Source organism: Streptomyces rishiriensis (assembly GCF_003112535.1).
Classification (GTDB): domain Bacteria; phylum Actinomycetota; class Actinomycetes; order Streptomycetales; family Streptomycetaceae; genus Streptomyces; species Streptomyces rishiriensis.
Genome location: NZ_BEWA01000009.1, coordinates 115,344 through 172,389, shown reverse-complemented (window position 1 = coordinate 172,389; position 57,046 = coordinate 115,344). Strand labels below are relative to the sequence as shown.

Genomic DNA, 57,046 nt, shown 5'->3' with positions numbered 1-57,046 from the left:
TCGCTGGTGGTGTCGGTGGCGGCGCTGCGGCGGCTCGGCTACGAGTGGGACGCCGAACTCCTCGTGTCCTACGCCCGGTTGATGCACCGGGCCGCCTCGCTCGACCTCGACTTCGTGGAGACGCAGGAGTCGGAGGCGGAGCGGATCGAGACGGCGGTGCTCGGCGCGATCCTCCTCGAACCGATGCTGCAGGCGCTGCACCGGCTGGCCCAGGAGGAGGAGTCGGCCCGGCGGTACGGCTTCGAGTGAGCGCGCGGCCCCGGCCGGCCGGTAGGGGAACCGGCGTGGGGAGCCGGAGTGGGAAGGGACAGGAGCGGGGACGCGGGAGCGGACACGACGAAGGCCCCCCACCGAAGTGGAGGGCCTTGCCTGCTGTGTACCCCCGACCGGATTCGAACCGGCGCTACCGCCTTGAGAGGGCGGCGTGCTAGGCCGCTACACAACGGGGGCGAGGATCTTGCGTTTCCGCAGATCCGAGCTGGTCTACCAGGACTCGAACCTAGACTAACTGAACCAGAATCAGTCGTGCTGCCAATTACACCATAGACCAATGTGGTTTAGACCAGTTCGTACCCCCGACCGGATTCGAACCGGCGCTACCGCCTTGAGAGGGCGGCGTGCTAGGCCGCTACACAACGGGGGCCCTAGCGATCCTGCATCGAGGTGAGCGGGAGCTACCCGAACTCCCCCCGCGGGAAGGATCTGTACCCCCGACCGGATTCGAACCGGCGCTACCGCCTTGAGAGGGCGGCGTGCTAGGCCGCTACACAACGGGGGCGTTGTGGAGATGATCTCCACGTGCGCAGATGAGCTCTGCGAGCTGGCCTACCTGGACTCGAACCAAGACTAACTGAACCAGAATCAGTCGTGCTGCCAATTACACCATAGGCCACTGGAACGCAAGCCCCGATGGGGATCTCGTCCTAGTTTCGCTCCTCCGGTTCCGGCCTTTCGGCCCGCTCTCCGGCGGCGCAGGAAGAACATTACCTGAAGGTGGACTGCGCTCCAAAACGGGTATCCGAGCCGAGCAGCGCGGGAAGTTCGGCGAGGCTGACGATGCGGTGCCGGCCGGACGGGAGCTCGACGGTGGCCCCGCCTCCGTAGCGGTCGATCCACACCGAGAGCAGCCCGGCGTCGGCGGCGCCCCGTCCGTCGATCTCCGGATGGTCGCCGACGTAGGCCACCTGATGCGGGGGCAGGGAGAGCGCCTCGCAGGCCGCCAGGAAGGCGCCGGCCTCCGGCTTGGAGACGCCGAGCTCCGCGGCGCACAGGATGACCTCGAAGCGGTCGTGGACGCCGAGGACGCGCAGCTTGTGGTCCTGGACATGGATGCTGGAGTTCGACAGCACGGCGTGGCGGTGACTGGCGGCGAGGGCGTCGAGCACGGGCAGGACGTCGGGGAACAGCGACCAGGCGGCCTCGTAGTGCGCGATGTACCGACGGAACCAGGCGTCCGCCTCCGCGTCGGTGAGCTCCGGCCGCTCCAGGAACGCCCGTACCCGGTCGCGGCGCTGGTCCTCGAAGGTCATCCCGCCCGCGGAGAACCGCGCCCACTGCTCGTCGGTCACCTCCCGCCAGCGTGCGAGGGCCTCGTCGGCGGTGCCGAACCGGCCCAGCAGCCGCTCGGTGGTGAGGTACGACCGCATGCCCTCGCGGTCGGCGGTCGTGTAGTCGAAAAGGGTGTCGTCGACGTCCCAGACCACGGCACGAATGCTCATGCCCCGACGGTATCGCGGGCTGGCACACTGAGGACATGAGCGAGTACCGAGTCCAGTTCACCGTCGAGGCCCGGGCGGCCTACGACGGTCTGCCGAGCGAGCGACGGGCGCAGTTGGACATGGCCGTGCGGGTACTGGCGCGCGATCCCTTCCGAAAGGTCTCCACCGCGCAGCTCGGTCCCGACGAGCACCTGCGCAAGGCGTACGTCGCCCCGGGCGTCATGGTGGAGTACGTGGTGGCGGCGGCCGTACTGGTCGTCGTCGTGCTCGAGATCTTCGACGAGTTCGCCTATCTGATCGACGAGAGCGACGCCGTCTGAGACGAACGCGTGAGGGGCGGCTCCCGCCGGAGGTCCGGGAGCCGCCCCTCACGCGCGTCCCGGCGTTACGCCGCGAGCTTCGCCAGGGCCGCGTCGATGCGGGCCAGCGTCCTGTCCTTGCCCAGGATCTCCAGGGACTCGAAGAGCGGCAGGCCGACGGTGCGGCCGGTGACGGCGACGCGGACGGGGGCCTGGGCCTTGCCGAGCTTGAGGCCGTGGGTCTCGCCCGCGGCCAGGACGGCCTCCTTCAGGGACTCGGCCGAGCTCCAGTCCGCCGACTCCAGCTTCTCCCTCGCCGTGGCCAGCAGGGCGTCGCTGCCCTCCTTCATCGCCTTCGTCCAGGACGCCTCGTCGAAGACCGGCTCCGGCAGGAAGAGGAAGTCGACGTTGTCGGTGATCTCGGAGAGGACCTTCAGCCGGGTCTGGGCGTGCGGGGCGATCGCCTGCCACTTCGCCTCGTCGAAGTCCTCCGGCGCCCAGGGGGCGACCGGGGCCTTCAGCCAGGGGGCGCAGCGCTCGGTGAAGTCCTTCACGTCCAGCAGGCGGATGTGGTCGGCGTTGATCGCCTCGCACTTCTTCAGGTCGAAGCGCGCCGGGTTGGGGTTGACGTCGGCGATGTCGAAGGCCGCGACCATCTCGTCCATCGTGAAGATGTCCTGGTCGGCCGAGAGCGACCAGCCCAGGAGGGAGAGGTAGTTGAGCAGGCCCTCGGGCAGGAAGCCGCGCTCGCGGTAGAGGTTGAGCGAGGCCTGCGGGTCCCGCTTGGACAGCTTCTTGTTGCCCTCGCCCATCACGTACGGCAGGTGGCCGAAGGCGGGCACGGACTTGGCGATGCCCAGCTCGGTCAGCGCCTTGTACAGGGCGATCTGCCGGGGGGTGGAGGACAGCAGGTCCTCGCCGCGCAGGACGTGCGTGATCTCCATCAGCGCGTCGTCCACCGGGTTGACCAGCGTGTACAGCGGGGCGCCGTTCGCGCGGACGATGCCGTAGTCGGGGACGTTCTCCGGGGTGAACGTCAGCTCGCCGCGGACCAGGTCCGTGAACGTGATCGTCTCGTCGGGCATGCGGAAGCGGACGATGGGGGTACGGCCCTGGGCCGTGTACTCCTCGACCTGCTCGGCGCTCAGGTCACGGCAGTGGCCGTCGTAGCCGGACGGCTTGCCGGCGGCGCGGGCGGCCTCGCGGCGGGTGTCCAGCTCCTCCTGGGAACAGTAGCAGCGGTACGCGTGACCGGCGTCCAGAAGCTTGTGGGCGACGTCCTTGTAGAGGTCCATGCGCTGCGACTGGCGGTAGGGCGCGTGCGGGCCGCCGACCTCGGGGCCCTCGTCCCAGTCGAAGCCCAGCCAGCGCATCGAGTCCAGCAGCTGTGCGTACGACTCCTCGGAGTCGCGGGCCGCGTCGGTGTCCTCGATGCGGAAGACCAGCGTGCCCTGGTGGTGCTTGGCGAACGCCCAGTTGAACAGGGCGGTGCGGACCAGGCCCACATGGGGGTTACCGGTGGGCGAGGGGCAGAAACGGACGCGCGGGGGTACCCCCTGTCCGAGCGGAGTCGAGGACTTGGGGGAGGGTGAGCCGGGTGCGCTAGCCACGCTTGACAACCTTGTTGGTGAGAGTGCCGATGCCTTCGATGGTGACGGCGACCTCGTCGCCGACGACCAGGGGGCCTACCCCTGCGGGGGTGCCCGTGAGGATCACGTCGCCGGGGAGCAGCGTCATGGCCTCGGTGATGTTGACGATCAGATCCTCGATGGTGTGGATCATCTCGCTGGTGCGGCCGAGCTGCCGCTGGGCGCCGTTGACCGTGAGCTGGACGGTGAGGTCGCTCGCGGTCTTCAGGTCCAGGCCGGTCTCCACCCAGGGGCCCAGCGGGCAGGAGGTGTCGAAGCCCTTGGCCCGGGCCCACTGCTTCTCGCGCTTCTGCACGTCGCGGGCGGTGACGTCGTTGGCGCAGGTGTAGCCGAAGATCACGTCCTTGACGCGTTCACGGGGGACCTCGCGGCACAGCCGGCCGATGACCACGGCGAGCTCGGCCTCGTGGTGGACCTCCGCGGAGAAGGACGGGTACTGGATGGCGTCGCCGTCGCCGATCACCGACGTGGACGGCTTGAAGAAGGCGAACGGGGCGTCCGGGACCTCGTTGCCCAGCTCGCGCGCGTGTGCGGCGTAGTTGCGGCCGAAGGCCACGACCTTGTTGGGCAGCACGGGCGGGAGCAGCCGGACCTTGCTCAGCGGCACCTTGGTACCGGAGAGCTCGAAGTCCGTGAACGGGATGCCCTTGATGATGTCGAGGACGAGCTCGTCCGGCTTGTCGCCCTCGACCGCGCCGAAGGCGACGTTCCCGTCGATGGAGAACCTGGCGATGCGCACGGGTTGGTTGGCCCCTTGACTGAGCTGGCTGGAGTGTGACGCTCCAGGCTAACGCGGAAGGGCGTCCCCGGCCGGGGACGCCCTTGACATCGGTGAACGGTCGCCTTGAGCATTCGGCGGCCGGTGTCCGTATCCCTCCACGAAGATCGGTGAGGATCGTGTGGAGCCACGGGGTGGGTCTACTGCGCGACGGAGGCCGCGACCGGGATCTCCATGAGGATGGTGCGCTTGGGGTTGGCAGTCTGGGCCGGGAGGTCGACGGAGTGCTCCGGCTGCTCGGGGAGCTGCAGTTCGTCGGCGTCCGCGAGGTGCGCCAGCGTCGTGCGCCTCGGGTTGGCGATCTTGTGGAACATCGTCGTCGTCTTCACTGTTGTCGTCGACCCTGTCGTTTCCGGGCGCCGGAAAGGGCCCTCGAGGGCCCCCGCGCAGGCGCGGCTTGTCGGATGTGCCATCCCTGTAAAACGTCAGGCTAAACACGCGAATCCCGGTGAACGCGTGAAGGTCACATGATCGGCGTGTGAGTTTGCTCACGAATGCATGGGCAAAAGGGTCAATCCAGACCCTCAACCGACCGCAACGAAACGGACATTGACCACCTGAAGCCCATATTCCGCTCCTGATCATGGCGACTGGGACACCACCCGCGCCCTGGGGCTTCGCCCGCTTATGTCCGCCTTATACGGGATCGGCTTCTACATCCCGTAACCTGACCCTCACTTCGTGTCACGGATGTCACAGCCTGGCCAACGGGCCTTGTTGGAGATCCTGCACTGTGCTGGAATTCCTCGGACCGCCGCGGGATCGAGCCGGCGCACAGAGGGCGCGTCAGAGCGCCCGGTGGCGGCGAGGTCAGGGGGAGCCGGCGCCGGTACTCACGACCATCCGGGGGGCGTAATTCAGGACGCCCCTCCCCACGCCGACACCGTCCTTCCGTTCACGCGGAGGGGCGCCTGGTCCAGAGGTTGCGACGCTAGTGCAGGGACGTTTCAAGAGGGATGGCAGCGCTTCGGCCGAGCCGGAGCCGCACGGCGGGACTGGCCCGATGGCAGTCGGCTCCTCGCCCCAGCACGCCCAGAACCCGGGCCCGGCCGCGTCCGGCGACGGCGGTGAGCGCCCCGGGCGCCCCGGCGCGTCCGCGTCGCCGAGTTCTCCTCCTCCGACTCCGACGGTCAAGCCGCCGGCCGGTCCCCCCGGTCCCGGTTCGCGCGTGGCGCTGCGCAACTGGCGCATCTCCACGCGTCTGGTGGCGCTGCTGACCCTGCCGGTGGTCGCGGCCACCACGCTGGGCGCGGTCCGCATCAACCAGTCCATGGACGACATCAAGCAGCTCGACAACATGAAGCTGCTGACGGACATGACCAAGCAGGCCACCGAGCTGGCCGTGCAGCTGCAGAACGAGCGCGACCGCTCGGCCGGCCCGCTGGCGCACGGCGTCAAGGCCACCGAGTTCGGGATCAAGGGCTACCGGGACAAGACCGACAAGGCGCTCGTCGCCTTCCAGGACGCCTCGGAAGAGATCGACACCGCCAGCACGGACGGCAACCTGCAGGGTGTCCGCGACAGCCTCGTGGGTCTCCTCAGCGACCTCGGCAACCTCGCCAAGATCCGCAACACGGCGTACACGGAGAAGAACAACTCCACCCAGACGGTCGAGGCGTACCACCGTCTGATCACCAGCCTGCTCGACCTGTCCCAGGACATGGCGCAGGCCACGAGCAACCCGGAGATGATCCAGCGCACGCGTGCGCTGGCCGCCTTCTCCGCCGCCAAGGAGTACGCCTCGGTCCAGCGCGCCGTCCTCGCGGCCGCGCTGCCGAAGAGCAACTCCGTCTACGGCCAGATCTCCGAGAACGACCGGCAGTACGCCGAAGCCGCGCTCGAGAACCAGGACTCCGAGCTCGCGAGCTTCCGCAGCATCTACGGCGGCGACGGCGCCGAGGAACTGCTGAAGCCCGTCGAGCAGGGCAACCCGGTCATCGAGGAAGCCAACACCTACGCCACCCGCGCGCTCAGCTCCGCGACCGGTCTGCAGTCCCTGGACAAGCGGTCGTACCAGGACTGGATCGACGACAGCACGACCAAGATCGCGCAGATGAACAACATCGAGCACACGCTGCTCGAGGACATGGAGCAGAAGGCGCGTGAGCTGCGCGCCGCGTCCGAGCGCGAGGCGATCATCTCCGGTGCGCTCATCCTGCTCGTGCTGGGCGTGTCGCTGGTCGGCGCGTTCGTCGTCGCCCGGTCCATGATCCGCTCGCTGCGCCGTCTGCAGGAGACCGCCACCAAGGTCGCCCAGGACCGGCTGCCCGAGCTGGTCAAGCAGCTGTCCGAGTCCGACCCGCAGGACGTCGACACGTCCGTGGAGTCGGTCGGTGTGCACTCCCGGGACGAGATCGGCCAGGTGGCCGCGGCCTTCGACGACGTGCACCGCGAGGCCGTCCGCCTCGCCGCCGAGCAGGCCCTGCTGCGGGGCAACGTCAACGCGATGTTCACCAACCTCTCGCGCCGCTCCCAGGGCCTCATCCAGCGTCAGCTCTCGCTCATCTCCGAACTGGAGTCCCGCGAGGCCGACCCGGACCAGCTGTCCTCGCTCTTCAAGCTCGACCACCTCGCGACCCGCATGCGCCGTAACGGTGAGAACCTCCTCGTCCTCGCCGGTGAGGAGCCCGGCCGACGCTGGACCCGTCCGGTCCCGCTGGTCGACGTCCTGCGCGCCGCCGCCTCCGAGGTGGAGCAGTACGAGCGCATCGAGCTGTCCTCCGTGCCGACCACCGAAGTGGCCGGCCGGGTCGTCAACGACCTCGTGCACCTGCTCGCCGAGCTGCTGGAGAACGCCACGTCGTTCTCCTCCCCGCAGACCAAGGTCAAGGTCACCGGTCACGCGCTGCCCGACGGGCGGGTGCTGATCGAGATCCACGACACCGGCATCGGCCTGTCCCCCGAGGACCTCGCCGCGATCAACGAGCGGCTCGCCTCGCCGCCGACCGTGGACGTGTCGGTCTCCCGGCGCATGGGTCTGTTCGTGGTCGGCCGGCTGTCGCAGCGCCACGGCATCCGCATCCAGCTGCGCCCCTCCGACTCCGGTGGCACGACCGCGCTGGTCATGCTGCCCGTGGACGTCGCCCAGGGCGGCAAGAAGCCCCAGCCCAAGCCCGGCCAGGGCGGCGTCGCCGGCGGTCCCGCCGCCGCGCAGGCCGCCGCCGGCGTCGCCGCCGCGCGGCGCCAGAACGGCTCGCAGGGCGGCGCCCTCGGCGCGGGCGCCCCGAACGGCGGCGCTCCCGGCGCCGGTTCCGGCGGGGGCGGCCGGCTCGCCGGCGGCCAGGGTCCCCGGGCCGCGCTGCCCGGCCGTGACGGCGGTGCCCGTCCCGGCGGTCAGCCGCCGCGCGGACCGCAGCAGCCTCCGCTCTCCCCCCAGCAGGGCCGCCCTGCTCCGGCCGGCGCCGGCTTCGGCGGCCAGGCGCCGGGCGCACCGCAGGGCCTGCAGGCCGCGGGCGCGGGTGCGCCGGGCACGGACATGTTCGGCGGCGGACGTCCGCCGCAGCAGCGGGGCGCCAAGAACGAGCAGGGCGGCCGCGGCCGTCAGCCGCAGCTGCCCCCGCGCGGGGGTCCGCGCGCCGAGCTGCCCGGCGGCAACCCGCAGCCGCGCGTGACCAGCTGGGGCGACGAGAACGCCCAGCCGCCGGTGCCGCGCACCCCGCTGGACGCCCCGCGCGGCCACGAGGAGCCGGACGTCGCCCAGACCTCGCGCATGCCGCGCATCGACGACCGCCAGGGTCCCGGCGCGACCGCCGAGATACCGGCGATCCCGCGGATGGACGAGCGCCAGGGTCCGGCGGGCCCCGCCGACTTCGGCCGCCCGGTGGCGAACGGTCTGCACGGCACGGGCCAGTTCCCGGCCGTGGGCAGCCCGCAGGGCGGCTACGACGGACGGCAGGACACGGGCCAGCTCCAGCGCCCGGGGCTGAACGGCGTCAACGGGCGGCAGGACACCGGCCAGTTCGAGCGGCCCGGCACGACCGGCCGTCCGGACGACAACGGCTTCACCCGCTCCGACGTCTTCGGCGCCGCGGGCGGGCAGAACGCTCCGGCGAACCCGAACCAGTTCGCTCCGCAGGCCTACGACAACGGCTCCACCGGCCAGTTCGCCGCTCCCGGCTACGACGGCTCCGCCACCGGGCAGCACGCGCTGCCCGGCCGCCAGGACCCCTCGGCCGCAGGCCGGTTCGCCACTCCTCAGCCCAACGGCTACGGTGCGCCGGCCCAGCCGGAGGCGCTGCCGCCGGCGGGCCCGGGCGACGGCCGCACTCCGCTGTACGACACGTTGGAGACCAACTGGTTCCACGGTCAGCAGGCGGGCGCTGCGGCTCCGGAGCCGCAGCAGCACGACCAGCAGTCCCAGCAGTCCCAGCAGGCTCCGGCCGCTCCTCAGCGTCCCGCTGCCGCCAGTGCCTCCTGGCGCACCTCGCCGAACGACGAACTCGTCCGGCAGGCCGAGCGCGTCAGGCAGCCGGCCGCGGGCGGCGTCACCACCTCCGGTCTGCCGCGCCGGGTACCCCGGGCGAACCTCGTCCCGGGCACGGCTCAGCAGCAACAGCACCAAAGCGGTCCGCAGGTCTCCCGTGCGCCTGACGACGTACGCGGCCGGCTGACCAATCTCCGTCGGGGCATCGCACAGGGTCGGCAGGCCGGCAACGGCCCGCAGACCGGCAGCTTCCCCAGCCCCACTCACCAGCAGGAGCGTTAGTTGAGCCAGATGAGCCAGGCAGCACAGAACCTGAACTGGTTGATCACCAACTTCGTGGACAACACCCCTGGGGTGTCCCACACCGTCGTGGTGTCCGCCGACGGGCTCCTGCTCGCCATGTCCGAGGGTTTCCCGCGCGACCGTGCCGACCAGCTGGCGGCCGTCGCGTCGGGACTCACCTCGCTGACCGCGGGCGCGTCCCGGATCTTCGAGGGCGGCAGCGTCGCGCAGACGGTCGTCGAGATGGAGCGAGGATTCCTCTTCCTCATGTCCGTCTCGGACGGCTCGTCGCTCGCCGTGCTCGCGCACCCCGAGTGCGACATCGGCCTCGTCGGCTACGAGATGGCGCTCCTTGTCGACCGTGCGGGGGCGGTGCTCACGCCCGACCTGCGCGCCGAGCTCCAGGGCAGTCTGCTCCACTGACCCGCCCTCGTACCACCCACCTCACGAAATCACCGTCCGGCCGACACAATCCCCCCACCGGCCCTGACGGACGGCACGACAATCCGAGAATGCTGTCCCGCCCGGAGGATCCATGACCCCGCCCACCGCCCATCATGACCCGTACGCGGAGCCGTACGGGGATGAGGGCGACCAGCCGCTGGTGCGTCCGTACGCGATGACCGGTGGCCGGACCCGGCCGCGTTATCAGCTCGCCATCGAGGCGCTGATCAGCACCACGGCCGACCCGGCAGCGCTCATGGGGCTGCTTCCCGAGCACCAGCGCATCTGCCACCTGTGCCGTGAGGTGAAGTCGGTCGCCGAGGTCTCGGCGTTGCTGGCCATGCCGCTGGGTGTGGCACGGATCCTCGTCGCGGACCTCGCCGAGGCCGGCCTGGTGGCCATCCACCAGCCGGGCGGCGACGAGAACAACGGCGGCGCACCTGACGTGACGCTGCTCGAAAGGGTGCTCAGTGGACTTCGCAAGCTCTGACGGAGGGCGGGCCACCACCTCCGCGAAGATCGTGGTGGCGGGCGGCTTCGGCGTGGGCAAGACCACGTTCGTGGGCGCCGTCTCCGAGATCAACCCGCTGCGCACGGAGGCCGTGATGACGTCCGCGAGCGCGGGCATCGACGACCTCACCCACACCGGGGACAAGACCACCACCACGGTGGCCATGGACTTCGGCCGTATCACGCTCGACCAGGACCTGATCCTCTACCTGTTCGGCACGCCGGGCCAGGACCGGTTCTGGTTCATGTGGGACGACCTGGTGCGCGGCGCCATCGGCGCCGTGGTGCTGGTGGACACGCGGCGGCTGGCCGACTGCTTCCCCGCGGTCGACTACTTCGAGAACAGCGGTCTGCCGTTCGTCGTCGCCCTGAACGGCTTCGACGGTCAGCAGCCCTACCAGCCCGAAGAGGTGCGCGAGGCGCTGCAGATCGGCCCGGACACCCCGATCATCACGACGGACGCCCGGCATCGTTCGGACGCCAAGAGCGCGCTGATCACCCTGGTCGAGCACGCGCTCATGGCACGACTGCGGTAACTTTCAATATCGCCGTGCCCTACGGCAGTTGTCGTAGACGCTTCGGAGCCGGCTGTGGCCTTTGACACGGTCGGCTCCGGTGTTCATAACGTTTCGGCAGTGGAATCGGCGGACACCGCCACGCGTCGCGGTCGCTCGGTCTCACTGCGCGCACGAAGGCCCCGTCTTTTGACGGGGCTCGTTCTGTTTGACCGTTTTATCTGGGGTTTACATCACGTCGAACCCACTCTTTCCCATGTTTGGAAGAGGACTGGTCGTCGTGCTGGAATGCCTGAACTGCCCAATAGTCAATGACGTACTGATGGTCGATGGCTGACCGGGCTCTGAGACACTGCGGCACGACGAAGGTGCCGACCGCCGAGAGGTTGTTGGTCGAGTGAGGCGAAGCAAGAAAAGTCCCGAGCCGGCGGCGCGGGGCAACTTCACCCCGCCGCCGCGCGGAGCGGCGACCGCCCCTGCGCCCGGCTCGGAGCCGACGGCCGCGCCCGCGAAGAGCGGCGGCCGTCTCTCCCCGCGCAACTGGCGCGTGCCGACCCGGCTGAACGCGATTCTGCTCATACCCGTGGTGGTCGGCCTGGTCATGGGCGGCTTCCAGGTGAAGAGCTCGATCGACACCTGGCAGGAGGCAGAGGACGCGGAGAGCACCGCGCGTCTGGTGCGGGCCTCGCTGAGCTACGGCGACGCCCTGTACAAGGAACGCGACGTCTCCGCCGCTCCCCTGCTCGCCGGCAAGAAGGACGACCCCACGGTCACGGCGTCCCGCAAGGCCACCGACGCCGCCGCCGACGCCTTCGACGCAGCCGCGCAGAACATGCCGGCCAAGCCCGGCCTGGAGCGCAGGCTGAAGCTGTTCCGCGCCACCGAGACCAAGCTGCCGGCGCTGCGCGCGGCCGCCTATACCTCCAAGCTCACCGGCGTGCAGACCGAAGAGGGCTACACCCAGGTCGCGCACCCGCTGATGGAGTTCTCCAACGAGCTCGGCCTGGGCACCGGAAACATCACCTCCTACGGCCGTACCGTCTACGCCATCTCGCTGACCAAGGCCGCGCTCTCCCTGGAGCGCTCGATCGGCATGCATCTGCTGATCAAGCCGGGCCCGCAGGACACGGACTTCGCCAAGCAGAAGGTCTCCCTCTCCTCGTACGCCTACCTCGAGGGCATCGCCGTCGAGGAGTACATCGGCGGCGGCACCGAGGCCGACGCCAAGCGGCTGGACGACGCCTCGGCGAAGATCAAGAGCGACGGCGCCGCGCTGGCCGCCGAGCAGAAGCAGAAGGACCCCGACTACGTTCCGCCGCCGTCCGACCCGACCACCATGGTCGGCGCGATCTCCACGATGGAGACCAAGTCGGGCGCCGAGCGCGCCGGTCTCGCCGAGAAGGGCATCAGCAAGGAGAACTGGTGGGCGGTCACCACGCTGAAGTACGACGCCTACCGGCAGATCGAGTCGGACATGGCCGACAAGGCCGTGACCGAGGCCTCGGACATCGCGGCTGACGCCAAGACGTCCGCGATCATCACCGGCGCCGCGGTCGTCGTCGCCCTGCTCCTGGCGTTCATCCTCGCCGGCGCCGTGGCCCGTCAGATGAGCCGCGCGATGCGCCAGCTGCGCAACGCCGCCTTCGGCATCGCCGAACAGCGGCTGCCGATGCTGGTCGACCAGCTCTCGCGCACCGACCCCGGGCGCGTGGACACCCGCGTGCAGGCCATCCCGATCACCACCACGGACGAGATCGGCGAGGTCGCCCGCGCCTTCGACCAGGTCCACCGCGAGGCCGTCCGGCTCGCCGCCGAGCAGGCGCTGCTGCGGGGCAACATCAACGCGATCTTCACCAACCTCTCGCGCCGCAACCAGTCGCTGATCGAGGGCCAGCTGACCCTGATCACCGACCTGGAGAACAACGAGGCCGATCCGGACCAGCTGGAGAACCTCTTCCGCCTGGACCACCTCGCGACCCGTATGCGCCGCAACGGCGAGAACCTCCTGGTCCTCGCCGGCGAGGAGCCGGGCCGCCGCTGGGACCAGCCGGTTCCGCTGGTCGACGTGCTGCGCGCGGCCTCCTCCGAGGTGGAGCAGTACGAGCGCATCGAGCTGTCGGGCGTCCCGGAGGCCGAGATCCACGGCCGCGCCGTGACCGACCTCGTGCACCTGCTCGCCGAGCTTCTGGAGAACGCCACCACGTTCTCCTCCCCGCAGACCAAGGTCCGCGTGACCGCCACCCGGCTGCCCGACGGCAGGGTCATGATCGAGATCCACGACAAGGGCATCGGCCTGACCGCCGAGGACTTCGCGGACATCAACCACAAGCTGGCCAACCCGCCGACGGTGGACGCCGCGATCTCGCAGCGCATGGGCCTGTTCGTGGTCGGCCGACTGTCCGACCGGCACGGCATCCGCGTCCAGCTGCGTCCCTCGGGCGAGCAGGCCGGCACCACCTCGCTGGTCATGCTGCCGGACGCCATCACCCACGGTGGCGGCGGCGAGCAGCAGCAGTCGCGCGACGACTTCACGGTCTCGCAGATCATCCCCGAGCAGCAGCAGAACTTCGGCGGCGAGGACTTCAACACCGGTCTGCCGATGCGCACGGCCGCCGAGCTGGGCTTCGACGACAGCCGCTACGAGGTCCCCGACGACATCCGCGAGCTGGACCCGGTGGGCCGCTCCCTGCTGCGCGAGGAACGGCGTGCGGCGCTGGAGACCCAGCCGGACCAGCACGGTCAGCAGCACGGCCAGAACGGTCAGCAGCAAGGCCAGAACGGTCAGCAGCAGGGCCAGCAGTCCGGCCAGCACGGCCAGCAGCAGCCGGCGCAGACCCCCTCCTACGGCGAGGGCTTCGACGCCGAACGCCGGCCGGAGTACGACGCCGGGCAGAACGGCTACGACCCCGCGCAGAACGGCGCCCAGAACGGCTACGACGCCAATGCCACCGGCTATGCCGACCGGCCCGGGACGTTCGACCAGCAGACGGCGTACGAGGAGCAGCAGCGCCCGGCGTACGACGACCAGTACTTCGGTCAGAACGGCGGCCTGCCGCAGAACGACGCGTTCTCCACGAACGGCGGGCTGCCGCAGAGCGACGCCTTCACGTCGAACGGCGGCTACCCGGACCCCGCGTATGCGGAGCCCGTTCAGGAGGAGCGGCCGGCGGCCCCCGCCGGGACCTCCGAGGGCTTCCGGCCCTACGAGGAGCAGCAGCCCTACCAGGACGACTGGCCCCAGCAGAACGGTCACACGAACGGTTACCAGAACGGCTACCCGGACCAGTACGCTCCGGAAGCGGAATCCGTGCAGGCCGCTGACGCGGGCGAGCAGAACCGCGTAGGCTTCGACCGTCCGGGACCGGCCCCCTCCGCCCCCCACGCGCTGACCGAAGCCGGTCTGCCTCGCCGCGGATCCCCCGCAAGCGCTGCGAACGGCACTCGGCCCGCGAAGCAGGACGCGTCGGCCTCCTCCTCCGAGAGCGGCGGCAGCGACGTCTGGCGGTCGGCGAACGACGAGCGCTGGCACCAGGCCTCCGCTCTGAAGAAGCCCAAGGCGGGCGGGGTCACCTCCTCCGGCCTGCCGCGCCGGGTGCCCAAGGCCAACCTGGTCGAGGGCGCCGCCGAGAACACCCCCCAGGGCGGCCCACAGGTCTCCCGCGCCCCGGAGGACGTCCGAGGCAGGTTGAGCAACCTGCGACGGGGCGTCGAGCGCGGGCGCAACGCAGGCAGCAGTGAAACGAACGGCCAGGGCCTCGGTCCTGACAGCACCTACAACCAGGAGCGTTAGTGTGAGCCCGATGAGCCAGGCGGCACAGAACCTGAACTGGGTGATCACCAACTTCGTGGACAACACCCCGGGGGTGTCCCACACCGTGGTGGTCTCCGCCGACGGACTCCTTCTGGCGATGTCCGAAGGCTTCCCCCGCGACCGTGCCGACCAGCTCGCGGCCGTCGCCTCCGGTCTGACGTCCCTGACGGCAGGCGCCTCCCGGATCTTCGAGGGCGGCAGCGTGAACCAGACGGTTGTGGAGATGGAGCGGGGATTCCTCTTCCTCATGTCCATCTCTGACGGTTCCTCGCTCGCGGTTCTCGCTCATCCCGAGGCGGACATCGGCCTCATTGGGTACGAGATGGCCCTTCTGGTGGACCGGGCGGGTTCGGTCCTGACGCCCGACCTTCGTGCGGAGCTCCAAGGGAGCCTTCTCAACTAACAGCGGGACGGTGCGTTTTGGCGTCCTGAGGCCGTAGGGTTTCGGGACGCGGCTTCCATGTGATGGGCGCCAGGCACAGTCGGAGGAGGAGAGAGAGTGGCAACACCCCCAGGCGGTTCCAATTCGGGTAACTGGTCGTACGGCCCTGCCCAGGGTCACGGCGACGGTTCCCAGAACCCGAACCGTTACGACTTCCCCTCCGCGCCCGGCCAGCAGCGGCCGTACTCGCCCCAGGGTCCCGGGCAGTCCCCTTACGACCAGCCGCAGGCGCCGCGCATCCAGCCCGTGCAGCCGCACCGCCGGACCCCCGAGGCGGCTCCCGCCGGGGCGGCGAACAACCCGCTGGTGCGTCCGTACGCCATGACCGGCGGCCGGACCCGCCCGCGTTACCAGCTCGCCATCGAGGCGCTGGTGCACACCACCGCGCAGCCGCACCAGATGCAGGGCCAGTTGCCCGAGCATCAGCGGATCTGCAACCTCTGCCGAGAGATCAAGTCGGTCGCCGAGATCTCGGCGCTGCTGACCATCCCCCTCGGCGTGGCCAGGATCCTCGTCGCCGACTTGGCGGAGGCGGGACTGGTCGCCATCCATCAGCCCGGCGGCGACGAGAGCGCCGGCGGCCAGCCAGACGTGACACTGCTCGAAAGGGTGCTCAGTGGACTTCGCAAGCTCTAGCGGGGGTCCCTCCCGCTCCACCACTTCCGCGAAGATCGTGGTGGCGGGCGGCTTCGGCGTGGGCAAGACCACGTTCGTCGGGGCTGTTTCGGAGATCAATCCGCTGCGCACCGAGGCCGTCATGACGTCCGCGTCGGCGGGCATCGACGACCTCACCCACACCGGGGACAAGACGACCACCACGGTCGCGATGGACTTCGGCCGCATCACCCTGGATCAGGACCTGATCCTCTACCTCTTCGGCACGCCCGGCCAGGACCGCTTCTGGTTCATGTGGGACGACCTGGTGCGCGGCGCCATCGGGGCGATCGTGCTCGTCGACACCCGCCGTCTCGCCGACTGCTTCCCCGCGGTCGACTACTTCGAGAACAGCGGCCTCCCCTTCGTCATCGCGTTGAACGGCTTCGACGGCAACCAGCCGTACAACCCCGACGAGGTGCGTGAGGCACTGCAGATCGGCCCGGACACCCCGATCATCACGACGGACGCCCGCCATCGCGCCGACGCCAAGTCCGCGCTGATCACCCTGGTGGAGCACGCCTTGATGGCGCGCCTGCGGTAGCGCCGCCCTCCCCCGCACAGCCGAAGGCCCCCTCCACGACGAGGGGGCCTTTCGCGTGGCCGGACCGGGCCCCTTCGCCGGGCGCATGCCGAAGGGGGCCCACCCGGGCGGGTGGGCCCCCTTCAGGGACGTGCAGGAGGGTTCAGCGCCAGCTGTGCGGGGCGCGGAAGCCGCCCTCGCGTTCCAGGCGGCGCCAGCCGGCCCGGGGACGGGAGCGGTGCGCGGTGGGCTCGGAGGGGCGGGCCGCCGCGCGAGCCAGGAGGACCGCCGCGATGGCGGCGACTTCCTCGGGCTCGGCATGGCCCTTCTCGACGCGGATGTCGGGAGCGTTCATGGGTGTCAGTCTCCGTGGATGAGGTTTCCGCAGGGAATCCGCCGGGTTACTCGTGAGGTCCGTCGGGTTACTGCGGGGGGTTGCCGTGCTTGCGCGAGGGCAGGTCCGCGTGCTTGGACTGCAGCATGGCCAGGGACCTGACGAGGACCTCGCGGGTCTCGGCGGGGTCGATGACGTCGTCGACCAGGCCGCGCTCGGCCGCGTAGTACGGATGCATCAGCTCGGACTTGTACTCCTTGACCATGCGGGCCCGCATGGCCTCGGGGTCCTCGGCCTCGGCGATCTGACGGCGGAAGATGACGTTGGCGGCGCCCTCGGCGCCCATCACGGCGATCTCGTTCGTCGGCCAGGCGTAGGTGAGGTCGGCCCCGATGGACTGGCTGTCCATGACGATGTAAGCACCTCCGTACGCCTTGCGCAGGATCAGCGAGATCCGGGGCACGGTCGCGTTGCAGTACGCGTACAGCAGCTTCGCGCCGTGGCGGATGATTCCACCGTGCTCCTGATCGACGCCGGGCAGGAAGCCGGGTACGTCCAGAAGAGTGATGATCGGAATATTGAAGGCGTCGCACATCTGTACGAAGCGTGCGGCCTTCTCGCTGGCCTCGATGTCCAGGACGCCCGCGAGGGACTGCGGCTGGTTGGCGACGATGCCGACGACCTGACCGCCGAGCCGGGCCAGGGCGCAGATGATGTTGCGCGCCCAGCGCTCGTGGACCTCCAGGTACTCGCCGTCGTCGACGATCTCCTCGATGACCTTGGTCATGTCGTAGGGGCGGTTGCCGTCGGCCGGGACCAGGTCGAGCAGGACGTCGCCGCGGCGCTCGGCCGGGTCGGCGGAGTCGACGCGCGGCGGGTTCTCCCGGTTGTTCTGCGGCAGCAGCGACAGCAGGTAGCGCACCTCCGCGATGCAGGTCTCCTCGTCGTCGTACGCGAAGTGGCAGACACCGGAGGTCTCGGCGTGCACGTCCGCGCCGCCGAGGCCGTTCTGGGTGATCTCCTCGCCGGTGACGGCCTTGACCACGTCCGGCCCGGTGATGAACATCTGCGAGGTCTCGCGGACCATGAAGACGAAGTCGGTGAGGGCGGGGCTGTAGGCCGCGCCGCCCGCGCAGGGGCCCAGCATCACGCTGATCTGCGGGATGACTCCGGACGCCCTGGTGTTGCGCTGGAAGATGCCGCCGTAGCCGGCGAGCGCCGAGACGCCTTCCTGGATACGGGCGCCGGCGCCGTCGTTGAGCGAGACCAGCGGAGCCCCGGCCGCGATGGCCATGTCCATGATCTTGTGGATCTTGGTGGCGTGGGCCTCGCCCAGCGCACCGCCGAAGATACGGAAGTCGTGGGCGTAGACGAAGACCGTGCGGCCCTCGACCGTGCCCCAGCCGGTGATGACGCCGTCGGTGAACGGCTTCTTGGACTCCAGGCCGAACCCGGTCGCCCGGTGCCGGCGCAGCTGCTCGACCTCCTGGAAGGATCCCGGGTCCACCAGCAGCTCGATCCGCTCCCGGGCGGTCAGCTTGCCCTTGGCGTGCTGCGCCTGGGTCGCCTTCTCGCTCGGGCCGGCCAGCGCCTGGGCACGGATCTCGTGCAGCTCGGCCACGCGGCCGCGCGCGTCCGTGGGCTCCGAGGGCTCCGCGGTCGACTCACCCGGCGTCTCTTCCAAAACGGTCATGTAGCGACCTTACGAAGCCCACCAAGGAAAGAGTGACGTCGACTCCGTACAGTCCTCGGAGCGTTTTCCTGGTACCCCTGAACAGAACCGGTTCGGGTTACAGCCGTTCCGACTGCTCAGAGGGCCAGGGGGTTGTAGGGGTCGCACAAACCCGGCCAATGAGACCCAGCTCACATTTCGCGCCACAGCTGCCCTCCCCGGGGTGAAGCCACAGCGCCGGACGGCGGTCGGGCGCTCCCTCGGCGACGCGGCGCAACCTTGGGAGAATTGCTCCCCCGATTAAGTTGAAAGTTGAACGGAATGGGTCTACTGTCGTTCCTGTCAGCTCGTTGAAGGTTAAACATCTTCGACTCCTCCCGTCCCCAAGGAGCACGCCATGGGCATCTTCGGCCGCAAGAGCACCGACGAGACCACCTCCACCGCTGCCACCACGGTAAGCCCGGAGCTCGCCGCCCTGACCGGTGAGTACACGATCGATCCCGCGCACTCGACGATCGGCTTCACCGCCCGCCACGCGATGGTCACCAACGTCAAGGGCAGGTTCACCGACTTCACCGGCACGCTGCATCTGGACGGCGTCGACCCGTCCCGGTCGACCGCCTCCATCGACGTCACGATGGACAGCATCGACACCGGGTCCGCCGACCGCGACGGCCACCTGAAGAGCGCGGACTTCTTCCGGACCGAGGAATTCCCGCTGATGACCTTCCGCTCCACCTCCGCCGAGGCCCTGGGCGGCGACGACTACCGCGTCTCCGGCGAGCTGAGCATCCTCGGCGCGACCAAGCCGCTCACCATCGACCTGGAGTTCAACGGCTCCGCCAAGGACCCGTTCGGCAACGAGCGCGTGGGCTTCGAGGGCAAAGCCGAGATCCTCCGCTCGGACTGGGGTCTGACCTGGAACGCGGCCCTGGAGACGGGTGGCGTCCTGATCTCCGACAAGATCAAGCTGAACTTCGACATCTCGGCGATCAAGAACGCGTAACCGTGTGGTGGAATACGGCGAAAACCGGCAGAAAGGGGCCGGAAGCGAAGAGCTTCCGGCCCCTTGGTGTGTCCTGTGTCACAGTCGCGGACCATGAGCATCAAGACCGGACCCCAGTACTACCCCGGCGCCAACCGCGACCACTGGTACCAGGACGACTTCGGCGGTGACCGCATGGAGGTCAACGTCGTCGTCCTGCACACCACGGAGGGCCGCTCGCTGCCCGACTACCAGGGCGGCTCCGTCGCGCCCAACCTGACGGCCGTGCCGGACTTCGCGGCCAAGCGGCTGACGTGGTACCAGCACTTCGAGATCGACGTCTCCTCGCGCGCGCTGGCCAACCGGCGCGGCGGCGTCGAGACGAACACCCTCAACGTCTGCCAGGTGGAGCTCGTCGGCACCTGCGACCCCGAGCTGCACACCAAGTGGAACACTCACGACCAGGCCCATGTCTACTGGCCCAAGGCCCCGGAGTGGGCGCTGCGCGCCGTCGCCCAGTACCTGGCCTGGATGCACATCCACCACGACGTGCCGCTGCGCGGACCCACGCTGTGGCCCCCCTACCCGAAGTCCGCGGGGAACGGCGGCGGGCAGCGGATGAGCGGCGAGCGGTGGAACGGGTTCAAGGGCGTGTGCGGCCATATGCACGTGCCCGAGAACACCCATGGAGACCCGGGGGCGATCGACTTCGAGGCCCTGCTCGGCTTCGCCAAGTCCGCCGCCCAGGACTGACGGCCCCGCGGGTCGTCCCGCGGGCGACGCGTCAGCGGCGCCGGCGGGCGTTGAGCCGGGCGGCCCGGCGCGTCAGATGGTCGCGCTCGGCGAGGTCGGGCGCCTTGCGGGCGGCCTCGGCGTACAGCCGCGCGGCCGTCGCCAGGTCGCCGTCGCGCTCGTGGAGGTACGCCGCGACCGCGGTGTGGCGCGGCAGCGTGTCGTCCAGCGCCGCGAGCGCCGCCAGACCGGCGCGCGGTCCGTCGGCCTCCCCGACGGCTACCGCGCGGTTCAGCCGGACGACCGGGTTGCCGGTCAGGGCCACGAGCTCGTCGTACCACTCGACGATCTGCGCCCAGTCGGTCTCCTCGGCGGTCGGCGCGTCGGCGTGCAGGGCCGCGACGGCGGCCTGGGCCTGGAACTCGCCCAGCCGGTCGCGGGCGAGGGCCGCCTGGAGGATCCCGACGCCCTCCGCGATCGACGCTGTGTCCCACCGGCCGCGGTCCTGCTCGGCGAGCGGCACCAGGCTGCCGTCGGGCGCGGTCCGGGCGGCACGCCGGGCGTGGTGGAGCAGCATGAGGGCGAGCAGCCCCGCGACCTCGGGGTGGTCGACGGCCGCCGCGAGCTGCCGGGTGAGCCGGATGGCCTCGGCGGCGAGGTCGACGTCGCCGGAGTAGCCCTCGTTGAACACCAGGTACAGCACGCGCAGCACGGTGGCCACGTCGCCCGGCCGGTCGAACCGCACGTCGGAGACGGTGCGCTTGGCCCGGCTGATCCGTTGCGCCATGGTCGCCTCGGGGACCAGGTAGGCCTGGGCGATCTGACGGGTGGTGAGCCCTCCGACGGCGCGCAGGGTGAGTGCGACGGCGGACGACGGCGTCAGCGACGGGTGGGCGCACAGGAAGTAGAGCCGGAGGGTGTCGTCCGCGGCGGGCGCGGGCCCGGGCGCCGGTTCCTCGTCCAGGCGGTCCTCGCGGCGGCGGCGGGCGGCGTCCGCCCGCCGCGCGTCGAGGAACCTGCGCCAGGCGACGGTGATCAGCCAGCCCTCGGCGTCCCGCGGCGGGTCGGCCGGCCAGACGCGCAACGCCTCGACGAGTGCGTCCTGCACGGCGTCCTCGGCCGCCGCGAAGTCGGCCCCGCGGCGGACGAGGACGGTGAGGACGTGCGGTGTGAGGCTGCGCAGCAGGGCCTCGTCCATCGTCGGGGTCACTCCGTGACGGTGCCGTGCTCGCCCAGGAACGGGCGCAGCTCGAGCCATTCGTGGATCGGCCTCCCGCCGGCCCCGGGGGCGGCCGACAGTTCCCCGGCCAGTTCGAGGGCGCGTTCGTGGCTGTCGACGTCGATGACCATCCAGCCGGCGATGAGGTCCTTGGTCTCGGCGAAGGGGCCGTCGGTGACGGGCGGGCGGCCCGCGCCGTCGTAGCGCACGAACGTGCCCTCGGGGGCGAGCGCCTGGCTGTCGACGAACTCGCCGGTGCTTTCGAGGCGGGCCGCGAAGTCGTTCATGTACTGCACGTGGGCCGAGATCTCCTCCGGCGTCCACTGGTCCATGGGCACGTCGTTCTCCGGAGCCGGCGCACCACGGTAGTGCTTGAGCAGCAGGTACTTGGCCATCGTGGTTCTCCTCGGTGCTGGTGCGGCCCATTGTGGTCGCGTTCACCCCGGGGACGGAGCCGGACGCGGGTTCTCGACATCGCCGTCCGACTTCTTCCGGTCTCTTCCCGGCGAGCCCGGGTGAGCCGTCGTCCCGGGTTGGGATCGCTCTCCCGATCCCGCCCGGGGCAAGGGGGCCGGAGGGCAGGGGGGGCCGGAGGGCCGGGGGCCGGAGGCCGGAGGGCCGGAGGGCCGGGGGGCCGGGGGCCGGGGGGCCGGGGGCCGGGGGGCCGGGTGGCGCGGGTGGCCGGGGGGGGGCCGGGGGCGCGGGTGGCCGAATCGGCTGGGGCATCGGGTGCGCCCGGGCCAACGCCCCCGGCGTCTACTCCGAGGTGTCGACGTTCGCCTCCGCGATCGCCTCGGCGGCCGCCTCGCTCTGACCCGGTCGGCGGCCGGCGGGCCACGCCCTGCCGGTCGGCGCTCCCACCCGCAGGCCCCCCACGGGGTTCACGGGCCCGTCGCCGCGGCACTCCGCGACGCCGGGCCCGTACCCGTCCCCGTTCCCGCCCGCTGAGAACCCCCCGCTAGAACCCCCCGCCGAAGTCGCCGCCTCCCCCGCCGCCGCCGAAGTCCCCGCCTCCCCCGCCGCCGAAGCCGCCCCCGAAGTCCCCGGGGTCGAAGTCCGCGCCGGAGACGTCGCCGCCGTCATAGCCGCCGAAGTCGCCGTAGCCGGTGCCGTAGCCGGCCGCGTACGACGGGGTGGCCATGATCGAGCCGAGCATCGTGCCGACGAGGAGGCCGGGCAGGATGCCGCCGCCGAAGTAGCCGCCCGCCCAGGGGCCGTAGGCGGGACCGGCCTCCCAGTAGGGGCGGCGGCCGTAGTCGCTGTCGACCTCGCGGATCACGGGGTCGCGGCCGTCGGCCAGACGGGTCGCGTCCGCCGCGCAGACCGGGACCTCGCGGGTGGCCCCGCCCGGCGGCGTCCAGGTGGCGTCGGCGACCGAGGGGCCGTGGCGGGGATCGAAGAAGCAGGGCGGACGGCGCTCAGGCAGCGGCCTTCCCGTGCGCCGGGCGGCGAGGGAGGCCAGCGAGAAGCGGCCGGCCTCCAGCGCCTCGGTGACGGCCCGGACGTCCTCCGGCCGGGCCGCCGCCGCCATGGCCGTCTTCGCCTGCTCGTAGGCGTCCAGAGCGCGTTCGTAGTCGGCGCGCATGGCGTCGTCGGCGCCCGCCTCGGCCGGATGGAAGTCGAGGCGGTCGAGTTCCTCGCCGAAAGCCGTGATGTCCTCGTCCACGACGACCCTCAGCCGGTCGAGCGCCGCCCGCTGCTCCTCGGCCCGGCGCCGGCGGCCCCGCCGCACCAGGGTGTACGCCCCCGCCCCGCCGGCCGCCAGCACCGCGCCCGCGACGATCAGCCCGGAGGACGAAATCCCCCCGCCGCCGTTCGAGGAGCCCCAGCTCGCGGGGGCGGAGCCGCCCATGTGGGCCAGGGCGCGGTCGGTGAAGTCGGTCAGCTGGGTTCCGGCGTCGCTCTCGCCGCCGACGCTGCCCACGAGGTTGCGCACGAGGTTGCGCACGGCCGTCCGCGGCAGGACGGAGGAGTCGGCGCGGGCGTCGAAGCGGTCGCCCAGCCGGATCGCGTACAGACCGGTGACCCCGGTGGCGGTGCGCAGGTCGCCGAAGAGGCCGGCCGTGGGGTAGCCGGCCGGCAGGACGGCGATGAACAGGGGTTTGTCGGCGTTCTCGATCTGCTGCTCCAGGGCGCGCCGGTCGGCCCGGGACAGCTGCCCGGCCGCCTCGGGGTCGACGTAGACCGGGCTGTGGCGAAGGGAGTCGGCGATCGCCGAGACGCCGGTGGCGGCGGCCGCCCGCGGGGCGCCCGCCGCCCACACGGTCCACACCGTGAGGGCGACGAGCACCAGCGCGAGCAGGGGTGCGGTGAGGCCTCGGGCCCGGCGGGCCGAGAGCACGACCTTCATACCTCGAAGCTACCCGAAACCCTCACAGAGGGGACATCCGGCAGCTGTCGGACATCACTCCGCGGGGTCCACGCCCGCCCGCAGCAGTCCGTACGTGTACGCGTCCTCCAGGGCCTGCCAGGAGGCGGCGATGACGTTCTCCGCCACGCCCACCGTGGACCACTCCCCCGTGCCGTCGGTCGTGGAGATCAGGACGCGGGTGGTGGACTGGGTGCCGTGGACGCCCTCCAGGATGCGGACCTTGTAGTCGACCAGGTCGAGCTTGGCCAGCTGGGGGTAGATCTTCTCCAGGGCCACCCGCAGGGCGCGGTCCAGGGCGTTGACCGGGCCGTTGCCCTCGGCCGTCGCGACGATGCGCTCGGCCTTGGCCCAGAGCTTCACTGTGGCCTCGTTGGCGTGGGTGCCGTCGGGGCGGTCCTCGACGATGGCGCGCCAGGACTCGACGTCGAAGTATTTCAGCGGCCTGCCCTCGACCTCGGCGCGCAGCAGGAGTTCGAAGGAGGCGTCGGCCGCCTCGTAGGTGTAACCCCGGAGCTCCCGCTCCTTGACCCGGTCCACGACCCGGCCGACCAGTTCGCGGTCGCCGCCGAGGTCGACGCCGAGCTCCTTGCCCTTGAGCTCGATGGAGGCGCGGCCGGCCATGTCGGAGACCAGCATCCGCATGGTGTTGCCGACCTGCTCGGGGTCGATGTGCTGGTAGAGGTCGGGGTCGATCTTGATGGCCGAGGCGTGCAGCCCGGCCTTGTGGGCGAACGCCGAGACGCCCACGTAGGGCTGGTGCGTGGACGGCGTGAGGTTGACGACCTCGGCGATGGCGTGCGAGATGCGGGTCATCTCACGCAGCCGGCCCTCGGGCAGCACCTTCATGCCGTACTTCAGCTCCAGGGCCGCGACCACCGGGAACAGGTTCGCGTTGCCGACGCGTTCGCCGTAGCCGTTCGCCGTGCACTGGACGTGGGTCGCGCCCGCGTCCACCGCGGCGAGGGTGTTGGCCACCGCGCAGCCGGTGTCGTCCTGGGCGTGGATGCCGAGCCGGGCGCCCGTGTCGGCGAGCACCGTCGAGACCACGGCCTGGACCTGCGCCGGGAGCATCCCGCCGTTGGTGTCGCACAGGATGACCACGTCCGCGCCTGCCTCGGCGGCGGCCCGGACGACCGCCTTCGCGTACTCCGGGTTGGCGCGGTATCCGTCGAAGAAGTGCTCGCAGTCGACGAAGACGCGGCGGCCCTGGCCCTTCAGGAAGGAGACCGTGTCGCCGACCATGGCGAGGTTCTCGTCCAGGGTGGTGCGCAGGGCCAGTTCGACGTGTCGGTCATGGGACTTCGCGACCAGGGTGATCACCCCGGCGCCCGACTCCAGCAGCGCCCTGACCTGCGGGTCCTCCGCGGCCTTCGCACCCGCCCGGCGGGTCGCGCCGAAGGCGACCAGCTGGGCGTGCCGGAAGTCGATCTCCTCCTGCGCGCGGGCGAAGAACTCGGTGTCGCGCGGGTTGGCGCCGGGCCAGCCGCCCTCGATGAAGCCCACTCCGAAGTCGTCCAGGTGCCGGGCGATGGCCAGCTTGTCGGCGACGGTGAGGTTGATGCCCTCACGCTGCGCGCCGTCGCGCAGCGTGGTGTCGAAGACGTGGAAGGAATCGTCGGGTTCGCTGGGTGCGGTCATGGTCTGAAGGCTCCTGTGTCGGATCTCGGTCGTTACCGGAAGACCGGCTCCACCGTCCCCCCATGGTCCCTCGCGCTCTCGCTCCCGGCTGCGGGTGGGCCAGAAAAGCGAAAAACCCCTCGCGGGTGCGAGAGGTCTGCGCGCGGGTCGAGGACGACGATGGCCGCTCGTACCTGGTCGTACGGAGCGGTCACTGCGGACCGGCGCGCCTGCTGCCAATAATCATGGCGAACGAGAGCACGGCGGCAGTCTGGCACAGACCGTCCTCGTGCTCACCGGGTGTCTCAGGATGCGAACAGCGCGTCCTCACGCGTCCGTGAGGAGGCTCCCGGCCAGGAACTCGCCGACGTGCCCGAGGACCTGTTCGCGGTCCGTGCCGCGCAGGCCGACGGCGACGTGGATGGAGAACCCGTCGAGCAGGGCTCGCAGCCGGGCCGCGTACCGGTCGGGGTCCACCCGCCGGAACTCGCCGCGTGACATCCCCTCCGCCAGCAGGGCGACCAGGTCGCGGTGCCAGGCCCCCTCGATGGCCGCCTGGCGGTCGCGCGCGTCCGCGTCGTCGGCGGCGTTCTGCGAGCGGTTCCAGACCTCCAGCCAGAGGGTCCAGTGCGGGTCGCGGTGGCCGTCGGGGACGTACAGGCCGACGTAGGCGTCGAGGCGCTCGCGGGCGGGTGCGGCACGGGCCAGCAGCCGTGCGCGCTCGGCGCCGAGGCGGCCCTCGCTCCACTCCAGGGTGCGCAGCAGGAGCTCGTCCTTGGAGTGGAAGTAGTAGAGGAGATGGCCGCTGCTCATGTCGACCTCACGGCCGAGCGCCGCCATGGTGAGCTTCTCCAGACCGCGTTCGGCGATCATCCTCATGGCCGCCGCGAGGACGTCCTCGCGGGGCGGGGCGTTCCTGCGTGCCCGTGCCGCTTCGGCCATGTCCCGGCTCCCCTGCCTCTCGCTGGTCGTCAGTTGTCGTCGGCCGCCGGTCGCCGGTCGCCGTGCGAGGCTCCCAGGTCTCAGACCCTCGGCTGCTGCTGGGTGACGCAGTGGATGCCACCGCCGCCGGAGAAGATCGTACGGGCGTCCACCAGGGTGACCGTCCGCTCCGGGAACAGCCGGCGGAAGACCCCCGCCGCGAGCTCGTCGCGCGGGTCGTCGAAACCGCACAGCACCACGCCGCCGTTGCAGAGGTAGTGGTTGATGTAGGAGTAGTCGGCCCAGTGGCCGTCGGCCTCCAGCACGGTCGGGGCGGCGACCTCGACGACCTCCAGTCGGCGGCCGCGCGCGTCGGTCTGTCCGCGCAGCAGTCCGACGGTCTCGCGTGTCACCTCGTGGTCGGGGTGCGCCGAGTCCGGCTGGCTGTGGGCGACGACGACTCCGGGCCGGGCGAAGGCGGCGACGATGTCGACATGGCCGAGGGTGCCGTAGCCGTGCGGGGGGTAGTCGCCGGTGAGGCCGCGGGGCAGCCAGATCGCCTTGCGGGTGCCGAGCATGGCGTGGATCTCCGCCTCGACCTCCTCCCGTGTCCATCCCGGATTGCGCTCGGGGCCGAGCTGGACCGTCTCCGTCAGCAGGACCGTGCCCTCCCCGTCGACGTGGACGGCGCCGCCCTCGTTGACCAGCCGCGAGGCGTACGTCCGCGCCCCCGCGAGGTCGGCGACGGACGCGGCGATCTTCGCGTCGTGCTCCCAGCGGGCCCATGCCTGGGCGCCCCAGCCGTTGAACGTCCAGTCGACGGCGGCCAGTTCACGGCCGTTCGTGAGGAAGGTCGGGCCGATGTCGCGCATCCAGGCGTCGTCCAGCTCGCGCTCGACCGTCCGCACCCCGGGGCCGAGCAGGCCCCGGGCGTCCGCCGACTGTCCGGGACCGCACACCACGGTCACCGGTTCGAAGTGGCGGACGGCGCGGGCGACCGCCGCCCAGGCCGCCCGTGCGGCGGCCAGGTCGTCGGGGTCGTCGAAGGTGGGGTTGGGGCCCGGCCACGCCATCCAGGTGCGTTCGTGCGGGGTCCACTCGGCGGGCATGCGGAAGCCTTCGGCGGCCGGCTTGCTCATGGGACGGTCCTTGGTCCTTGGGGAGTCAGAGGAAGTAGAGGCGGTTCAGGGACACGGACTCGGCCGGCTCGGAGCGCAGCGGCTCGCCGTCGAGGGTGACCAGACCGGTGCGCCGGTCGACGTCGACCGCTCCGGTGCGGGAGTTCAGGCGCAGGTCGGCGGGGCCGATGCCGCGGGTGCCGCGGACGGCGACCCGGCGGCGGCGGGTGGGCATCGAGTCGCCGCCCTGGTCGAGGGCGGCCCGGGCGACGAAGGCGACGGAGAGATCGGCGGGCGTGGCCCCGTACGCCCCGAACTGCGGTCCGAGGACGAGGGGTTCGCAGGTGTCGGTGGCCGCGTTCGGGTCGCCGACCACCCCGTACGCAGGGAAGCCCGACTTGAGGACCAGTTGCGGTTTGGCGCCGAAGTACTCGGGGCGCCACAGCACGATGTCGGCGAGCTTGCCGACCTCGATCGATCCGACCTCGTGCGAAAGCCCGTGCGCGATGGCGGGGTTGACGGTCAGCTTGGCCAGGTAGCGCAGGACGCGCTCGTTGTCGTGGTCGTCGTGCGGGGCGCCGAACTCGGCCTTCATCTTGCCGGCCATGGCGAAGGTGCGGCGGACGGTCTCGCCCGCGCGGCCCATGCCCTGCGCGTCGGACGAGGTGATGCCGATCGCGCCCAGGTCGTGCAGCACGTCCTCGGCGCCCATCGTCCCGGCGCGGATGCGGTCGCGGGCCATGGCGGCGTCGCCGGGCAGGTCGGTCTTCAGGTCGTGGACGGAGACGATCATCCCGTAGTGCTCGGCGACGGCGTCCCGGCCGAAGGGCAGGGTGGGGTTGGTGGAGGAGCCGATGACGTTCGGCACGCCGGCCATCTTCAGCACGTTGGGCACATGGCCGCCGCCGCAGCCCTCGATGTGGAAGGCGTGGATCGTCCGGCCCTCCAGGACGCGCAGGGTGTCCTCGACCGACAGGCACTCGTTCAACCCGTCGCTGTGCAGGGCGACTTGGACGTCGTGTTCCTCGGCGACCCGCAACGCCGTGTCCAGCGCCCGGGTGTGGGCGCCCATGTCCTCGTGCACCTTGAAGCCCGAGGCGCCGCCCTCGGCCAGCGCCTCGACCAGCGGGGCGTCGTGCGAGGACGAACCGCGGCCCAGGAAGCCGATGTTGACCGGCCAGGCGTCGAAGGCGTTGAACGCGTGCCGCAGCGCCCAGGGCGAGTTGACGCCGACGCCCCACACGGGCCCGAACTCCTGCCCGATGACCGTCGTCACACCGGAGGCCAGCGAGGCCTCCATGATGCGCGGCGACAGCAGATGGACATGGGTGTCGACGGCGCCGGCGGTGGCGATGAGCCCCTCGCCGGAGACGATGGACGTGCCCGTGCCGACGACGACGTCCACCCCGTCCAGGGTGTCGGGGTTCCCGGCGCGCCCGATCGCGTGGATGCGGCCCTCCCGGATCCCGATCGAGACCTTGTGGATCCCCAGCACCGCGTCGATCACCACGACGTTGCTGATCACGACGTCACAGGTGTCACGGACGGCGGCGGCCTTGAGGTGCAGTCCGTCGCGGGCGGTCTTGCCGAAGCCGGCGAGGAACTCGTCGCCGGGGAGCTGGGAGTCGGACTCCACGCGGACGACGAGGCCGCTGTCGCCGAGCCGGACGCGGTCGCCGGCGCGGGGGCCGTGGGTGGCGGCGTACTCGTGCGGGTTCACGCCTTCGCCCCCAGGTATCCGCAGGCGGCTGCCCGGCGCAGGGCTTCCTGCCGGGCGCCCGGGGCGTCCAGCGGCCCGTCGACCAGCCCGGCGAAGCCGATCGCCACCCGCTCGCCCCCGATGGGCAGCAGCCCGACCTCGACGCTCTCCCCCGGCCCGAAGCGCACGGAGGACCCGGCGGGGACGGCGAGCCGCATCCCGTAGGCCGCGTCCCGCGCGAAGTCCAGCCGCGGGTTGGCCTCGAAGAAGTGGAAGTGGGAGGTGACGGAGACGGGCACTGCGGCGGTGTTGACGACGGTCAGCCGCACGACCGCCTCGGGCTCGGCGTGCGTGGGCCCCGGCAGCAGCGCGCCCGGCCCGAGGCCGTCGGGCGCCCGGCTCCCCGCGCCGTGCGCCCCGTCCGCGCCGATCGGGTCGGAGACGACGGCGAGCCGCGTGCCGTCGTCGAAGACGGCCTCGACGTGCACCTCGGTGACGATGTCCGCGACCCCCGGCAGCACGTCGTCCGGGCCGAGGACCGACCGGGCCCGCTCGATCGCCTCGGCGAGCCGCACGCCGTCACGGGCGGCCTCGCAGACGGTGTCCGCGACGAGCGCGGTCGCCTCCGGGACGTTGAGCAGCAGCCCGCGGGCCCTTCTCGCCCGGGCCAGCTCGGCCGCCCCGAAGAGCAGCAGCCGGTCCCGTTCGGTGGGGGTGAGTCGCACCTGGCCTCCCTGTCCGCCGTCGGTCGTCGAGAGCGGCCCGAACACGGTATGTGAGCAGCACTCCATATCTTAGAGCAGCACTCTAAGCGATCTAGTCGATGATCGGAAGGAGTCAAGGGAACTTTTAGAGCAGCGTTCTATATGCGCCGCACCGGCGGCGGGCTTCAGGAACGCCGCAGGGCCACCCCGGTCGGGGTGGCCCTGCGGCGATGCGGGGACATTCGGGTCGGGGATCAGCCCAGCGGGTGCATCCAGCCGTGCTTGTCCTCGGCCGTGCCGCGCTGGATGTCCAGCAGGGCCTGCCGGAGCCGGAGGGTGACCTCGCCGGGCTCGCCGCCCGACTGCTGCCACTCCCCGCCGGTGCGCTTGACCGTGCCGACCGGGGTGATCACGGCCGCGGTGCCGCAGGCGAAGACCTCCTGCAGCGCGCCGCTCTCGGAGTCGCGCTGCCACTGGTCGACGGAGACCCGGCCCTCCTCCGCCTCGTAGCCCAGGTCTCGGGCGACGGTGAGGAGGCTGTCGCGGGTGACGCCCTCCAGGATGGAGCCGGTCAGCGAAGGCGTGACGATCTTGTTCCCGTAGACGAAGTACAGGTTCATGCCGCCGAGCTCCTCGACCCACGTGCGCTCGACCGCGTCGAGGTAGCAGACCTGGGCGCAGCCCTGTGCGGCGGCCTCGGCCTGGGCGAGCAGGGAGGCGGCGTAGTTGCCGCCGGTCTTGGCGTCGCCCATGCCTCCGGGAACGGCGCGGACGTGGTCCTCGGAGACCCAGATGGAGACGGGCTTGACGCCGCCCGGGAAGTAGGCGCCGGCCGGCGAGGCGATCACGATGAAGAGGTACTCGTTGGCCGGCTTCACGCCCAGGCCCACCTCGGTCGCGATCATGAAGGGGCGCAGGTAGAGGGACTCCTCGCCGCCGTGCGCGGGCACCCAGTCCTTGTCCTGGCCGACGAGCGCGTCACAGGCCTCGATGAACGTCTCGACCGGCAGCTCGGGCATGGCCAGGCGGCGGGCGGAGCGCTGGAACCGCTTGGCGTTCTGGTCCGGGCGGAAGGTGGCGACGGAGCCGTCGGGACGGCGGTAGGCCTTCAGCCCCTCGAAGATCTCCTGCGCGTAGTGCAGGACGTTGGTCGCCGGGTCGAGGGGGATCGGCGCGTACGGAACGAGCTGACCGTCGTGCCAGCCGCGGCCCTCGGTCCACCTGATCGTCACCATGTGGTCGGTGAAGTGGCGGCCGAAGCCGGGGTTCGCCAGGATCGCCTCGCGCTCGGCGGCGGAGAGCGGGCTGGCGGAGGGCTTGAGCTCGATCGTGGGCGTCGTCATGAGTGGTTGTCCTTCACCGGTTGTGTGTGACGGGCCGCGCTCACGTCCGTACGGCCAGTGGCGTGTGCTAGGACGTCCGAGCATTGCCTGATACCGCGGCTCCGCGTTCGATTATCGCAAGCGGGACGCGCGGAAGAAAACGGCGTGAATGCGACCCGGGGTCGATGGTGACACCCGGCAGGAGATACGAGAAGCCGCCGGGTGCGAGGTGACCCGGCGGCTTCGAGGGACTGCCCCGGCTCCTGGGAGCCGGGGCGTCGCGTGGTGCGCCGGGTCAGCCGGCTACTCGTGCGGCGAGCGCGTCGCCGATCTCCGAGGTGCTGCGCGCGGGCAGCGCGCCGCGCTCCGCCAGGTCGGCGGAGACGGCGTCCTCGATGCGGACCGCCTCGGCGTCGTGACCGAGGTGGCGCAGCAGCAGGGCGACGGACAGGACCGTGGCGGTGGGGTCGGCCTTGCCCTGGCCCGCGATGTCCGGGGCCGAGCCGTGCACGGGCTCGAACATGGAGGGGAACTCGCCGGAGGGGTTGATGTTCCCGCTCGCGGCGACGCCGATGCCGCCGGAGACGGCCGCGGCGAGGTCGGTGATGATGTCGCCGAAGAGGTTGTCGGTGACGATCACGTCGAACCGGCCGGGGTCGGTGACCAGGTAGATCGTCGCGGCGTCCACGTGGATGTAGTCCGTGGTGACGTCGGGGAACTCCGCGGCCACCCGGTTGAAGACGTTCGTCCACAGGTGACCGGCGAAGGCCAGCACGTTGTTCTTGTGGACCAGCGTGAGCTTCTTGCGGGGGCGGGCCTGGGCGCGGGCGAAGGCGTCGCGGACCACGCGCTCGACGCCGAAGGCCGTGTTCACGGAGACCTCGGTGGCGACCTCGTGCGGGGTGCCCTTGCGGATCGTGCCGCCGTTGCCGGTGTACGGGCCCTCGGTGCCCTCGCGGACCACGACGAAGTCGATCTCGGGCTGGCCGGCCAGCGGGGTGGCCACGCCGGGGAGCAGCTTCGAGGGGCGCAGGTTGACGTGGTGGTCGAAGAGGAAGCGCAGCTTGAGCAGGAAGCCCCGCTCCAGGACGCCGGAGGGCACGCTCGGGTCGCCGATCGCACCGAGCAGGATCGCGTCGTGCCGCTTGAGCGCCTCCGCGTCGGCGTCGGTGAGGGTCTCACCGGTGGCGTGGTAGCGCCGGGCGCCGAAGTCGTACTCCTTGGTCTCCAGCTTCACGTCCTGCGGGAGGACGGCGGAGAGGACCTTGAGACCTTCGGCCACGACCTCCTGGCCGATGCCGTCACCGGGGATCACTGCGAGATTGAGGCTGCGAGACATGCGGGAACCCTACTCCCCGTCCCATGGGATGACACGGACCGTCCGTCATGCGGACAGCGGGTCGCGGGGCGGACGCGGGGGTCCGAGGTGCGGCGCGGGGCCCGACGTCCCGTTCGGGCGCCCGCGCCGCGCCCTGTGCGGGCGCGACTCCCGGACTGCTTCCGGGGTGCTTCCCGACTACCGGGAGGCGTGGCTCAGTGGCCGGTCTCGCCGCCGTTGTCACGGCGGTCGAGGGCGCGCTGCAGGGCGGCGGCGGCGTTCTTGCGGTCGGACTCGCTCGTACGGGAGACGTGACGGACTCGGCGGCGGACGGTCGTCTCGGCCATGGGGAATCGACTCCTTCGAATTCCAGGGAGTGCCAAAGGGGTGACGAGACTCCCCCTCTGCCTAATGGGCGGGGGGTGCCCCCAAGGGGCGGGGAGCGGACCACAGGGGTTGCCTGCAGGGGCCCGGCTCACGCCCGCCATTCGCTTGATCGAGCGAGACGTTCGGCTCCTACAAAACTAAGGGAGGAGCGCGCGCCTGTCTCCACAATTACTCGGACTTCCTACTATCTGAGACGGACGCCGGGCATCTAACCGCTGGCAACGCATCGACCGGTTAGGCAGGGTGCGCGCGTGACCGCGATCGTCACGCAGAACGGCAACGCCTACGAGAAGCGGCCGGGAGATTACTCGCCGAGGGCACGCGAAGGGCCGGGCGGATCGCCCGGCCCTCGTGTCACCCGGCCGGTCCCGGCCCGGGTGCGTGCGTCAGTCCATGCCCATGTGGGGGCGTCAGCCCATGTGGGGGCGTCAGACCAGGTGGGGGCGTCAGCCCATGTGCGGGTACGTGTAGTCGGTCGGCGCGACCAGGGTCTCCTTGATGGCCCGGGTGAGGGTCCAGCGCATCAGGTTCTGCGGAGCGCCGGCCTTGTCGTTGGTGCCGGAGGCGCGGCCGCCGCCGAAGGGCTGCTGGCCGACGACGGCCCCGGTGGACTTGTCGTTGATGTAGAAGTTGCCGGCCGCGTAGCGCAGCTTCTCCATCGTGTACGCGGCGGCCGCCCGGTCGCCCGAGACGACCGAGCCCGTCAGCGCGTAGTCCGAGACCGACTCCATCTGCGTCAGCATGGCGTCGTACTGGTCGTCCTCGTACACGTGCACGGCGAGGAAGGGGCCGAAGTACTCGGTCGTGAAGACCTCGTTCTCCGGGTCGGTGCACTCGACGACGGTCGGGCGGACGAAGTAGCCCACCGAGTCGTCGTAGGAGCCGCCGGCGACGATCGTGCAGGCCGGGTCCGCCTTCGCCCGGTCGATCGCGGCCTTGTTCTTGGCGAAGGAACGCTCGTCGATGACCGCGCCGATGAAGTTCGACAGGTCGGTGACGTCACCCATGGTCAGGTGGTCGACCTCGGCCGCGAACTCCTCCTTGAAGCCGGAGTTCCAGATCGACGCCGGGATGTAGGCCCGGGAGGTCGCGCTGCACTTCTGGCCCTGGTACTCGAAGGCGCCGCGGGTGAGGGCCGTCTTCAGCACCGCGCGGTCGGCGCTCGGGTGGGCGACGACGAAGTCCTTGCCGCCGGTCTCGCCGACCAGACGCGGGTAGGAACGGTACTTCTCGATGTTCGCGCCGACCGTCTTCCACAGGTGCTGGAAGGTCTTGGTGGAGCCCGTGAAGTGGATGCCGGCGAGGTCGCGGTGGTTCAGGGCGACCTCAGAGACCTCCAAGCCGTCGCCGGTGACCAGGTTGATGACGCCCTTGGGCAGACCGGCCTCCTCCAGCAGCCGCATGAGCAGCACGGCGGCGTGCGTCTGCGTCGGGGACGGCTTCCACACGACCACGTTGCCCATCAGCGCGGGCGCGGTGGGCAGGTTGCCGGCGATGGCCGTGAAGTTGAACGGCGTGATCGCGTAGACGAAGCCCTCGAGCGGGCGGTGGTCGAGGCGGTTCCAGACGCCCGGGGAGTTGGCCGGCGGCTGCTCGGCCAGGATCTGGCGCGCGTAGGCGACGTTGAAGCGCCAGAAGTCGACCAGTTCGCAGGGACAGTCGATCTCCGCCTGCTGGGCGGTCTTGGACTGGCCGAGCATGGTGGAGGCGGCGAGCGTCTCTCGCCAGGGGCCGGCGAGCAGTTCGGCGGCGCGCAGGATGATCGCGGCACGGTCGTCGAAGGACATCGCGCGCCAGGCGGGCGCGGCGGCGAGGGCCGCGTCGACGGCGTCCTGCGCGTCCTGACGGGTGGCGTTGGCGTAGGTGCCGAGGCGGGCCTTGTGGTTGTGCGGCTGCACGACGTCGAACCGCTCGCCGCCGCCCATCCGCCGCTCGCCGCCGATGGTGCAGGGCAGGTCGACCGGGTTGTCGGCCAGCTCCTTCAGCTTGGCCTCCAGCCGGGCGCGCTCCGGGGTGCCGGGGGCGTAGCCGTGCACCGGCTCGTTGACGGGGGTGGGGACCTGGGTCACAGCGTCCATGGGTTCCGTAACTCCTTACTGAGCGGTGTTGCAAGCGATGGGGCAGGCCGTGTGGCCGGCGTGGGTGCCGGGCCGCGGGCGCGAGCGGGGGTGGGCTCAGCCCTTGCTGATCATCGAGCGGACGAAGAACCGCAGGTTGGCCGGCTTCTCGGCCAGACGGCGCATGAAGTAGCCGTACCAGTCGGTGCCGTAGGCCGTGTAGACGCGCATGCGGTGGCCCTCGGCGGCGAGGCGCAGGTGCTCGTCGCTCCTGATCCCGTACAGCATCTGGAACTCGTACTCGTCGGGCTTGCGGCCGGCCCGGCGGGCGAGTTCCTGCGCGATGGAGATCAGGCGCGGGTCGTGGGACCCGATCATCGGGTACCCGTCGCCGTCCATCAGGGTGCGCAGGACCCGGACGTACGCCTTGTCGATCTCGTGCTTCTGCTGGTAGGCGACCTCGGCGGGCTCCTTGTACGCCCCTTTGACGAGCCGTACCCGGCTGCCGTTCGCGGCGAGGCGGCGGGCGTCGGCCTCGGTGCGGAAGAGGTAGGCCTGGATGACGCAGCCAGTCTGCGGGAAGTCCTGGCGCAGCTCGTCGTGGATGGCGAACATCGAGTCGAGGGTGGTGTGGTCCTCGGCGTCCAGGGTGACGGTGGTGCCGATGGCGGCGGCGGCCTCCACCACCGGGCGGACGTTGGCGAGCGCCAGCTCGTGCCCGCCCTCCAGCGCTTGGCCGAACATCGACAGCTTGACGGACATCTCGACGCGCTCGCCGAGTTCCAGCTCCGCCAGCCGGTCGACCAGCGCCAGATAGGCGTCGCGGGCGGCGCGGGCCTCGTCGGGGGTGGTGATGTCCTCGCCGACGACGTCCATCGTCAGCTCCAGCCCCTGCGCGGTGCGCTCCTCGACGATCGGAACGACGTCGTCGACGGTCTCACCGGGGATGAAGCGGTCCACGACCTGTTTCGTCACCGGGGCCGCCGAGATCAGGCGTCGCATCCGGTCGCTGCGCGACGCGGCGAGAATCACGGGACCCAGCACGGGGCACCTCCACAAACCAGCAGACAGAACCACCGTGAAACCTAAGGATCCCTCCGATCGTGGGCCATCGACAGCTGTCACGCATCCGTGCCGCAGATCTCAGACAGATGTATGAAGGGCCGCGGGAATGGGAGAGAATGCCCCCGTGAAGGCCGATGCCGCATCTTCCTCCCACGCGGGCGACTACCAGGAGCTCGTCGACGAGATCTCGGAGCTGCTCGGCGCCCCCGCGACCCTGGAGAACCGCGACTTCGAGCTGATCGCGTTCGGGGCGTACGACAGCGAGGGCGAGCTGGACGCGTCCGCGCTGGACCCGGTGCGCACCCGCTCCATCCTGACCCGGCGCTCGACCGCGGCCGTGCGCACCTGGTTCGAGGGGTTCGGCATCACCCGCGCCACCGGTCCGGTCCGCATCCCGCCCACCCCGGAGGCGGGGGTCCACCGCGGGCGCGTCTGCCTGCCCGTCCGGCACCGGGGGGTCGCCCTCGGCTACGTCTGGCTGCTGGACGACGATCCCGGACCCACGGACGCCCAGCTGGCGGCCGCGATGGAGGTGACCGCGCGGATCGGCGCCCTGCTCGCGGACGAGGCCCAGCACGGCGCGGATCTCACCCGGGAGCTGCGGGCGGTCCTCACCGCCGCTCGGGGCTGGCCGCGGGACATGGCGGTGGCGGAGCTGCGCACCGCGCTCGGCGCCCGCGCGGACGGCCCGCACACGGTGGTGTGCGTGGCCCCCTGGCCGTCCGCCGATCCGGACGAGGCCCCCTCACTGCGCACCCTGCCGGGGGCGACGGCGCTGTGCACGGTGCCGTGGGCGACGGCCGGGCAGTGCCTTGCGGTGCTGGTGCGGCTGCGTTCCGCGGACACCCTCACCCCGGCGACGTCCGCGGCGGCCCGGCTGCTGGAGCGGGCGGCGGAGGCGGCGCCGGGGGTGGCGGCGGGAGTGGCCGCCGGGCGGTCCGGGCTGGCCGGACTCGGGGCGGCCTGGGAGGAGGCGTCGGCGTCGGCGCGGGCCGCGCTGGCGGAGCCGCGCCTCGGTCCGGTCGCGCGCTGGGCGTCCGTCGGCCCCTACCGGCTGCTGACCGCGCTGCCGCCCGAAGCCGCCCAGGACCCTTCCGTGCGGCCTCTGCTGGCACCCGCCCACCAGGAACTGGCCCGCACCGCCGAGGTGTATCTCGACTGCGCGGGCCAGGCCGGCCGCACGGCAGCCGAGCTGGGCATCCACCGGCAGACCCTGTACTACCGGCTCGCGCGGGTGGAGCAGTTGACGGGCCTGAACCTGGACGACGGCGAGGACCGGCTGCTGCTGCACATGACGCTGAAGACGGCCCGGCTGCCCTGACCGGACGACCCGGGCGGATCGGTGACCGGACGCCCCGGGCGGATCAGTCGCGCGTCGCGCCCGCGATCACCCGCCGCAGCCCCTCGGTGAGCTGCGCCGCGTCGGTCGCCGAGGGCGGGTCGAAGAGCCACTGGACCATGAGCCCGTTCAGGAGGGTCTGGTAGAAGCGGCCCTCCGAGTCGACGGTCTCCTTGTCGAGCTCGTCCTCGGGGACGCCGGTGAACAGGGGCACGATCCCCGCGCGGCCCTGCTCCTGCGCCACGGCGAGCAGCGAGCGCACCTCCTGCAGCCGGTCGGCGTAGAGGATGACTTCGAGGCTCAGCATCCACACGGCCCGGGCCTCGGGCAGCGAACGGATGATGTTCGCCCAGACCTCCTGGAAGCGTTCCAGCGACCCCGGGGCCGACGAGCTGTCGCCGCCCGCGCCCCAGCCGGGGTCGAAGGTGTCGCCGAGGCCCTCGATCAGTGAGACGTAGGCCTGCACGAGCAGGGCGTCCTTCGACCCGTAGTGGTAGCCGATCGACGCGAGATTGGTCCCCGACTCCTTGACGATGTCGCGCGCCGTGGTGCGCACGAATCCCTTCTCCAGCAGGCAGCGCTTGGCGCCTTCGAGCAGATCCTCACGGTGTCCCATGTCCGTCACCCTACTCCCGATCCATACAGACGTCCTAGACAAGTGAATTACACAAGCGTTCTAGACAATCGTTTAAGACGCTCGTACAGTCATCGGCATGACGAACCCTACGAGCAATGCCACACCCCCGGCCGCCCGCGCCGGGCGCCGCGAATGGACCGCCCTCGGCGTGCTGATGCTGCCGCTGCTGCTGGTCTCCATGGACGTCTCCGTCCTCTACTTCGCCATCCCCGCGATCAACGCGGACCTGCAGCCCAGCGGCACCCAGCAGCTGTGGATCTTCGACGTCTACGCGTTCGTCCTGGCCGGCCTGCTGATGACGATGGGCTCGCTCGGCGACCGCGTCGGCCGCCGCAAGCTGCTGCTGATCGGCGCGGCCGCCTTCGGCGCCGCCTCACTCACCGCGGCCTACGCCGACAGCGCCGAGACCCTGATCGCCGCCCGCGCGGTCCTCGGCATCGGCGGCGCGACGCTGATGCCCTCGACGATGGCCCTGATCCGCACGATGTTCGCCGACCCCGGACAGCGCGCGAAGGCGATCGGTCTGTGGTCCGGCGTCATGACGGGCGGCATCGCGCTCGGCTCGGTGATGAGCGGTGTCCTGGTCCAGTACTTCTGGTGGGGGTCGGTCTTCCTGGTCAACCTGCCCGCGATGGCCCTGCTGCTGGTCCTCGGCCCGATCCTGCTGCCCGAGTCGCGCGACCCCTCCCCGGGCCGCTTCGACCGGCTGAGCGTCCCGCTGTCGATGGCCGCCGTGCTTCCCGTGGTCTACGGCCTGAAGGAGATCGCCTCGCAGGGCCGGCACACCGAGTACGTCGTCTCGATCACCGTGGGCCTGCTCTTCGCCGCCCTCTTCGTGCACCGGCAGCGCACGGCGGCCGATCCGATGATCTCCCCCGCGCTGTTCCGCGGCACGGGCTTCGGTCCCGCCGTCGCCCTGAACCTCGTCTCCTCGTTCGGGATGCTGGGCTCGGCGTTCTTCACCACGCAGTACCTGCAGTCGGTGCTCGGCAAGAGCGCGCTGGAGGCGGCGCTGTGGGCGCTGGTGCCCTCGGTCCCGATCGGCATGGCGGCCCCGCTCGCCACCTCCCTGGTCCAGAAGGGCGTCGACCGGGCCCACGTCGTGACGGCGGGCTTCGCGATCGGCGCGGCCGGCTACGGCCTGCTCACCCTCACCGGCGCCGACGCCCTGTGGCTCGTCCTGACCGCCAGCGGAACGCTCGCCTCCGGGATCGTCATGGTCATCTCCCAGATGACGGACCTGGCGATGGGCGCGGCCCCGGCCGAGCGCGCCGGCTCCGCTTCCTCCCTGCTGGAGACGGGCGCGGAGTTCGGCGGCGCGCTGGGCATGGCGGTCCTGGGCTCCGTCGGCACCGCGATCTACCGCCACGACATGCCGTCCACGGCCCCGGCCCAGGCCCGCGAGACGCTCGGCGGGGCCCTGGCGATCGCCGGTCACCTGCCCGGGCGCACGGGAGACGCCCTGGCCACCGCCGCCCGCGAGGCCTTCGTCCACGGCATGCAGGGAGCGGCGATCGCGGGAGCGGCGATCCTCGCGGGGGCCGCGGTGGCGGCGACGGCGACCCTGCGACGCAACCGCGTCGGCGACCCCGAGCAGTAACGGCACAGACGGAAAACGCCGGACGGACTGAGAACCTCAGTCCGTCCGGCGCTGTGCGTTCGAGCCCCGTCGGGTCATTCCCGCCCGTCCGGCGTTTGAGGACGAGGCCCCTTCAGGGCCGAAGCGGGGGCCCGGGGGCGCCAGCCCCCGGAACGTGCGGCGAACCTCAGACGAGGTTCACGGCACGGGCGGACGTCGCGCCGATCTCCTCCGCGACCTCCGCCAGCACCGCGGCGGGCACCGTGTCGTCGACCGTCAGGACGGCCAGCGCCTCGCCGCCGGCGACCGCGCGGGCCACCTGCATACCGGCGATGTTGATCCCGGCCTCGCCGAAGACCCGGCCGACGGTGCCGACGACGCCCGGCCGGTCCTCGTACCGCAGGACGACCATGTGGTCGGCGAGCGCGAGGTCGACGTCGTACTCGCCGACCGCGACGATCTTCTGGAGGTGCTTGGGACCGGCCAGCGTGCCGGAGACGGACACCTCCTCGCCGTCCGAGAGGGTGCCGCGCACGGTCACGACGTTGCGGTGGTCGGCCGACTCCGAGCTGGTCGTCAGCCGCACCTCGACACCGCGCTCCTGCGCGAACAGCGGAGCGTTGACGTAGGACACCGTCTCGTCGACGACGTCCTCGAAGACGCCCTTGAGGGCGCTGAGCTCCAGCACCTTCACGTCGTGCTGGGTGATCTCGCCGTAGACCTCGACGTCGAGGCGGACCGCGACCTCGCCGGCCAGCGCGGTGAAGATCCGGCCGAGGCGCTCGGCGAGCGGCAGACCGGGCTTGACGTCCTCGGCGATGACACCGCCCTGGACGTTCACCGCGTCGGGGACGAGCTCACCGGCGAGCGCGAGGCGCACCGACCGCGCGACCGCGATGCCGGCCTTCTCCTGCGCCTCGTCGGTGGACGCGCCCAGGTGCGGGGTGGCCACGACCTGGTCGAACTCGAACAGCGGGGAGTCCGTGCAGGGCTCCTTCGCGTACACGTCGAGACCGGCGCCGGCGACGCGGCCCTCCTTCAGCGCCGAGTACAGCGCCTCCTCGTCGACGATCCCGCCGCGCGCGGCGTTGACGATGCGCACGCTCGGCTTGACCTTGCGCAGCGCCTCGTCGCCGATCAGGCCGACCGTCTCGGGCGTCTTGGGCAGGTGGACGGTGATGAAGTCGGAGACCTCCAGCAGCTCGTCCAGCGAGAGGACCTTCACGCCCATCTGCGCGGCGCGCGCGGGCTGCACGTAGGGGTCGTAGGCGACGACCTTCATCCCGAAGCCGGACATGCGCTGCGCGACGAGCGCGCCGATGCGGCCCAGGCCGACCACGCCGAGGGTCTTCTCGGCGAGCTCCACGCCCGTGTACTTGCTGCGCTTCCACTCGCCGTTCTTCAGCGCGGCGTTGGCCTGCGGGATGTGGCGGGCGGTGGCGAGCAGCAGACCGCAGGCAAGCTCGGCGGCGGTCACGATGTTCGAGGTGGGGGCGTTGACGACCATCACGCCGGCCTTGGTGGCGGCGGAGACGTCGACGTTGTCCAGGCCGACGCCGGCTCGTGCGACGACCTTCAGCTTGTGCGCGGCGGCGATCGCCTCGGCGTCGACCTTGGTGGCCGAGCGGATCAGGATCGCGTCGACGTCGGCGAGGGCCGGGAGCAGTTCGGCTCGGTCCGCTCCGTTGCAGTGCCGGATCTCGAAGTCCGGGCCGAGTGCGTCCACGGTCGCGGGCGACAGCTCTTCAGCGATGAGTACGACAGGTTTCGAGCTCACGTGAGTCCTCACAAGTCCAGTGCGTGCGGACGGCCGTCCCGACGGCCGCAGGCGGAGGGAGGGGCTAGCCGCGTGGAAGACGCACGACGCTGTGGGCCTGAACGCGAATGTAGGCAGCAGTGTAGTGCTGCGGCGGAGGTCGCCTCATGCCTCCGCGGAAGGATCACCCGTCCGTGGCCGGACGGAATGGACAACGGGCCGGAGCAGCACGCTCCGGCCCCTGTCCCCGAGGCTACGCCTCTTCGTTCACCCAGCTCATCAGCTTGCGGAGCTGCTTGCCGGTGGTCTCCAGCAGGTGCTCGGAGTCCGCGTCCTTGTACTCGTTGTACTTCTTCAGACCGCCGTGGTACTCGTCCATCCAGTTCTGGGCGAAGGTGCCGTCCTGGATCTCCGCGAGGACCCGCTTCATCTCGGCCTTGGTGGCGTCCGTGATGATGCGCGGGCCGGTGACGTAGTCGCCCCACTCGGCGGTCTCGGAGACGCTCCAGCGCATCTTCTCCAGGCCGCCCTCGTACATGAGGTCCACGATCAGCTTCAGCTCGTGCAGGCACTCGAAGTAGGCGATCTCCGGCTGGTAGCCGGCCTCGACCAGGGTCTCGAAGCCCGCCTTGACCAGCGCCGAGGTGCCACCGCACAGCACGGCCTGCTCGCCGAACAGGTCGGTCTCGGTCTCCTCGGTGAAGGTCGTCTTGATGACGCCCGCGCGGGTGCCGCCGATGCCCTTGGCGTACGACAGCGCCAGCGCGAAGGCGTTGCCCGTGGCGTCCTGCTCGACCGCGGCGATCGCGGGGACGCCGCGGCCCTCCTCGTACTGGCGGCGGACGAGGTGGCCCGGGCCCTTCGGGGCGACCAGGGCGACGTCGACGCCGGCCGGGGCCTTGATGAAGCCGAAGCGCACGTTGAAGCCGTGGGCGAAGAACAGCGCGTCGCCGTCCTTCAGGTTGTCCTTGATGGACTCCTCGTAGACCTGGGCCTGGATCGGGTCCGGGATGAGGATCATGATGACGTCGGCCTCGGCGGCGGCCTCGGCCGGGGTCACCACGCGCAGGCCCTGCTCCTCGGCCTTGGCCTTGGACTTGGAGCCCTCGTGCAGACCGACCCGGACGTCGACACCGGAGTCACGGAGCGACAGGGCGTGGGCGTGGCCCTGGCTGCCGTAGCCGATGACCGCGACCTTGCGGCCCTGGATGATGGACAGGTCGGCGTCGGCGTCGTAGAACAGCTCGGCCACTTTGGGTTCTCTCCTTGGGGTGCAGGTGTTGCGTCCCACCGTATGACGGCGGGCGGAAGGGAAGTCTCGGGGTCTCGGTATACGGGCGGCCGGATGACGCCGGCCGCCCGGTCCGTGTCTTAAGCCGACCGGTCGAGGGAGCGCAACGACCGGTCCGTGATCGAACGGGCGCCACGGCCGATCGCGATCGTGCCGGACTGGACCAGTTCCTTGATGCCGTACGGCTCCAGCATCTTGAGCATGGCGGACAGCTTGTCGCTGCTGCCGGTGGCCTCGATGGTCACGGCCTCCGGGGAGACGTCGACGGTCTTGGCGCGGAACAGCTGGACGATCTCCACGATCTGGGAGCGCGTCTCGTTGTCGGAGCGCACCTTCACCAGAACGAGTTCGCGCTGAACGGCCTGTCCCGGCTCCAGCTCGACGATCTTCAGCACCTCGACGAGCTTGTTGAGCTGCTTGGTGACCTGCTCCAGCGGGAGGGCCTCCACGCTCACCACGATCGTGATGCGGGAGATGTCGGCGTGCTCGGTGACGCCGACGGCGAGCGAGTCGATGTTGAAGCCGCGGCGCGAGAACAGGGCGGCGATCCGGGCCAGGATGCCCGGCTTGTTCTCCACCAGGACGGAGAGCGTGTGCTTGGACATGTCTTCTTTACGTCTCTCTCGCTCAGTCGTCTTCGTTGTCGCCGAAGTCGGGGCGGACGTCCCGGGCGGCCATGATCTCGTCGTTGGAGGTGCCGGCGGCGACCATCGGCCACACCATCGCGTCCTCGTGGACGATGAAGTCGACGACGACCGGGCGGTCGTTGATCGAGTTCGCCTCCGCGATGACCTTGTCGAGGTCCTCCGGGGACTCGCAGCGGATCGCGTGGCAGCCCATGGCCTCGGACAGCTTCACGAAGTCCGGCACCCGCGTGCCCCGGGCGTCCGGGTTCACGTCGTTCGGGCCGGAGTGCAGCACCGTGTTGGAGTAGCGCTGGTTGTAGAACAGGGTCTGCCACTGGCGGACCATCCCGAGGGCGCCGTTGTTGATGATGGCGACCTTGATCGGGATGTTGTTCAGGGCGCAGGTGGTGAGCTCCTGGTTGGTCATCTGGAAGCAGCCGTCGCCGTCGATCGCCCAGACCGTCTGGTCCGGCGCGCCGGCCTTGGCGCCCATCGCGGCCGGGACCGCGTAGCCCATCGTGCCCGCGCCGCCGGAGTTCAGCCAGGTGGCGGGCTTCTCGTACTGAATGAAGTGGGCGGCCCACATCTGGTGCTGGCCGACGCCCGCGGCGAAGATCGTCCCCTCGGGGGCGAGCTGTCCGACCCGCTCGATGACCTGCTGCGGGGAGAGCGAGCCGTCGGAGGGCTGGTCGTAGCCGAGCGGGTAGGTCTCGCGCCAGCGGCTGAGGTCCTTCCACCACGCGGTGCAGTCTCCCCGGTGGCCCTCGCTGTGCTCCTTCTGGACGGCCTGGACCAGGTCCGCGATGACCTCGCGCGCGTCGCCCACGATCGGGACGTCGGCGGTGCGGTTCTTGCCGATCTCCGCCGGGTCGATGTCCGCGTGGACGATCTTCGCGAAGGGCGCGAAGCTGTCCAGCTTGCCGGTGACGCGGTCGTCGAAGCGGGCGCCGAGGGCGACGATCAGGTCGGCCTTCTGCAGTCCGGTGACCGCGGCCACCGAGCCGTGCATGCCGGGCATGCCCAGATGCTGCGGGTGGCTGTCGGGGAACGCGCCCAGCGCCATCAGCGTGGTGGTGACGGGCGCGCCGGTCAGCTCGGCGAGGACCTTCAGCTCGGCGGTGGCGCCGGCCTTGAGGACGCCGCCGCCGACGTACAGGATCGGCCGCTTGGCGGCGGTGATCAGCTTGGCGGCCTCGCGGATCTGCTTCGCGTGCGGCTTGGTCACCGGGCGGTAGCCGGGCAGGTCCATGACGGGCGGCCAGGAGAACGTGGTCTTCGCCTGGAGGGCGTCCTTGGCGATGTCGACCAGGACCGGGCCCGGGCGGCCGGTGGAGGCGATGTGGAACGCCTGCGCGATGATCCGCGGGATGTCCTCGGCCTGGGTGACCAGGAAGTTGTGCTTGGTGATCGGCATGGTGATGCCCACGATGTCCGCCTCCTGGAAGGCGTCCGTGCCGATCGCCTTGGAGGCCACCTGCCCGGTGATCGCCACGAGCGGCACCGAGTCCATGTGGGCGTCCGCGATGGGGGTCACCAGGTTGGTGGCGCCGGGCCCGGAGGTGGCCATGCAGACGCCGACCCGGCCGGTGGCCTGGGCGTAGCCGGTGGCGGCGTGACCGGCGCCCTGCTCGTGCCGGACCAGGACGTGACGGACCCGGGTGGAGTCCATCAGCGGGTCGTAGGCGGGAAGGATCGCACCGCCGGGAATGCCGAATACCGTGTCGGCGCCGACCTCCTCGAGAGAACGGATGAGGGACTGCGCACCCGTGACGTGCTCGACGGACGCGGAGTGCTGTCCTCCGGATCGGGGCCGCGGCTGCGGATGGGCCCCGGTGGCCTGCTCGGTCATCGGCATTCTCTTCTCGATGCTGAGGGTTTTACTGAGGGTCGTGCGGGTGGTGCCGGTCCTGCTGGGGGTGGAGCCTGCGGGTTTTGTGCAACAAAAAACCCCTCGTGCCAAAAGGCAAGCGAGGGGAGCGCGCCGGGTGTGGGTCGCGGTGAGTTCCGGTCCGCCCGGACGTCACCAGCTTCAGCCGACGCGCTTTCCAAGTACGAGAATTCGGGTGCGCATGGCATTGACCCTCCCCCTGGCGCGCACCGACTGTCAAGTGGGTGGGACGGGAGTCTCATTATGTGAGCGAAGAGCGCTTCCGCCGCCCAGCACGGCCGTGACACCGCCGGCGACGACGCCACCGGCGTGGACACCACTGGTGTACACCCCCGCGCCTCCGCCCGCGAACGCGGGTTCGGCGGGTTCGTGCGGAACCGGGAAGCGGCCCGTCGCCAGGGCCCGGCGCAGCCGGTACTCGTCCAGCGGCCCGGTGAAGGCCATGCCCTGACCGTGGGTGCAGCCGAGCGCGCGCAGGGCGACGACCTGTTCGGGGAGGTCCACGCCGTCGGCGACCGACTGCAGCCCCAGGTCGCAGGCGATCCGCAGCAGCCCACTGGTGATCTTGTGCAGCCGCGCGGACTCCACGACGCCCTCGACCAGCGAGCGGTCCAGCTTGAGGATGTCCACGGGGAGTCGGCGCAGCGCGGTGAGGGCCGCGTAGCCGCTGCCGAAGCCGTCCAGGGCGATGCGGACCCCGAGGCGCTTCAGAGCGCCCAGGCGGCGCTCCAGCTCCTCCAGCGGCACCCTGGGGTCGGTGTCGGAGAGCTCGACCACCAGGGAACCGGACGGCAGCCCGTGCCGGGTCAGCAGCGCCTCCACCGAGCCCAGCGGCATCGAACGGTCCGTCAGGCGCCGGGCGCTCACCCGCACGACCACCGGCAGGGTCAGCCCGCTCGCGGTCCGGTCGGCGGCCTGCTCGACGGCCTCCTCCAGCACCCAGCGGCCCAGCTCGGCCCCCTTGTCGCCGTCCTCCGCGACCCGCAGGAACTCGGCGGGCGTGAAGAGGACCCCCTGGGAGGAGCGCCAGCGGGCCTGCGCGGCCACCGACGTGATCCGGCCGTCCCCCAGGCGCACCACGGGCTGGTGCAGCAGCGCGAACTCGCCGTCGTGCAGTGCGGCCCGCAGCCGTGTGGCCAGCTCCGCCTTGCGTACGACGTCCTGCTGCATCTGCGGCTTGTAGAGCTCCACCCGGCCCTTGCCGCCGGCCTTGGCGCGGTACATGGCGAGGTCGGCGTTGCGCAGCAGCTCGCCGGCGCCGAGGCCGGGGTCGGCGAAGGCGACGCCGATGGACGCGGCGACCCGGACCTCGTTGCCGTCGATGAGGTACGGCTGGGAGAGCGTGAGCCTGAGTCGGTCGGCGAGTTCCAGTATGTGCCGTTCGCGGGCGGCGCGGTCCCGCGTGCCGTCGCCGACGATCAGGGCCGCGAACTCGTCGCCGCCCAGCCGGGAGGCGGTGTCGGACTTGCGGACCGCGTCCTGGAGCCTGCGGGCGGCCTGGACCAGGAGCTGGTCCCCGGCCGCGTGGCCGATGGTGTCGTTGACGGCCTTGAACCCGTCGAGGTCGATGAAGAGGACCGCCGTGCCCCGCAGTGCCGGGCCGCGGTCGGAGCTGCGACGGCCGGACAGGGCCTGCTGGACGCGCCGGGTGAACAGGGCGCGGTTGGGCAGGTCGGTGAGCGGGTCGTGCTCGGCGTTGTGCTGGAGCTGGGCCTGCAGGCGCACGCGCTCGGTGACGTCCCGGCTGTTGAAGATCAGGCCGCCGTGGTGGCGGTTGACGGTGGACTCGACGTTGAGCCAGCCGCCGTCGCCGGAGCGGAACCGGCACTCGATGCGGGTGGTGGGCTCGTCCTGGGGGCTGGCGGCGAGGAAGCGGCGCACCTCGTGCACCACGCAGCCCAGGTCCCCGGGATGGATCAGATCGGCCAGCTCGGTGCCCACCAGGTCCTCGGCGGACCGGCCGTAGACGCCGGCGGCGGCCGGGGAGACGTAGCGCAGGACCCCGCTGGGCGCGGCGATCATGATGACGTCGCTGGAGCCCTGCACCAGGGAGCGGAAGTGGTTCTCCTTCTGCGCCAGTTCCTGGGTGAGGGTGATGTTGTCCAGCAGCATGATCCCCTGGCGCACCACCAGCGCGAGCACCACCGTGCCGCCGGTCAGCAGCACCACGCGGTCGACGCTGCGGCCGTTGAGGACGTTGTAGAGGATCCCCAGGGTGCAGACGGCGGCGGCGAGATAGGGCGTGAGCGCGGCCAGGGAGCCGGTGATGGGCCGGGTGACCGGATACCGGCCGTGTTCGCCGCCCTGAGGAGGCGCCTGCGCCTGCAGGTGCGGGGGCTGGTGCGCGGGGCCGGGGGCGCGCGGCGGGACCGGAGCGCGGCCGCCGGCGCGCTGGCCGGGCAGGTGTTCGAGGACCACGCGCGTGTGCCCCTCCTCCGCCGCCTCCTGCCGGCAGGAGGCGGCCCAGGGCGCGTACGCCAGGAGCAGCGAGCCGGCGAACCAGCCCGCGTCGAGGAGCTGGCCCGAGTGGTAGTTGTTGTGCAGCAGCGGCGAGGTGAACAGCGCGTCGCACATCACGGTCAGCGCGAGCGCGCCGACGGCCGTGTTCACCGCCGTGCGGTTCACCGGCGTGCGCCGGAAGTGCAGCACCAGCACCATGCTCACCAGCGCGATGTCCAGCAGCGGGTACGCCAGCGACAGCGCGGCGTGCGCCACGCTCGGCCCGTCGAACTTCGCGGCCTGGGCGAGCGCGAGGCTCCAGGAGAGGGTGAGCAGCGAGCCGGCGATCAGCCAGGCGTCCAGCGCCAGGCAGACCCAGCCGGCCTTCGTCATGGGACGGGCGGCGAGCACCAGCAGCCCCACGATGGCGGGGGGCGCGAAGCACAGGAAGAACAGGTCGGCGAAGCTGGGGCTGGGCACGGGACGCCCGAGGACCACCTCGTACCAGCCCCAGACCAGGTTGCCGAGGGCCGCCATCGCCGAGGAGAGCGAGAACAGCAGCCAGGCGGGTCGAAAGCGGACGCGGCGGCTGCGCGCGTAGAGGAGGCACGAGACGGCGGCCGTGCCGGCCGCGGCGGTCAGCCCGAAGTCGCCCATGATCAGCGCGAGTCGGTCGGAGCCCCAGCCCAGCGCGGAGCCGACGGCGTACACCGCGCAGACGAGGGCCAGCAGAAGTTGGTGGACCAGGTGCGATCCGGGGCCGTGGGCGGACGGCGGTCCGAGGCGCGGCCTCCCGGTCGGGGGCTGTGTCCGCAGCGCTCCGTCGAGGAGAGGCGCGGAGGTCGACGGCGAACTCACCGCGGCCTCCCGGTCCGTGTCGCTCCCGGGTCCCGCGGGGTGCGGGCCGGCGGCTGCGGCTGCCTCCCGCGGCCGTCGCACCCGCGCGGGGGAGGACCGTGAGGAGGGCCGTATTGAGTGCGGTGACCGTGTCCGCCCGCTGCCGGGTGCCAGGGTCGTCGCCGGCGGCTCCGCCGCGTCGGATCGTTCGTCCATAGGCCGTGCATCGCCCGTCGCCCCCCTCACAAGTCTGAAATGTCCATCCCTGACGCCGATCATGCGCGGCGCAGCCCCTGTCGGGACGATACACCAGTCTCGTCACTCAGGGACATAGTCCTTCTACGCTGCGTGACGATCATCGGCATATGCGCCCGGATGGGGTACAGAACGCGTCCGCGGGACTGCGGAGCGTGCCCGAACAGGGACGGAGAACCGCCGGGGTCGTCAGGATCCGCTCTCCGTGCCCGTCGTCACGATCACGTTGCGCAGGGGCTCCCGGTTCACGAAGCGGCCCAACTGGTCCGCCAGAAGCCGCTCGGCACGAGGCCGGAAGGCGGAGGTCGGGCCCGCCGACGTGCGGGCTGATGAGGACGCCCGGCGCGGTCCACAACGGGTGGCCCGGGGGCAGGGGTTCGGGGTCGGTGACGTCCAGGGCCGCCGTGAGGCGGCCCTTCTCCAGTTCGGCGAGCAGCGCCTCGGTGTCGACGACCGGCCCGCGGGCCACGTTGACCAGCAGCGCGCCGTCCTTCATCCGGGCCAGGAACTCGGCGTCGACCAGACCGCGCGTGCTGTCGTTCAGCGGCGTGGAGACGATCACCACGTCCGCCTCGGGGAGCAGGGCGGGCAGTTCGGCGATCGGGTGCACGGGACCGCGCGCCGTCGTGCGCCAGGAGCGCGCGACGCGCGCCACCCGCGCCACCTCGAACGGCACGAGCCGGTCCTCGATGGCGGAGCCGATGGAGCCGTACCCGACGACGAGGACGTTCTTGTCGGCGAGCGCGGGATGGAACGCGCTCTGCCAGCGCCCCTCGTCCTGCGCGCGCACGAACTGCGGGATCCCGCGCAGCGCGGCCAGGGTCAGGGTGAGGGCCAGTTCGGCGGTGCTCGCCTCGTGCACCCCGCGCGCGTTGCACAACCGCACCCCGGGCACGAGATCCGCCAGCCTCGCGGTGATGTCGTCGACGCCGGCGGTGAGGGTCTGCACGACCTGGAGGCTGCGCATCTCCCGCAGCGGCCGCACCTTCACGGGCTGCCGCTTCATGTACGGCACCACGTAGACGACGCAGCGCGCGGGATCCCCGGGGAACGGCTGGTCGCCGTTCTCTCCCCCGTCCCAGAAAAGGTAGTCGAGCCCGTCCGGAAGCCCGTCGATCTCCCCGGGCGGGATGGGCAGCCATACGTCGCGTGCCAGGTCAGCGGTCATGCCAGGAGGCTATGTCAGGCGTGTGCCGGCCCAGCGGTTAGGTTGGGGGATCCGGCGAGGGAGGGTCACGAGCAGGTGGAGCGCAGGACGATCGGCGCGGGGGCGCTCGAAGTCGGGGCCGTGGGCCTCGGGTGCATGCCGATGAGCTGGGCGTACAGCGGGTCCCGGCAGCGGGGCGACGAGTCGCTCAGAGCGGTGAACAGGGCGCTGGACGCGGGGTCTTCCCTGCTGGACACCGCCGACATGTACGGCCCCTTCACCAACGAGCTTCTGCTGGGGCGGGTGTTGAAGGAGCGGCGCGCGGACGCGTTCGTGTCGACGAAGGTGGGTCTGCTCGTCGGCCAGCAGCACATCGTCGCCAACGGCCGTCCCGGGTACGTCAGACGGGCCTGCGACGCGTCCCTGAGGCGCCTGCAGACGGACGTCATCGACCTCTACCAGCTGCACCGCGCCGACCCCGAGGTCCCGGTCGAGGAGACCTGGGGCGCGATGGCGGAGCTCGTACGGGCGGGCAAGGTAAGGGCGTTGGGGTGGTGCGCGGTGGGGGCGCGCGGCGGTCGCCGGTCGGGCGGACTGTACGACGGAACGATTCGGCAGCTGCGGCGCGTCCAACAGGTCTTCCCGGTGGGCGCGGTGGAGGCGGAGCTGTCGGTGTGGTCGCCCGAGGCGCTGGAGACGCTGCTGCCGTGGTGCGAGGCCCGCGGCGTGGGCTTCCTGGCGGCGATGCCGCTCGGCAACGGCTTCCTCACCGGCACGCTGAAGCCCGGCCAGGGCTTCGAACCGGACGACATGCGGGCCCGCCATCCCCGGTTCACCGCCGAGATGATGGCCGCGAACCAGCCGATCGTCGCCGGTCTGCGCCGGGTCGCCGCCCGGCACGGCGAGGGGGTGACGACGGCGCAGGTGGCGCTGGCCTGGGTGCTGGCGCGGGGCCGGCACGTCGTCCCGGTGCCGGGCGCCAAGCAGGAGCGCTGGGTGACGGAGAACGCGGCGGCGGCCGGGCTGCGCCTGACGCCGCAGGACCTGGCGGAGGTGGCGAAGCTGCCGGCGGCGCGGGGATCGTGGGAGTGAGTGACGCTTGAGGGTGGCGTCGACGCGGATCGGGAACCCGGGAGACGCGAACTGCGTAGGACTGGGCGTAGGACGAGTGGCGCCTGCCGAGGGAACCGCCGTGCCGAAGGGACCGTGATCGTGGGACGTCGAGCTGTGTCCGCCGTGCTGGCCGTGCTGGCCGGGGGCTCCCTGCTGGCGACGGCCGGCTGTTCCTCCGGCGCCGGCGGGTCGCCGGGCGTCTCCGCCAGCGCCTCCCCGGGCGGCACGACCGCGTCCGCCTCCCCGTCCGCCGAGCGGACCCCGCCCGCGAAGGGCACGGTCACGGTGGTGCGCACGGTCGCGGAGGGCCTGAACAGCCCCTGGGGTCTGGCTCCCCTTCCCGAGGGCGGCCTGCTGGTCGCCTCGCGCGACAAGGGGACGATCACACGCGTGGACGAGAAGACGGGCGCGAAGACGGAGCTCGGCGAGGTGCCCGGCACCGCCGCGGCCGGCGAGGGCGGCCTGCTGGGCCTGGCCCTCTCCCCCCGGTACGCCGCGGACCACATGGTCTACGCGTACGTCACGACGGTCTCGGACAACCGTGTCGTGCGCATGCTCTACGACGCGAAGCGACCGGCCGGGGACGAGCTGGGGGCGCCCGACACGGTCTTCAAGGGCATTCCCAAGGGCATGATCCACAACGGTGGCCGGATCGCGTTCGGCCCCGACGGGATGCTGTACGTGGGCACCGGCGAGACGGGCGACCGGGGGCTGGCCCAGGACAAGAAGTCCCTGGGCGGCAAGATCCTGCGCCTGACCCCGGAGGGCGAACCGGCCGCCGGCGACCCCTTCCCGGACTCTCCGGTGTACTCGTACGGCCACCGCAACGTGCAGGGCCTGGCCTGGGACGCCGAGCAGAGGCTGTTCGCCTCGGAGTTCGGCCAGGACACCTGGGACGAGCTGAACGCGATCGCGCCGGGCGCCGACTACGGCTGGCCGATCGCGGAGGGCAGGAGCGCCGAGGGCAAGACCGCGGACGCGAAGTTCCGCGACCCGATAGCCCAGTGGCACACCGACGACGCCTCCCCCAGCGGCATCGCCTACGCCGAGGGCTCGATCTGGATGGCCGGTCTCAAGGGACAGCGCCTGTGGCGCATCCCCCTCAAGGGCGCCACGGCCTCGGCGGCCCCGCAGGCCTTCCTCGAGGGCGAGTACGGCCGGCTGCGCACGGTGGTGTCGGCGGGCGGGGACAGGCTGTGGGTCACGACCAGCAACACGGACGGCCGCGGCCACCCGAAGTCGGGCGACGACCGGATCCTGGAGCTGCGGGTGAGCTGAGCGCCGTCACCCGTCCCCGGCCGGCGGCTCCTCGCTCAGGGGCTTCTCCCGGGCCGGTTCCTGTCCTGCGGGCTCCTCCCTCGCGGGCTCCTCCCCCGCCGGGTCGGGCTCGGCCGGCCGGACCACGACCTTTCCGGAGGCGAGGTCTATCGGCCCGTGCCCGGGATCGGCGTCGCCGACGTCCTCCCGGGTCAGTTCCAGCCGGTTCTGCTCGTCCCGGGTGTGCTTGCGGCCCGGCGCGAAGAGTTCCTCGAAGGGATTGAACATCGTCCTCCTCTGCCGTGCCTGTCACGGGCCTGAGCCCACATGCCTGGTCACGGGCCTGAGCCCAGTATCGCGCGGTCACCCGGCTTCGGCCCTCGGCGGGAACAGGCGCAGCCGGTGGGCGACCGCCGCCGCCTCGCCCCGGCCCGAGACGTCGAGCTTGGACAGGATGTTCGAGACGTGGACGCTCGCCGTCTTCGGCGAGATGAACAGCCGCTCGGCGATCTGGCGGTTGGTGCGGCCCTCGGACACCAGACGCAGAACGTCCCGTTCCCGGCTGGTCAGGCCCAGGGCGGCGAGCGGATCGGCGGGAGCCGACGGGGCGTCCGGCCGGCCCGCGACGGGGGCCGGGGACAGCCGGGCCCGCCGGCCGAGCAGGGCGACGGCGTCGGCCAGGGGGCGGGCGCCGAGGTGGGCGGCCACCGCGTGGGCGAGGCGCAGGAGCTCGGCGGCCCGCTCGCGTTCGCCGTCACCGCCGGTGGAGAGCAGGGCCTCGGCCAGCCGGAGCCGGGTGCGGGCGAGGTCGTAGGGGCGTTCCAGGTGCTCGAAGGCGGTGACGACCTCGCACCAGTCGTCCGGGTCGGTGCGGCCCTCGGCCCGCGCGAGTTCGGCGCGGACCCAGTGCTCGTGGGCCTGCCACACGGGCGCGATCGTGACGAGTTTCCTGGCGGCGCCGCGGATGCGGGCCAGGAGGTCGGCGCGCCCGGCGTCGGCGGCCGGCAGCGCGCGGGCGTCGCCCTCGACGGAGGCGGCGGCGAGCAGCAGGGGCCACGCGTCGCGTTGGGTGCCGAGCGGGAAGCCGCGGTCGAGAACGGGCGCCACGTGGGCGCGGGCGTCCAGCGGCCGGCCCTGGGCCGCGGCCAGCTGGACGGCGAGGCGGGTGAGGGGAAGGTGGTGCTGGGGGGCGTGCTCCTGGGAGCCGAAGAAGGTCCTCCCCGCGTCGAGTCGGCGCTCCGCCTCGGCGAGATCGCCGCGCGCGAGGGCGAGTTCGGCGCGGAGGGTGGCGTGCACCCCTCGCACAGCCACGCCCTGGCCCACCCGGCCCGCGGCGGCGCACGCGCGGTCGGCCTCGTCCCAGCGGCCCAGGGAGAGCAGGGATTCGGCGAGGTTGCCCCACACCCAGGCCTCGGTGTCGGGCGGTCCGTGCCGTCGCGCGTAGTCGAGGCCCTTCTCCAGCATCGGGACGGCCTCCCGCGAGCGGCCGACCGCCTCCAGTTCGGAGGGGAGGTTGACGTAGGCGTTCAGGGCGACGGCGGGGGCGTCCTCGGCGAGGGCCCGCTCCCTGACCTCGTGCAGCTCCGCGAGTCCCGCCTCGATGTGGCCGGCGTGGACCATGAGGACTCCGAGGATCTGACGGGCGTCGAGCTCGGTCTCGCGGGAGCCGACCATGCGGGCGTACTGCACGGCACGCTCGGCCGCCTGGTAGGCCTCGGGGCCGGGCGCGTGGATCGTGGACCAGTTGGCCATGTGCGTGAGCACCTCGGCGTGCACCGCGCTGGGCGGCAGTCCGCGCAGCAGCTCCTGGGCGGTGGCCAGTTCCTCACGGCCGCTGCCCCGGCCCAGGGAACGGGCCAGCCGGGAGCGCTGCATCCAGAACCAGGCGGCGCGCAGGGGGTCGTCCTCGTCCTCCAGCAGCCGCAGCGCCCGCTTGGCGATCTTCAGGGCGCGTTCGCGTTCTCCGCAGTAGCGGCCGGCGACGGCGGCCTCGGCCATGAGGTCGAGATAGCGCAGCGGGGTGGTGGCGGGGTCGCAGCCGCATGGGGGGTATGCCTCGGTGTAGTCGACGGGGCGCAGCGCGGCCCGCACGTCCTGCGGGGCCGACTCCCACAGTTCCATCGCCCGTTCCAGGAGCCGCAGCTGCTCGCTGTAGGCGCGCCGGGAGCGGGCCTCGACGGAGGCGTCGAGGACGGCGGGCAGGGCCTTGGCCGGGTCGTGGGCGTGGTACCAGTAGCTGGCCAGCCGCATGACGCGCTCGTCGGCGGGGACGAGTGTCGGGTCGCCCTGCAGGGCCTCGGCGTAGCGGCGGTTGAGGCGGGCGCGTTCGCCGGGCAGCAGGTCGTCGCTGACGGCCTCGCGGACCAGGGAGTGGCGGAAGCGGTAGCCGTCGCCGTCGGGGGTGGCGAGCAGCAGGTTGGCGTTCACGGCGGCGCGCAGCGCCTCGATGAGGTCGTCCTCGGCGAGCCGGGCGACGGCGTCGAGCAGCCGGTACTCGACGGTGGAGCCGCCCTCGGCCACGATCCGGGCGACGTGCTGGGTGCTCTCGGGGAGCGCCTCGACGCGGACGAGCAGCAGGTCGCGCAGGGAGTCGGTGAGGCCGGTGCAGCAGCCCTCGTGGGCGGCGACGGCCAGTTCCTCGACGAAGAAGGCGTTGCCGTCGGAGCGGTCGAAGATGTCGTCGACCTGGGCGGGGTCGGGTTCGCGGGCGAGGATGCCGGCGATCTGGCGGCAGACCTCGTCGCGGGTGAGACGGGCCAGTTCGAGGCGGCGGACGGTGCGCAGCCGGTCGAGTTCGGCGAGCAGGGGGCGCAGCGGATGGCGGCGGTGGATGTCGTCGGCGCGGTAGGTGGCGAGGACGACGAGGCGGCCGGTGCGCAGGGTGCGCAGCAGGTAGGACAGGAGGTGGCGGGTGGAGGCGTCGGCCCAGTGCAGGTCCTCCAGGACGAGGACGACCGTGTGCTCGGCGGCGACGCGTTCCAGGAGGCGGGCGGTGAGTTCGAAGAGGCGGGCCATGCCCTCCTCGTCGTGGCGGCCGGTCCGGCTCTGCCCCAACTCCGGCAGCAGCCGGGCGAGTTCCTCCTCCTGGCCGGCCGCGCAGGCGGCCAGTTCGTCCGGCAGGGCGCGGCGCAGGGCGCGCAGGGCGGTCGAGAACGGGGCGAAGGGCAGTCCGTCGGCGCCGATCTCGACGCAGCCGCCGAGGGCGAGGACGGCGCCCCGGCGGCAGGCGGCCGTGGCGAACTCCTCGACCAAGCGGGTCTTTCCGACGCCGGCCTCGCCGCCGATGAGCAACGCCTGCGGCTCGCCCGCCGAGGCGCGGGTGAGCGCCTCGTTCAGGATGTCCAGCTCGTCGGCGCGGCCGACGAAGACGGGGCTGACTGACCTGGTCTCCACGGGGGCGAGCATGGCACGCGGGGACGAGGAGGGCCCAGCGGATATCGCCGGGCCCTCGCCTGCGGGGCGGCCGACCCCCGTACGGCCGCCCCGCTGCGTGTCGGTGTTCACGCCGGCCGGGGGAATCCGAACCGGCGCGGACGGCGGGTATGCGATTTGCTCTCGGCGTCGCCGTCCGACCGCCGGGCGGCGCGTGCGGCGGCTTCGCGGCGGGCGGCGCGGGCGCCGCGGACCGCCTCGTGGGCCATCCGCTCGTCCGCGGCCCGGCGGCGCAGTTCGGTGGAACGGGCCTGGTGGAGCTCGTACTCGTACATGGTGGGTGTCCCCTGAGAGGTCGGTGTCGGGCTTCGCTTGCTGCGATGCCTCCACCTTCGTCTGGCAGGGGGGTGCGCCACATCGGGAGAGTTCCGCATCTTCGGCGGCGGGCGGGGCCTTAGACGCGCCGAAGGGGCCTCAGGCCGGCCGTAAGGTGCTTACGTCCGGCCTGAGACCCCTCGTGACGTGCGTGGACTCAGCCCGCGGAGGGCAGGCCGAGCAGGGCGTCGGTGTACTTCAGGACGGCCAGCAGCAGGCCGACGACACCGAGGGCCACGCCGGCCCAGGAGACCGACTTGATCCAGGCCGCCTGCGGGCGGGCCGGGTTGCCGAAGGCGGGGCGGGCCAGCACGACGACGCCGGTGACCAGCGCGGCCAGTGCGAAGAGGCCGGCCCACAGCGCGGTGGCCTGCCAGGCGTCGCCGTAGATCACCTCCAGCTGCTTGGCGACGGTCGTGCCGGACGAGGCGGACGTCTGCAGCTGGCCGACGAGGGTCTGGCGGGCCCCGGCGAGGGTGCCGATCCAGCTGCCGGTGAGCGAGACGAAGCCGAGCACGGCGGAGACGACGGCGCCCGCGCCCTGGCCGACGCCGACGGAGCCGTCCGCGACGACGGCCTCGTCCCCGGCGGCGAGCTCGTCGGCGTCCTCCTCGGAGTGCGGGGCCTCCTCGGTCACCTCGTCCGCGGCGTCGGTCCCGGTGACGTCCGTCTTCTCGTCGTCGGTCGTGGTCCCGGCGGTCTCGGCGCCGGTCTCGTCAGCAGTCTTGGTTCCCATACCTCGCACCGTACGGACGCTCTCTGAGAGGTCCCTTAATGATCGTCGTGAGCGGCACGCGCGCGTGCGTCGCGCCACTCCTGGGCAAGCACGGACCACACCTCGAGGTCGTGCCGCACCCCACGATAGGGGTAGGCCTGCCGCCGCACGCCGTCGCGGGTCATGCCGAGCCGCCGCGCGACGTTCAGGCTGGGGGTGTTCCCCGCGGAGGCGATCCACTCGATCCGCTGGATCCCGCGCTGCTCCACCGCGAAGTCGATCAGCACCCCGATGGCCCGGGTGACCAGTCCCCGGCCGGACCCCGCGGGCTCGAGCCAGCAGCCGACCTCGCAGTTCCCGGCCTCGGCGTCGAAGTTCAGGAAGAGCACGCCGCCCACGAGCCGGCCGTCCAGCCACAGGCCGTGCAGCGAGCCGGTGTCGGCGGCCCGCATGTCGGCGTAGCGCTGGAGCACCTCGCGCGCGCCGGCCGGGTCCGTGGCCTTCGAGCCGAAGGGGATGTACCGGTTGATGAACTCCCGGCCGCGTTCGAGGTGGGCGAGGAACTCCTCGGCGTGCCAGGGCTCCAGGGGGCGCAGTTCTGCTCCGTCGTCACCCAGCGATATCGCGTACATCCGGTCGCGGCTCCTTCTCCAGTACGTGGCTTGCGTCCACTGCCTGCGCGAGCCTCTCATGGGCGGCGCGGCACTCGGGCGGTTCGATGCTGATCCTCGGCAGGCGTCTGTCCAGCCCGCGGGGCAGCCACCAGTTGGCGCCGCCGAGCAGGTGCATCAGGGCGGGCACCAGGAGCGTGCGCAGCACGAAGGCGTCGAGGGCGACGGCGGCGGCGAGGC

47 protein-coding genes, 5 tRNA genes and 2 pseudogenes (2 of these 54 only partly in view) are annotated in these 57,046 nt (G+C 71.6%); 17 read left to right on the top strand and 37 right to left on the bottom strand.

The window, feature by feature from the left end:
* Window positions 1–249 carry the final stretch of a MerR family transcriptional regulator gene (locus Sri02f_RS16810; protein ID WP_109002113.1) on the top strand. Its footprint begins 396 nt before the window's first position, so the window shows 249 of its 645 coding nt (coding positions 397–645); its start codon lies beyond the left edge, outside the window; its stop codon occupies window positions 247–249.
* 128 nt (window positions 250–377) lie between these two features.
* On the opposite strand, the gene Sri02f_RS16805 is transcribed toward Sri02f_RS16810, so the two are convergent.
* The 6 genes from Sri02f_RS16805 to Sri02f_RS16780 all read right to left on the bottom strand — a co-directional run bounded on the left by Sri02f_RS16805 (window position 378) and on the right by Sri02f_RS16780 (window position 1,718).
* A tRNA-Glu gene (locus Sri02f_RS16805) sits at window positions 378–450 on the bottom strand.
* 28 nt (window positions 451–478) lie between these two features.
* Window positions 479–550 (bottom strand) — tRNA-Gln (locus Sri02f_RS16800).
* 20 nt (window positions 551–570) lie between these two features.
* Window positions 571–643, bottom strand: a tRNA-Glu gene (locus tag Sri02f_RS16795).
* A gap of 62 nt (window positions 644–705) precedes the next feature.
* Window positions 706–778: transfer RNA gene (locus Sri02f_RS16790), tRNA-Glu, on the bottom strand.
* Window positions 779–820: 42 nt separating this feature from the next.
* A tRNA-Gln gene (locus Sri02f_RS16785) sits at window positions 821–892 on the bottom strand.
* Between the two features lie 91 nt (window positions 893–983).
* Window positions 984–1,718, bottom strand: a complete 735-nt coding sequence (locus Sri02f_RS16780) for an HAD family hydrolase (RefSeq protein ID WP_109002112.1) — start codon at window positions 1,716–1,718, stop codon at window positions 984–986.
* Between the two features lie 35 nt (window positions 1,719–1,753).
* Between Sri02f_RS16780 and Sri02f_RS16775 the strand changes: the two genes are divergently transcribed.
* Window positions 1,754–2,038, top strand: a complete 285-nt coding sequence (locus Sri02f_RS16775; protein ID WP_109002111.1) for a hypothetical protein — start codon at window positions 1,754–1,756, stop codon at window positions 2,036–2,038.
* Window positions 2,039–2,103: 65 nt separating this feature from the next.
* Here the strand turns inward: Sri02f_RS16775 and gltX are convergent, their stop codons facing one another.
* From gltX to Sri02f_RS16760, 3 genes are all read right to left on the bottom strand, one after another.
* Entirely contained in the window at window positions 2,104–3,627 is a 1,524-nt protein-coding gene (gene gltX, locus Sri02f_RS16770) for a glutamate--tRNA ligase (RefSeq protein WP_109002110.1), read from the bottom strand.
* Window positions 3,620–4,405, bottom strand: a complete 786-nt coding sequence (locus tag Sri02f_RS16765) for a fumarylacetoacetate hydrolase family protein (RefSeq protein ID WP_109002109.1) — start codon at window positions 4,403–4,405, stop codon at window positions 3,620–3,622. Before Sri02f_RS16765 ends, gltX begins: the two co-directional genes overlap by 8 nt.
* A 179-nt stretch (window positions 4,406–4,584) precedes the next feature.
* A complete protein-coding gene (locus Sri02f_RS16760) occupies window positions 4,585–4,773 on the bottom strand; it encodes a hypothetical protein (RefSeq protein WP_167467562.1) in 189 nt (62 codons plus the stop codon).
* A gap of 605 nt (window positions 4,774–5,378) precedes the next feature.
* Here Sri02f_RS16760 and Sri02f_RS16755 point away from each other — a divergent pair.
* The 8 genes from Sri02f_RS16755 to Sri02f_RS16720 all read left to right on the top strand — a co-directional run bounded on the left by Sri02f_RS16755 (window position 5,379) and on the right by Sri02f_RS16720 (window position 16,069).
* A complete protein-coding gene (locus Sri02f_RS16755) occupies window positions 5,379–9,149 on the top strand; it encodes a sensor histidine kinase (protein ID WP_109002108.1) in 3,771 nt (1,256 codons plus the stop codon).
* A gap of 9 nt (window positions 9,150–9,158) precedes the next feature.
* Complete coding sequence (locus tag Sri02f_RS16750) at window positions 9,159–9,572, top strand: roadblock/LC7 domain-containing protein (RefSeq protein WP_003993189.1); 414 nt, start codon at window positions 9,159–9,161, stop codon at window positions 9,570–9,572.
* 112 nt (window positions 9,573–9,684) lie between these two features.
* Window positions 9,685–10,083, top strand: a complete 399-nt coding sequence (locus tag Sri02f_RS16745; protein WP_009190816.1) for a DUF742 domain-containing protein — start codon at window positions 9,685–9,687, stop codon at window positions 10,081–10,083.
* The gene (locus Sri02f_RS16740) at window positions 10,064–10,639 is read left to right on the top strand and encodes a GTP-binding protein (protein WP_030793795.1); all 576 of its coding nucleotides are present in this window, start codon (window positions 10,064–10,066) and stop codon (window positions 10,637–10,639) included. Before Sri02f_RS16745 ends, Sri02f_RS16740 begins: the two co-directional genes overlap by 20 nt.
* A 376-nt stretch (window positions 10,640–11,015) precedes the next feature.
* The gene (locus Sri02f_RS16735) at window positions 11,016–14,408 is read left to right on the top strand and encodes a nitrate- and nitrite sensing domain-containing protein (RefSeq protein ID WP_109002107.1); all 3,393 of its coding nucleotides are present in this window, start codon (window positions 11,016–11,018) and stop codon (window positions 14,406–14,408) included.
* Window positions 14,409–14,418: 10 nt separating this feature from the next.
* Complete coding sequence (locus tag Sri02f_RS16730; protein ID WP_037737006.1) at window positions 14,419–14,832, top strand: roadblock/LC7 domain-containing protein; 414 nt, start codon at window positions 14,419–14,421, stop codon at window positions 14,830–14,832.
* A gap of 96 nt (window positions 14,833–14,928) precedes the next feature.
* Window positions 14,929–15,507: a DUF742 domain-containing protein gene (locus Sri02f_RS16725; RefSeq protein WP_109002106.1), complete on the top strand. Its 579-nt coding sequence runs from the start codon at window positions 14,929–14,931 to the stop codon at window positions 15,505–15,507.
* A complete protein-coding gene (locus Sri02f_RS16720) occupies window positions 15,488–16,069 on the top strand; it encodes a GTP-binding protein (protein WP_026248371.1) in 582 nt (193 codons plus the stop codon). The genes Sri02f_RS16725 and Sri02f_RS16720 overlap by 20 nt, the downstream gene beginning before the upstream one ends.
* A gap of 142 nt (window positions 16,070–16,211) precedes the next feature.
* Here Sri02f_RS16720 and Sri02f_RS16715 read toward each other — a convergent pair whose 3' ends face one another.
* A complete protein-coding gene (locus tag Sri02f_RS16715; RefSeq protein ID WP_109002105.1) occupies window positions 16,212–16,403 on the bottom strand; it encodes an acyl-CoA carboxylase epsilon subunit in 192 nt (63 codons plus the stop codon).
* 67 nt (window positions 16,404–16,470) lie between these two features.
* Window positions 16,471–18,075 (bottom strand): acyl-CoA carboxylase subunit beta, encoded by a 1,605-nt coding sequence (locus Sri02f_RS16710; protein ID WP_109002104.1) that lies wholly within the window; start codon window positions 18,073–18,075, stop codon window positions 16,471–16,473.
* Window positions 18,076–18,451: 376 nt separating this feature from the next.
* Between Sri02f_RS16710 and Sri02f_RS16705 the strand changes: the two genes are divergently transcribed.
* Together Sri02f_RS16705 and Sri02f_RS16700 are read left to right on the top strand one after the other, a co-directional pair.
* A complete protein-coding gene (locus Sri02f_RS16705; protein WP_109002103.1) occupies window positions 18,452–19,060 on the top strand; it encodes a YceI family protein in 609 nt (202 codons plus the stop codon).
* Between the two features lie 93 nt (window positions 19,061–19,153).
* Window positions 19,154–19,792, top strand: coding sequence for a hypothetical protein (locus Sri02f_RS16700; protein ID WP_109002102.1), 639 nt, complete (start codon window positions 19,154–19,156; stop codon window positions 19,790–19,792).
* Window positions 19,793–19,823: 31 nt separating this feature from the next.
* On the opposite strand, the gene Sri02f_RS16695 is transcribed toward Sri02f_RS16700, so the two are convergent.
* Window positions 19,824–20,969 carry an RNA polymerase sigma factor gene (locus Sri02f_RS16695; protein WP_109002101.1) on the bottom strand — a complete coding sequence of 382 codons (1,146 nt, stop codon included), beginning with the start codon at window positions 20,967–20,969 and terminating at the stop codon, window positions 19,824–19,826.
* Between the two features lie 8 nt (window positions 20,970–20,977).
* A complete protein-coding gene (locus tag Sri02f_RS16690; protein WP_109002100.1) occupies window positions 20,978–21,385 on the bottom strand; it encodes a YciI family protein in 408 nt (135 codons plus the stop codon).
* A 317-nt stretch (window positions 21,386–21,702) separates the two neighbouring features.
* Between Sri02f_RS16690 and Sri02f_RS42800 the strand changes: the two are divergent.
* A pseudogene (locus tag Sri02f_RS42800) lies at window positions 21,703–21,804 on the top strand (serine protease); the annotation flags it as partial.
* 144 nt (window positions 21,805–21,948) lie between these two features.
* On the opposite strand, the gene Sri02f_RS16680 reads toward Sri02f_RS42800, so the two are convergent.
* The 11 genes from Sri02f_RS16680 to Sri02f_RS16630 form a co-directional block, all read right to left on the bottom strand.
* Window positions 21,949–23,340 carry a hypothetical protein gene (locus Sri02f_RS16680; protein WP_109002099.1) on the bottom strand — a complete coding sequence of 464 codons (1,392 nt, stop codon included), beginning with the start codon at window positions 23,338–23,340 and terminating at the stop codon, window positions 21,949–21,951.
* Window positions 23,341–23,394: 54 nt separating this feature from the next.
* Window positions 23,395–24,999, bottom strand: a complete 1,605-nt coding sequence (cimA, locus tag Sri02f_RS16675; protein WP_109002098.1) for a citramalate synthase — start codon at window positions 24,997–24,999, stop codon at window positions 23,395–23,397.
* Window positions 25,000–25,305: 306 nt separating this feature from the next.
* Window positions 25,306–25,920 (bottom strand): TetR/AcrR family transcriptional regulator, encoded by a 615-nt coding sequence (locus tag Sri02f_RS16670; protein ID WP_109002097.1) that lies wholly within the window; start codon window positions 25,918–25,920, stop codon window positions 25,306–25,308.
* An 80-nt stretch (window positions 25,921–26,000) separates the two neighbouring features.
* On the bottom strand, window positions 26,001–27,038 hold the full coding sequence (locus Sri02f_RS16665; protein ID WP_109002096.1) for an agmatine deiminase family protein: 1,038 nt from the start codon (window positions 27,036–27,038) through the stop codon (window positions 26,001–26,003).
* A gap of 25 nt (window positions 27,039–27,063) precedes the next feature.
* A complete protein-coding gene (locus tag Sri02f_RS16660; RefSeq protein ID WP_109002095.1) occupies window positions 27,064–28,737 on the bottom strand; it encodes an urease subunit alpha in 1,674 nt (557 codons plus the stop codon).
* The gene (ureA, locus tag Sri02f_RS16655; RefSeq protein WP_109002245.1) at window positions 28,734–29,441 is read right to left on the bottom strand and encodes an urease subunit gamma; all 708 of its coding nucleotides are present in this window, start codon (window positions 29,439–29,441) and stop codon (window positions 28,734–28,736) included. Before ureA ends, Sri02f_RS16660 begins: the two co-directional genes overlap by 4 nt.
* Before the next feature lie 233 nt (window positions 29,442–29,674).
* Entirely contained in the window at window positions 29,675–30,763 is a 1,089-nt protein-coding gene (locus Sri02f_RS16650) for a branched-chain amino acid aminotransferase (RefSeq protein ID WP_109002094.1), read from the bottom strand.
* 274 nt (window positions 30,764–31,037) lie between these two features.
* Window positions 31,038–32,081, bottom strand: a complete 1,044-nt coding sequence (locus tag Sri02f_RS16645) for a 3-isopropylmalate dehydrogenase (protein WP_109002093.1) — start codon at window positions 32,079–32,081, stop codon at window positions 31,038–31,040.
* 194 nt (window positions 32,082–32,275) lie between these two features.
* The gene (locus Sri02f_RS43630; RefSeq protein ID WP_015493350.1) at window positions 32,276–32,407 is read right to left on the bottom strand and encodes a hypothetical protein; all 132 of its coding nucleotides are present in this window, start codon (window positions 32,405–32,407) and stop codon (window positions 32,276–32,278) included.
* 486 nt (window positions 32,408–32,893) lie between these two features.
* Window positions 32,894–34,525 (bottom strand): L-glutamate gamma-semialdehyde dehydrogenase, encoded by a 1,632-nt coding sequence (gene pruA, locus Sri02f_RS16635; RefSeq protein ID WP_109002092.1) that lies wholly within the window; start codon window positions 34,523–34,525, stop codon window positions 32,894–32,896.
* Between the two features lie 96 nt (window positions 34,526–34,621).
* A complete protein-coding gene (locus tag Sri02f_RS16630; protein ID WP_109002091.1) occupies window positions 34,622–35,548 on the bottom strand; it encodes a proline dehydrogenase family protein in 927 nt (308 codons plus the stop codon).
* Between the two features lie 127 nt (window positions 35,549–35,675).
* Here Sri02f_RS16630 and Sri02f_RS16625 point away from each other — a divergent pair, with 127 nt between their 5' ends.
* Entirely contained in the window at window positions 35,676–36,890 is a 1,215-nt protein-coding gene (locus Sri02f_RS16625; protein WP_109002090.1) for a PucR family transcriptional regulator, read from the top strand.
* A 43-nt stretch (window positions 36,891–36,933) separates the two neighbouring features.
* Here Sri02f_RS16625 and Sri02f_RS16620 read toward each other — a convergent pair whose 3' ends face one another.
* Window positions 36,934–37,524 carry a TetR/AcrR family transcriptional regulator gene (locus tag Sri02f_RS16620; RefSeq protein ID WP_109002089.1) on the bottom strand — a complete coding sequence of 197 codons (591 nt, stop codon included), beginning with the start codon at window positions 37,522–37,524 and terminating at the stop codon, window positions 36,934–36,936.
* 97 nt (window positions 37,525–37,621) lie between these two features.
* On the opposite strand from Sri02f_RS16620, the gene Sri02f_RS16615 reads away from it, so the two are divergent.
* Window positions 37,622–39,145, top strand: a complete 1,524-nt coding sequence (locus Sri02f_RS16615) for an MFS transporter (protein ID WP_109002088.1) — start codon at window positions 37,622–37,624, stop codon at window positions 39,143–39,145.
* A 166-nt stretch (window positions 39,146–39,311) separates the two neighbouring features.
* Here Sri02f_RS16615 and serA read toward each other — a convergent pair whose 3' ends face one another.
* The 6 genes and pseudogenes from serA to Sri02f_RS16585 all read right to left on the bottom strand — a co-directional run bounded on the left by serA (window position 39,312) and on the right by Sri02f_RS16585 (window position 49,384).
* The gene (gene serA / locus Sri02f_RS16610; protein WP_109002087.1) at window positions 39,312–40,901 is read right to left on the bottom strand and encodes a phosphoglycerate dehydrogenase; all 1,590 of its coding nucleotides are present in this window, start codon (window positions 40,899–40,901) and stop codon (window positions 39,312–39,314) included.
* Window positions 40,902–41,133: 232 nt separating this feature from the next.
* Window positions 41,134–42,132: a ketol-acid reductoisomerase gene (ilvC, locus tag Sri02f_RS16605; protein WP_109002086.1), complete on the bottom strand. Its 999-nt coding sequence runs from the start codon at window positions 42,130–42,132 to the stop codon at window positions 41,134–41,136.
* Between the two features lie 119 nt (window positions 42,133–42,251).
* Window positions 42,252–42,776 (bottom strand): acetolactate synthase small subunit, encoded by a 525-nt coding sequence (gene ilvN, locus Sri02f_RS16600; protein ID WP_069770471.1) that lies wholly within the window; start codon window positions 42,774–42,776, stop codon window positions 42,252–42,254.
* Window positions 42,777–42,798: 22 nt separating this feature from the next.
* Window positions 42,799–44,646 carry an acetolactate synthase large subunit gene (locus tag Sri02f_RS16595; protein ID WP_174855659.1) on the bottom strand — a complete coding sequence of 616 codons (1,848 nt, stop codon included), beginning with the start codon at window positions 44,644–44,646 and terminating at the stop codon, window positions 42,799–42,801.
* A 255-nt stretch (window positions 44,647–44,901) separates the two neighbouring features.
* Complete coding sequence (locus Sri02f_RS16590; RefSeq protein ID WP_167467561.1) at window positions 44,902–47,982, bottom strand: putative bifunctional diguanylate cyclase/phosphodiesterase; 3,081 nt, start codon at window positions 47,980–47,982, stop codon at window positions 44,902–44,904.
* 423 nt (window positions 47,983–48,405) lie between these two features.
* A pseudogene (locus tag Sri02f_RS16585) lies at window positions 48,406–49,384 on the bottom strand (2-hydroxyacid dehydrogenase).
* Window positions 49,385–49,459: 75 nt separating this feature from the next.
* Between Sri02f_RS16585 and Sri02f_RS16580 the strand changes: the two are divergent.
* Window positions 49,460–50,455 carry an aldo/keto reductase gene (locus Sri02f_RS16580; protein ID WP_109002083.1) on the top strand — a complete coding sequence of 332 codons (996 nt, stop codon included), beginning with the start codon at window positions 49,460–49,462 and terminating at the stop codon, window positions 50,453–50,455.
* Window positions 50,456–50,569: 114 nt separating this feature from the next.
* Window positions 50,570–51,754 (top strand): PQQ-dependent sugar dehydrogenase, encoded by a 1,185-nt coding sequence (locus Sri02f_RS16575; RefSeq protein WP_174855658.1) that lies wholly within the window; start codon window positions 50,570–50,572, stop codon window positions 51,752–51,754.
* Window positions 51,755–51,760: 6 nt separating this feature from the next.
* On the opposite strand, the gene Sri02f_RS16570 is transcribed toward Sri02f_RS16575, so the two are convergent.
* The 6 genes from Sri02f_RS16570 to Sri02f_RS16545 all read right to left on the bottom strand — a co-directional run.
* Complete coding sequence (locus Sri02f_RS16570) at window positions 51,761–52,021, bottom strand: DUF6191 domain-containing protein (protein WP_109002081.1); 261 nt, start codon at window positions 52,019–52,021, stop codon at window positions 51,761–51,763.
* Window positions 52,022–52,096: 75 nt separating this feature from the next.
* Window positions 52,097–55,138: a helix-turn-helix transcriptional regulator gene (locus Sri02f_RS16565; RefSeq protein WP_109002080.1), complete on the bottom strand. Its 3,042-nt coding sequence runs from the start codon at window positions 55,136–55,138 to the stop codon at window positions 52,097–52,099.
* Between the two features lie 95 nt (window positions 55,139–55,233).
* Window positions 55,234–55,440, bottom strand: a complete 207-nt coding sequence (locus tag Sri02f_RS16560; protein WP_109002079.1) for a hypothetical protein — start codon at window positions 55,438–55,440, stop codon at window positions 55,234–55,236.
* Between the two features lie 197 nt (window positions 55,441–55,637).
* Window positions 55,638–56,216, bottom strand: coding sequence for a hypothetical protein (locus tag Sri02f_RS16555; RefSeq protein WP_109002078.1), 579 nt, complete (start codon window positions 56,214–56,216; stop codon window positions 55,638–55,640).
* 35 nt (window positions 56,217–56,251) lie between these two features.
* Window positions 56,252–56,827 (bottom strand): GNAT family N-acetyltransferase, encoded by a 576-nt coding sequence (locus tag Sri02f_RS16550; protein WP_109002077.1) that lies wholly within the window; start codon window positions 56,825–56,827, stop codon window positions 56,252–56,254.
* Window positions 56,805–57,046, bottom strand: partial view of an MMPL family transporter gene (locus Sri02f_RS16545; RefSeq protein WP_109002076.1) — the end only. It continues 1,996 nt past the right edge of the window; only the last 242 of its 2,238 coding nucleotides appear in the window; its start codon lies beyond the right edge, outside the window; the stop codon is at window positions 56,805–56,807. The genes Sri02f_RS16550 and Sri02f_RS16545 overlap by 23 nt, the downstream gene beginning before the upstream one ends.

Excerpts from the sequence above, each read along its gene's own strand:
- Sri02f_RS16780 (WP_109002112.1), bottom strand. The coding sequence starts at position 1,718 with ATGAGCATTCGTGCCGTGGTCTGGGACGTCGACGACACCCTTTTCGAC.
- Sri02f_RS16570 (WP_109002081.1), bottom strand. The coding sequence starts at position 52,021 with ATGTTCAATCCCTTCGAGGAACTCTTCGCGCCGGGCCGCAAGCACACC.
- Sri02f_RS16775 (WP_109002111.1), top strand. The coding sequence starts at position 1,754 with ATGAGCGAGTACCGAGTCCAGTTCACCGTCGAGGCCCGGGCGGCCTAC.
- Sri02f_RS16620 (WP_109002089.1), bottom strand. The coding sequence starts at position 37,524 with ATGGGACACCGTGAGGATCTGCTCGAAGGCGCCAAGCGCTGCCTGCTG.
- Sri02f_RS16745 (WP_009190816.1), top strand. The coding sequence starts at position 9,685 with ATGACCCCGCCCACCGCCCATCATGACCCGTACGCGGAGCCGTACGGG.
- Sri02f_RS16555 (WP_109002078.1), bottom strand. The coding sequence starts at position 56,216 with ATGGGAACCAAGACTGCTGACGAGACCGGCGCCGAGACCGCCGGGACC.
- pruA (WP_109002092.1), bottom strand. The coding sequence starts at position 34,525 with ATGGACGCTGTGACCCAGGTCCCCACCCCCGTCAACGAGCCGGTGCAC.
- Sri02f_RS16650 (WP_109002094.1), bottom strand. The coding sequence starts at position 30,763 with ATGACGACGCCCACGATCGAGCTCAAGCCCTCCGCCAGCCCGCTCTCC.
- Sri02f_RS16715 (WP_109002105.1), bottom strand. The coding sequence starts at position 16,403 with ATGAACGCTCCCGACATCCGCGTCGAGAAGGGCCATGCCGAGCCCGAG.
- Sri02f_RS16665 (WP_109002096.1), bottom strand. The coding sequence starts at position 27,038 with ATGAGCAAGCCGGCCGCCGAAGGCTTCCGCATGCCCGCCGAGTGGACC.
- Sri02f_RS16705 (WP_109002103.1), top strand. The coding sequence starts at position 18,452 with ATGGGCATCTTCGGCCGCAAGAGCACCGACGAGACCACCTCCACCGCT.
- Sri02f_RS16595 (WP_174855659.1), bottom strand. The coding sequence starts at position 44,646 with ATGACCGAGCAGGCCACCGGGGCCCATCCGCAGCCGCGGCCCCGATCC.
- Sri02f_RS16695 (WP_109002101.1), bottom strand. The coding sequence starts at position 20,969 with ATGGACGAGGCCCTGCTGCGCAGCCTCACACCGCACGTCCTCACCGTC.
- Sri02f_RS16700 (WP_109002102.1), top strand. The coding sequence starts at position 19,154 with ATGAGCATCAAGACCGGACCCCAGTACTACCCCGGCGCCAACCGCGAC.
- Sri02f_RS16560 (WP_109002079.1), bottom strand. The coding sequence starts at position 55,440 with ATGTACGAGTACGAGCTCCACCAGGCCCGTTCCACCGAACTGCGCCGC.
- Sri02f_RS16645 (WP_109002093.1), bottom strand. The coding sequence starts at position 32,081 with ATGTCTCGCAGCCTCAATCTCGCAGTGATCCCCGGTGACGGCATCGGC.
- Sri02f_RS16625 (WP_109002090.1), top strand. The coding sequence starts at position 35,676 with ATGGGAGAGAATGCCCCCGTGAAGGCCGATGCCGCATCTTCCTCCCAC.
- Sri02f_RS16710 (WP_109002104.1), bottom strand. The coding sequence starts at position 18,075 with ATGACCGTTTTGGAAGAGACGCCGGGTGAGTCGACCGCGGAGCCCTCG.
- cimA (WP_109002098.1), bottom strand. The coding sequence starts at position 24,999 with ATGACCGCACCCAGCGAACCCGACGATTCCTTCCACGTCTTCGACACC.
- ilvN (WP_069770471.1), bottom strand. The coding sequence starts at position 42,776 with ATGTCCAAGCACACGCTCTCCGTCCTGGTGGAGAACAAGCCGGGCATC.
- Sri02f_RS16730 (WP_037737006.1), top strand. The coding sequence starts at position 14,419 with ATGAGCCAGGCGGCACAGAACCTGAACTGGGTGATCACCAACTTCGTG.
- Sri02f_RS16565 (WP_109002080.1), bottom strand. The coding sequence starts at position 55,138 with ATGCTCGCCCCCGTGGAGACCAGGTCAGTCAGCCCCGTCTTCGTCGGC.
- Sri02f_RS16680 (WP_109002099.1), bottom strand. The coding sequence starts at position 23,340 with ATGAAGGTCGTGCTCTCGGCCCGCCGGGCCCGAGGCCTCACCGCACCC.
- Sri02f_RS16690 (WP_109002100.1), bottom strand. The coding sequence starts at position 21,385 with ATGGCCAAGTACCTGCTGCTCAAGCACTACCGTGGTGCGCCGGCTCCG.
- Sri02f_RS43630 (WP_015493350.1), bottom strand. The coding sequence starts at position 32,407 with ATGGCCGAGACGACCGTCCGCCGCCGAGTCCGTCACGTCTCCCGTACG.
- Sri02f_RS16615 (WP_109002088.1), top strand. The coding sequence starts at position 37,622 with ATGACGAACCCTACGAGCAATGCCACACCCCCGGCCGCCCGCGCCGGG.
- Sri02f_RS16750 (WP_003993189.1), top strand. The coding sequence starts at position 9,159 with ATGAGCCAGGCAGCACAGAACCTGAACTGGTTGATCACCAACTTCGTG.
- Sri02f_RS16550 (WP_109002077.1), bottom strand. The coding sequence starts at position 56,827 with ATGTACGCGATATCGCTGGGTGACGACGGAGCAGAACTGCGCCCCCTG.
- Sri02f_RS16670 (WP_109002097.1), bottom strand. The coding sequence starts at position 25,920 with ATGGCCGAAGCGGCACGGGCACGCAGGAACGCCCCGCCCCGCGAGGAC.